Annotated in this window: 52 protein-coding genes (2 of these 52 cut by a window edge); 27 read left to right on the forward strand and 25 right to left on the reverse strand. The window is 39.4% G+C overall.

Annotation, left to right across the window (positions count from 1 at the left end; genetic code table 11):
* The 3 genes from ABD909_RS02140 to ABD909_RS02150 all read right to left on the reverse strand — a co-directional run.
* Positions 1 to 603 carry the start of an ABC-F family ATP-binding cassette domain-containing protein gene (locus tag ABD909_RS02140; RefSeq protein WP_345096575.1) on the reverse strand. Its footprint begins 1,260 nt before the window's first position, so only the first 603 of its 1,863 coding nucleotides appear in the window; its start codon is at positions 601 to 603; the stop codon falls past the left edge of the window.
* Positions 603 to 1,013: a glycine zipper domain-containing protein gene (locus ABD909_RS02145; protein WP_345096316.1), complete on the reverse strand. Its 411-nt coding sequence runs from the start codon at positions 1,011 to 1,013 to the stop codon at positions 603 to 605. Before ABD909_RS02145 ends, ABD909_RS02140 begins: the two co-directional genes overlap by 1 nt.
* A 97-nt stretch (positions 1,014 to 1,110) precedes the next feature.
* Complete coding sequence (locus ABD909_RS02150) at positions 1,111 to 1,746, reverse strand: thiamine diphosphokinase (protein ID WP_345096317.1); 636 nt, start codon at positions 1,744 to 1,746, stop codon at positions 1,111 to 1,113.
* A 166-nt stretch (positions 1,747 to 1,912) separates the two neighbouring features.
* On the opposite strand from ABD909_RS02150, the gene ABD909_RS02155 reads away from it, so the two are divergent.
* Positions 1,913 to 3,451 carry a M48 family metalloprotease gene (locus ABD909_RS02155; protein WP_345096318.1) on the forward strand — a complete coding sequence of 513 codons (1,539 nt, stop codon included), beginning with the start codon at positions 1,913 to 1,915 and terminating at the stop codon, positions 3,449 to 3,451.
* 156 nt (positions 3,452 to 3,607) lie between these two features.
* On the opposite strand, the gene ABD909_RS02160 is transcribed toward ABD909_RS02155, so the two are convergent.
* A complete protein-coding gene (locus ABD909_RS02160; RefSeq protein ID WP_345096319.1) occupies positions 3,608 to 4,519 on the reverse strand; it encodes an RNA polymerase factor sigma-32 in 912 nt (303 codons plus the stop codon).
* Positions 4,520 to 5,088: 569 nt separating this feature from the next.
* Between ABD909_RS02160 and ABD909_RS02165 the strand changes: the two genes are divergently transcribed.
* The 3 genes from ABD909_RS02165 to ABD909_RS02175 all read left to right on the forward strand — a co-directional run bounded on the left by ABD909_RS02165 (position 5,089) and on the right by ABD909_RS02175 (position 7,885).
* Complete coding sequence (locus tag ABD909_RS02165) at positions 5,089 to 6,633, forward strand: hypothetical protein (protein WP_345096320.1); 1,545 nt, start codon at positions 5,089 to 5,091, stop codon at positions 6,631 to 6,633.
* Positions 6,634 to 6,654: 21 nt separating this feature from the next.
* Entirely contained in the window at positions 6,655 to 6,996 is a 342-nt protein-coding gene (fdxA, locus tag ABD909_RS02170; RefSeq protein ID WP_345096321.1) for a ferredoxin FdxA, read from the forward strand.
* A 304-nt stretch (positions 6,997 to 7,300) separates the two neighbouring features.
* Complete coding sequence (locus ABD909_RS02175) at positions 7,301 to 7,885, forward strand: CarD family transcriptional regulator (protein ID WP_345096322.1); 585 nt, start codon at positions 7,301 to 7,303, stop codon at positions 7,883 to 7,885.
* A gap of 497 nt (positions 7,886 to 8,382) precedes the next feature.
* Here the strand turns inward: ABD909_RS02175 and rpmF are convergent, their stop codons facing one another.
* A complete protein-coding gene (rpmF, locus tag ABD909_RS02180; protein ID WP_345096323.1) occupies positions 8,383 to 8,562 on the reverse strand; it encodes a 50S ribosomal protein L32 in 180 nt (59 codons plus the stop codon).
* A 391-nt stretch (positions 8,563 to 8,953) separates the two neighbouring features.
* Between rpmF and ABD909_RS02185 the strand changes: the two genes are divergently transcribed.
* Complete coding sequence (locus ABD909_RS02185) at positions 8,954 to 9,856, forward strand: polyprenyl synthetase family protein (RefSeq protein WP_345096324.1); 903 nt, start codon at positions 8,954 to 8,956, stop codon at positions 9,854 to 9,856.
* 692 nt (positions 9,857 to 10,548) lie between these two features.
* Here ABD909_RS02185 and ABD909_RS02190 read toward each other — a convergent pair.
* Both ABD909_RS02190 and ispG read right to left on the reverse strand, forming a co-directional pair.
* Positions 10,549 to 10,938: a VOC family protein gene (locus tag ABD909_RS02190; RefSeq protein ID WP_345096325.1), complete on the reverse strand. Its 390-nt coding sequence runs from the start codon at positions 10,936 to 10,938 to the stop codon at positions 10,549 to 10,551.
* A 245-nt stretch (positions 10,939 to 11,183) separates the two neighbouring features.
* A complete protein-coding gene (ispG, locus tag ABD909_RS02195) occupies positions 11,184 to 12,425 on the reverse strand; it encodes a flavodoxin-dependent (E)-4-hydroxy-3-methylbut-2-enyl-diphosphate synthase (protein ID WP_345096326.1) in 1,242 nt (413 codons plus the stop codon).
* Positions 12,426 to 12,941: 516 nt separating this feature from the next.
* On the opposite strand from ispG, the gene ABD909_RS02200 reads away from it, so the two are divergent.
* Positions 12,942 to 13,226 (forward strand): hypothetical protein, encoded by a 285-nt coding sequence (locus tag ABD909_RS02200; protein WP_345096327.1) that lies wholly within the window; start codon positions 12,942 to 12,944, stop codon positions 13,224 to 13,226.
* 357 nt (positions 13,227 to 13,583) lie between these two features.
* Here the strand turns inward: ABD909_RS02200 and ABD909_RS02205 are convergent, their stop codons facing one another.
* The 8 genes from ABD909_RS02205 to ABD909_RS02240 form a co-directional block, all read right to left on the reverse strand.
* Positions 13,584 to 14,591 (reverse strand): HlyD family secretion protein, encoded by a 1,008-nt coding sequence (locus ABD909_RS02205; RefSeq protein ID WP_345096328.1) that lies wholly within the window; start codon positions 14,589 to 14,591, stop codon positions 13,584 to 13,586.
* Positions 14,588 to 16,249: an MFS transporter gene (locus ABD909_RS02210; RefSeq protein WP_345096329.1), complete on the reverse strand. Its 1,662-nt coding sequence runs from the start codon at positions 16,247 to 16,249 to the stop codon at positions 14,588 to 14,590. Before ABD909_RS02210 ends, ABD909_RS02205 begins: the two co-directional genes overlap by 4 nt.
* A 24-nt stretch (positions 16,250 to 16,273) precedes the next feature.
* Positions 16,274 to 16,690, reverse strand: a complete 417-nt coding sequence (atpC, locus tag ABD909_RS02215; protein WP_345096330.1) for an ATP synthase F1 subunit epsilon — start codon at positions 16,688 to 16,690, stop codon at positions 16,274 to 16,276.
* Positions 16,691 to 16,765: 75 nt separating this feature from the next.
* Positions 16,766 to 18,376 (reverse strand): F0F1 ATP synthase subunit beta, encoded by a 1,611-nt coding sequence (gene atpD, locus ABD909_RS02220; RefSeq protein ID WP_345096331.1) that lies wholly within the window; start codon positions 18,374 to 18,376, stop codon positions 16,766 to 16,768.
* Positions 18,377 to 18,395: 19 nt separating this feature from the next.
* The gene (locus ABD909_RS02225) at positions 18,396 to 19,307 is read right to left on the reverse strand and encodes a F0F1 ATP synthase subunit gamma (RefSeq protein ID WP_345096332.1); all 912 of its coding nucleotides are present in this window, start codon (positions 19,305 to 19,307) and stop codon (positions 18,396 to 18,398) included.
* Between the two features lie 20 nt (positions 19,308 to 19,327).
* On the reverse strand, positions 19,328 to 20,863 hold the full coding sequence (atpA, locus tag ABD909_RS02230; RefSeq protein WP_345096333.1) for a F0F1 ATP synthase subunit alpha: 1,536 nt from the start codon (positions 20,861 to 20,863) through the stop codon (positions 19,328 to 19,330).
* Positions 20,863 to 21,447, reverse strand: a complete 585-nt coding sequence (gene atpH, locus ABD909_RS02235) for an ATP synthase F1 subunit delta (protein ID WP_345096334.1) — start codon at positions 21,445 to 21,447, stop codon at positions 20,863 to 20,865. The genes atpA and atpH overlap by 1 nt, the downstream gene beginning before the upstream one ends.
* A gap of 547 nt (positions 21,448 to 21,994) precedes the next feature.
* Positions 21,995 to 24,217: a primosomal protein N' gene (locus tag ABD909_RS02240; RefSeq protein ID WP_345096335.1), complete on the reverse strand. Its 2,223-nt coding sequence runs from the start codon at positions 24,215 to 24,217 to the stop codon at positions 21,995 to 21,997.
* Positions 24,218 to 24,886: 669 nt separating this feature from the next.
* On the opposite strand from ABD909_RS02240, the gene fsa reads away from it, so the two are divergent.
* Entirely contained in the window at positions 24,887 to 25,540 is a 654-nt protein-coding gene (gene fsa / locus ABD909_RS02245; protein ID WP_345096336.1) for a fructose-6-phosphate aldolase, read from the forward strand.
* On the opposite strand, the gene ABD909_RS02250 is transcribed toward fsa, so the two are convergent.
* Both ABD909_RS02250 and leuS read right to left on the reverse strand, forming a co-directional pair.
* Entirely contained in the window at positions 25,537 to 26,127 is a 591-nt protein-coding gene (locus ABD909_RS02250; RefSeq protein WP_345096337.1) for a hypothetical protein, read from the reverse strand. The two genes, fsa and ABD909_RS02250, sit on opposite strands and share 4 nt — an antisense overlap.
* Positions 26,114 to 28,756 (reverse strand): leucine--tRNA ligase, encoded by a 2,643-nt coding sequence (gene leuS, locus ABD909_RS02255; RefSeq protein WP_345096338.1) that lies wholly within the window; start codon positions 28,754 to 28,756, stop codon positions 26,114 to 26,116. The genes ABD909_RS02250 and leuS overlap by 14 nt, the downstream gene beginning before the upstream one ends.
* A 154-nt stretch (positions 28,757 to 28,910) precedes the next feature.
* Here leuS and ABD909_RS02260 point away from each other — a divergent pair, with 154 nt between their 5' ends.
* From ABD909_RS02260 to ABD909_RS02280, 5 genes are all read left to right on the forward strand, one after another.
* The gene (locus ABD909_RS02260) at positions 28,911 to 29,600 is read left to right on the forward strand and encodes a YggS family pyridoxal phosphate-dependent enzyme (RefSeq protein WP_345096339.1); all 690 of its coding nucleotides are present in this window, start codon (positions 28,911 to 28,913) and stop codon (positions 29,598 to 29,600) included.
* Between the two features lie 593 nt (positions 29,601 to 30,193).
* Positions 30,194 to 32,152 carry an acetate--CoA ligase gene (acs, locus tag ABD909_RS02265; RefSeq protein WP_345096340.1) on the forward strand — a complete coding sequence of 653 codons (1,959 nt, stop codon included), beginning with the start codon at positions 30,194 to 30,196 and terminating at the stop codon, positions 32,150 to 32,152.
* A 617-nt stretch (positions 32,153 to 32,769) separates the two neighbouring features.
* On the forward strand, positions 32,770 to 33,429 hold the full coding sequence (gene ftsE / locus ABD909_RS02270; RefSeq protein ID WP_345096341.1) for a cell division ATP-binding protein FtsE: 660 nt from the start codon (positions 32,770 to 32,772) through the stop codon (positions 33,427 to 33,429).
* The gene (locus ABD909_RS02275) at positions 33,422 to 34,375 is read left to right on the forward strand and encodes a cell division protein FtsX (protein ID WP_345096342.1); all 954 of its coding nucleotides are present in this window, start codon (positions 33,422 to 33,424) and stop codon (positions 34,373 to 34,375) included. The genes ftsE and ABD909_RS02275 overlap by 8 nt, the downstream gene beginning before the upstream one ends.
* Positions 34,376 to 34,412: 37 nt before the next feature.
* A complete protein-coding gene (locus ABD909_RS02280; protein WP_425547929.1) occupies positions 34,413 to 35,048 on the forward strand; it encodes a YdcF family protein in 636 nt (211 codons plus the stop codon).
* 261 nt (positions 35,049 to 35,309) lie between these two features.
* On the opposite strand, the gene ABD909_RS02285 is transcribed toward ABD909_RS02280, so the two are convergent.
* The 7 genes from ABD909_RS02285 to ABD909_RS02315 all read right to left on the reverse strand — a co-directional run bounded on the left by ABD909_RS02285 (position 35,310) and on the right by ABD909_RS02315 (position 44,702).
* Positions 35,310 to 37,295, reverse strand: coding sequence for a MacB family efflux pump subunit (locus ABD909_RS02285; RefSeq protein WP_345096345.1), 1,986 nt, complete (start codon positions 37,293 to 37,295; stop codon positions 35,310 to 35,312).
* A gap of 3 nt (positions 37,296 to 37,298) precedes the next feature.
* Positions 37,299 to 38,522, reverse strand: a complete 1,224-nt coding sequence (locus ABD909_RS02290) for an efflux RND transporter periplasmic adaptor subunit (protein ID WP_345096346.1) — start codon at positions 38,520 to 38,522, stop codon at positions 37,299 to 37,301.
* Complete coding sequence (locus ABD909_RS02295; protein ID WP_345096347.1) at positions 38,519 to 40,015, reverse strand: efflux transporter outer membrane subunit; 1,497 nt, start codon at positions 40,013 to 40,015, stop codon at positions 38,519 to 38,521. Before ABD909_RS02295 ends, ABD909_RS02290 begins: the two co-directional genes overlap by 4 nt.
* Before the next feature lie 61 nt (positions 40,016 to 40,076).
* Positions 40,077 to 40,892, reverse strand: a complete 816-nt coding sequence (locus ABD909_RS02300) for an exodeoxyribonuclease III (protein ID WP_345096576.1) — start codon at positions 40,890 to 40,892, stop codon at positions 40,077 to 40,079.
* Between the two features lie 29 nt (positions 40,893 to 40,921).
* The gene (locus ABD909_RS02305; protein WP_345096348.1) at positions 40,922 to 41,560 is read right to left on the reverse strand and encodes an outer-membrane lipoprotein carrier protein LolA; all 639 of its coding nucleotides are present in this window, start codon (positions 41,558 to 41,560) and stop codon (positions 40,922 to 40,924) included.
* Positions 41,561 to 41,784: 224 nt separating this feature from the next.
* Positions 41,785 to 41,940, reverse strand: coding sequence for a DNA translocase FtsK (locus ABD909_RS02310; RefSeq protein WP_345096349.1), 156 nt, complete (start codon positions 41,938 to 41,940; stop codon positions 41,785 to 41,787).
* A gap of 308 nt (positions 41,941 to 42,248) precedes the next feature.
* On the reverse strand, positions 42,249 to 44,702 hold the full coding sequence (locus tag ABD909_RS02315) for an FtsK/SpoIIIE family DNA translocase (RefSeq protein ID WP_345096350.1): 2,454 nt from the start codon (positions 44,700 to 44,702) through the stop codon (positions 42,249 to 42,251).
* A gap of 484 nt (positions 44,703 to 45,186) precedes the next feature.
* Here ABD909_RS02315 and ABD909_RS02320 point away from each other — a divergent pair, with 484 nt between their 5' ends.
* On the forward strand, positions 45,187 to 46,467 hold the full coding sequence (locus ABD909_RS02320; protein ID WP_345096351.1) for a ubiquinone biosynthesis hydroxylase: 1,281 nt from the start codon (positions 45,187 to 45,189) through the stop codon (positions 46,465 to 46,467).
* An 845-nt stretch (positions 46,468 to 47,312) separates the two neighbouring features.
* Here ABD909_RS02320 and ABD909_RS02325 read toward each other — a convergent pair.
* Entirely contained in the window at positions 47,313 to 47,600 is a 288-nt protein-coding gene (locus tag ABD909_RS02325; RefSeq protein ID WP_345096352.1) for an H-NS histone family protein, read from the reverse strand.
* A gap of 751 nt (positions 47,601 to 48,351) precedes the next feature.
* Here ABD909_RS02325 and ABD909_RS02330 point away from each other — a divergent pair.
* From ABD909_RS02330 to ABD909_RS02395, 14 genes are all read left to right on the forward strand, one after another.
* Positions 48,352 to 48,972: a lysozyme family protein gene (locus tag ABD909_RS02330; protein ID WP_345096353.1), complete on the forward strand. Its 621-nt coding sequence runs from the start codon at positions 48,352 to 48,354 to the stop codon at positions 48,970 to 48,972.
* A gap of 127 nt (positions 48,973 to 49,099) precedes the next feature.
* Positions 49,100 to 49,399: a KorA family transcriptional regulator gene (gene korA, locus ABD909_RS02335; RefSeq protein ID WP_345096354.1), complete on the forward strand. Its 300-nt coding sequence runs from the start codon at positions 49,100 to 49,102 to the stop codon at positions 49,397 to 49,399.
* Positions 49,362 to 49,679 (forward strand): VirB2 family type IV secretion system major pilin TrwL, encoded by a 318-nt coding sequence (trwL, locus tag ABD909_RS02340; protein ID WP_345096355.1) that lies wholly within the window; start codon positions 49,362 to 49,364, stop codon positions 49,677 to 49,679. The genes korA and trwL (ABD909_RS02340) overlap by 38 nt, the downstream gene beginning before the upstream one ends.
* 129 nt (positions 49,680 to 49,808) lie before the next feature.
* Positions 49,809 to 50,123, forward strand: coding sequence for a VirB2 family type IV secretion system major pilin TrwL (gene trwL / locus ABD909_RS02345; protein WP_345096356.1), 315 nt, complete (start codon positions 49,809 to 49,811; stop codon positions 50,121 to 50,123).
* A 95-nt stretch (positions 50,124 to 50,218) separates the two neighbouring features.
* Positions 50,219 to 50,533, forward strand: a complete 315-nt coding sequence (trwL, locus tag ABD909_RS02350) for a VirB2 family type IV secretion system major pilin TrwL (RefSeq protein WP_345096357.1) — start codon at positions 50,219 to 50,221, stop codon at positions 50,531 to 50,533.
* 118 nt (positions 50,534 to 50,651) lie between these two features.
* Complete coding sequence (gene trwL, locus ABD909_RS02355; protein WP_345096358.1) at positions 50,652 to 50,957, forward strand: VirB2 family type IV secretion system major pilin TrwL; 306 nt, start codon at positions 50,652 to 50,654, stop codon at positions 50,955 to 50,957.
* Positions 50,958 to 51,068: 111 nt separating this feature from the next.
* Entirely contained in the window at positions 51,069 to 51,383 is a 315-nt protein-coding gene (trwL, locus tag ABD909_RS02360; RefSeq protein WP_345096359.1) for a VirB2 family type IV secretion system major pilin TrwL, read from the forward strand.
* 116 nt (positions 51,384 to 51,499) lie between these two features.
* Positions 51,500 to 51,802: a VirB2 family type IV secretion system major pilin TrwL gene (gene trwL, locus ABD909_RS02365; RefSeq protein ID WP_345096361.1), complete on the forward strand. Its 303-nt coding sequence runs from the start codon at positions 51,500 to 51,502 to the stop codon at positions 51,800 to 51,802.
* Positions 51,803 to 51,956: 154 nt separating this feature from the next.
* Positions 51,957 to 52,268 (forward strand): conjugal transfer protein, encoded by a 312-nt coding sequence (locus tag ABD909_RS02370; protein ID WP_345096363.1) that lies wholly within the window; start codon positions 51,957 to 51,959, stop codon positions 52,266 to 52,268.
* 12 nt (positions 52,269 to 52,280) lie between these two features.
* Positions 52,281 to 52,589 (forward strand): VirB3 family type IV secretion system protein, encoded by a 309-nt coding sequence (locus tag ABD909_RS02375; RefSeq protein WP_345096364.1) that lies wholly within the window; start codon positions 52,281 to 52,283, stop codon positions 52,587 to 52,589.
* A gap of 2 nt (positions 52,590 to 52,591) precedes the next feature.
* Positions 52,592 to 55,063, forward strand: coding sequence for a VirB4 family type IV secretion/conjugal transfer ATPase TrwK (gene trwK, locus ABD909_RS02380; RefSeq protein WP_345096365.1), 2,472 nt, complete (start codon positions 52,592 to 52,594; stop codon positions 55,061 to 55,063).
* The gene (locus ABD909_RS02385) at positions 55,060 to 55,830 is read left to right on the forward strand and encodes a TrbJ/VirB5 family protein (RefSeq protein WP_345096366.1); all 771 of its coding nucleotides are present in this window, start codon (positions 55,060 to 55,062) and stop codon (positions 55,828 to 55,830) included. The genes trwK and ABD909_RS02385 overlap by 4 nt, the downstream gene beginning before the upstream one ends.
* A 287-nt stretch (positions 55,831 to 56,117) precedes the next feature.
* Entirely contained in the window at positions 56,118 to 56,894 is a 777-nt protein-coding gene (locus ABD909_RS02390) for a TrbJ/VirB5 family protein (protein ID WP_345096367.1), read from the forward strand.
* A gap of 224 nt (positions 56,895 to 57,118) precedes the next feature.
* A protein-coding gene (locus ABD909_RS02395; protein WP_345096368.1) for a TrbL/VirB6 family protein crosses the window boundary here: on the forward strand, positions 57,119 to 57,671 show its 5' portion. Its footprint extends 287 nt past the window's final position; only the first 553 of its 840 coding nucleotides appear in the window; it begins with the start codon at positions 57,119 to 57,121; the stop codon falls past the right edge of the window.

Below are 57,671 nucleotides of genomic sequence, written 5' to 3' on the forward strand. Positions count from 1 at the left end.
AAAACGCTTCTCCAGTCTTTTGGTGGTACCCCGATCAAGCCACAGCGTTGAATGGATAACATTTTCCAAAAATCGCCGATCATGCGAAATCACCACAATCGCTGAACGTAACGAGCATAACACCCCCTCCAGCCATTCAATGGTTGGTAAATCAAGATGGTTTGTTGGTTCATCTAACAGAAGAATATCGGGTTTTGCAGCAATAGCGCGCAACAGAGAAAGGCGGCGCTTTTCTCCCCCAGAAAGGGTGGCTAATTTTTCAGTTCCCACAAAGCCCAAGTGGGTACGAAGTGTATTTATCCACGCGACATTAGGGATATTATCGAGTTCTGCTTCTATATAAGTGTTAATATCTTCAAAACCTACACAATCAGGATTTTGTGCGACATAACGCAATGTGGTATGAGGGTGGCGAAAAATTTCGCCGCTAGCAGGTTCTATGATTCCTGCAGCAATTTTTAACAGCGTTGATTTTCCACAACCATTACGCCCTACCAAAGCAATACGCGCTCCTTGCTCAACCGATAAGCAAGCTTGATTGAGCAAAGGCGTTATTCCAAAGGTTAGGAAAATGCGGTCAAGCCGCAAAAGCGGCACCGCCATTAACGGGCGCGACGTGGACAAGGTGCCTTATACATTACACCTGTTCCATCACGGTAAGTACATAATTTTGGTGTGTGAACTTTTTGTGCACAAGGCGCTTTGTAATAATGACCTCTCCGTCCACGATAAGTACACATTTCTGTTGACTGATGAATAACAATCTGCCCTTCCTGTCTTTGCTCTCTTTGCTGATTTACAGCAGCTCCTGTTACTGTTCCAGCCAAAGCACCAAATGCTGCTCCAGTCAATGCTGCTCCAGGAGTACTTCCTCCAATTGCTGTTCCAGCCAAAGCACCTATTGCTGCTCCTCCCACGCCATAACGCGCAACGCGCTGATCATTTGTAGTACAAGCTACGCTACTTAAACCAATAGCTGAAACAACAGCCACTTTTAAAAATGATTTTAACATATTAAACTCTCTCCTTAATCAATACATAAATATATCATTCATGCCAGCACTTCATCACTTTGCCCCCCCTACCTTATTCAAACATACCGGAAGAGCTTTATGGAATAGGTACAGACGCCAATAATATAGCTTTTCCAGAACCTAAATAGCAAGAAAAGGTTCCACAAATATGGTTAGAAAGTGTTAAAGAAGAGCCAAAAGACACATTTTTATCACAAAGAGGCCATTTGACCCCTGAAAGCGTTAACCCTTGTAAATCAGAAAAACCGATAATACTAAACAAACACCCATCAGGTAAATCATATGACACAATTTCTGGTAAAACCGGCCACCCTTCCTCAAAACCACTTGTCAACAACACTGTAATACCTTTCTCAGCCATGGCCAATGCCATTGTCATATGAGAAAGACTATGATCACTCCGCTCTCCTCCAAAAGCACCACACAAAATAAGTTTTTTGGCGCCCTTTTGCAGAGCTCTCTCACATGCCAAAGCACTATCGGTCATATCTTTATCAGAAGGAAAAACCTCCCGCGCAACATGACGATATTGGCTTATTAATATCTGATCAGAGGAATCAAAATCTCCCAACCACAATTCTGGCATCACATGGAGTGCTGCTGCATGACGCATCCCACCATCAGCAGCAATCACGCGACTGTTGTGAATTTGCGCGAGCAAACGATCTGTAATACAAACATCTCCATTTAACAATATTGTAAATGTTGTCATGCTATACTTTGCCTTCCGTAATGTTTCCCAAGCCTCTTTTTATAAACAAGTATCTTTTTCTAAAAAAAGAGGCATTTCTTGTGAACAATAACCGTGTTATAGCCAACAGAATCGTTTACCAAAGAAAGTTTCTTCTTACCTGTAAAAAACACGTACAAAGATACAAATGAAATTTGCCAAAATACAGCCCAAAAACAAAGTGTACAAGAGCCAACGACTCTCAATTTTTCAACGAAACTTTTGTTTTTGCACCGGGATTTATAAAGCATCTCTCATCATAAGCTTCACTTTTCTCCTTTCTGCTTGCCATCCGCATCTTCTCCAAAATGCTATACTTTTTTCCGATTCTTCTGGAACAATCAGACGTGCCAGCAAAGACAATATCTATGTCACATTAAGTGCTCTACAACACCCACATATTTTGCAAAAATATGGAGGTGCCTATCATGATGCAAAACTTGAACGACTCTTGGCACAAATCGTGCAAAAGCTAGCTGCCGTTTCACAAAAAAAATCTCGACAACGCTACTTTGTCACCATCTTAAACTCAGAAAGTGTCAATGCATTTGCCCTTCCCAATGGTTCTATTTATATCACCCGTGGCATGCTTGCATTGACTAATGATTGTTCAGAAGTTGCCGCAATTTTGGCCCATGAAATAGCCCATATTACTGCCAATCACGGCATTTTGCGTCTGCAAAAGCAAGCGGAATTAAAAAGTGCAAAGCACATACCATCACACCTTCTTACCCATGAGACAAACAATCTTTACAATCCCATAAAAGAGCAGAAACAATTGGCGCAATTTTCACGCAATCAGGAACTTCAAGCCGATTCCATTGCCCTAGAGATGCTCAAACAAGCCGGATATGATCCATTTGCCTTCCCGCGTTTTCTCCAATCAATGGAAGCCTATAGCCTTTTTCGCCATCTATCAGGCGCGACAAGTAGCTCTTTAGACTTTCTCGCAAATCATCCAACCACTCCACAACGGATTCGCCTAGCAAGAAAAAAAGCAGAGAAAATCAGTATAGGATACAAAGGAAACACGGATCGTGATTCTTTTCTCAAAACCATTGATGGCATGATCTTTGGTGGAAGCTCTCAAACAGGTTTTGTGCGAGAAAACCACTTTATTCAGCCAAAATTGCGTATCACTTTTTCCGTACCCCACAATTTCACAATAGAAAATTCAGTGCACACCGTTTGGGCCAGCGGGCCAGAAAAAATTGCCATACGTTTTGATACCCTACCACGACCTTTTGAAATGACTGCCAGCAATTATTTAAAAAGTGGTTGGATTGCAGGATTAGACGAATCATCTATCCAACCGGTCATCCTTCAAGGACTGTCTGGGGCGCATGGACGAGCAACCAATGAGCAATGGCAATTTGATGTAACTGTCATTATGCTCAACAACCATATTTTGCGTTTTTTAACTGGAGCACCGCATGATTCGCGAAATTTTGCAGCGATTACCGCACAAACGTTACAAGGCTTTCAACTCCTTTCATCCTCACAGTTAAAAAAGCTGAAACCCTTGAAAATCCGTGTTGTGCAGGTTAAGCAGGGAGAAAGCGTTGCAAACCTTGCCAATCAAATGCAAAACACCCCACATAAAGAAAAACTCTTTCGCATTCTCAATGCCCTCTCTCCCACGCAAACTCTACGCGAAGGAATAAGTGTCAAAATCATTAGAGAATAAACAACATGAAGGATAAGTTCTTTCATCATTTTTTGCCTCTTTGATTCTTTTCTATCCTCTGCTCTTTGAAACATTTTCTGCACTCATCTCAATAAACTTTGCGCCATAACAAAACCCCACACGCTTCATATCCACTGCCAATCCCCTCATTAACGCTTATATCTCATAAGCATCTTCCGAATGAACGGTAAGCAGAGCAGAACGGAGTTTTTGCAAAGCGCGTGCTTCAATTTGGCGCACACGTTCTTTCGATATTCCCAACTTTTCGCCCAAAACTTCGAGAGTTGCTCCTTCTTCATTCAAGCGACGAAAACGAATAATTTCAAGCTCTCGTTCATTGAGAATTTGCAGAGCATCATAAAGCCATTGTGTACGCCGTTGCCCGTCAATTGTTTGCTCAATTAAAGCATCAGGCAGGGGATTTTCATCCACTAGAACATCCATTTTAGCAACGGGATTATCACTGTTTTCAGAAATAGACACACTTAAAGAATTATCAGAACTGGAAAAACGAAAATCCATTGTTTCCACATCACGCACAGAAACACCAAGTTTTTCAGCGATTGTGCGAAAGATATCTTGTTTTGAAAGAGCACTATCATCCTGCACCAATTTTGCGCGCAAACGACGAAGATTAAAGAAAAGAGCTTTTTGCGAAGAACTTGTTCCTCCTCGAACAATAGACCAATTTCGTAAAATATAATCTTGAATAGAAGCGCGTATCCACCATGTTGCATAGGTTGAAAAACGCACCTCACGATCAGGCTCAAAACGTGCAGCAGCTTCCAATAACCCTACATACCCTTCTTGTACCAAATCCCCCAACGGCATTTTGAAACGTTTAAAACGGTTAGCAATGGCAATCACCAAACGCATATGAGCTGCTGCAATTTGATGCATAGCATCATCATCACGTTTATCTTTCCACCGCAGAGCCAAATCATGCTCTTTTTGTCGTTCAAGATAAGGTGCTTGCATAGCAGAACGCATCATATCACGTCCCAAGCTTTTATCTGCGTCGCCATAATTTTTGCTGGCTTTGTAAACAGCATTTGAAAGATTACCCATAATAACCCCTTGTGATTAAAATTATCAAAACTGATTTGCTAACGACACCACTGTTCTTTATGAAAAAAGAACGTTAAAGTTGTTTGTTTGTACAACGCTACTTTAGCGTGTATTTTTATAATCGCAATTGTTTTTTTATGATCATGGCAAAACTTATTGTCATAAGAGATCATTTTACTTACAAAACAGCAGATAATACGCCTGTTATCGGCAAAAGATGCACGAGAAAACTTCCTCCTGATATTTTTGTGACAAACCCAAAAAAGGAAAAAGATCAGAGAAAACAAATGCTGTTTTTTAAACTATCGACTTACTTATCCTTTAAATAAATATCTTATTATATGCTTTTATCTTTACATTGCAACTAATACGTGTAATTACCCTCTATCAAACATTGCAAGATGAATGAAAAAAAGAAAATATTTAAAGTGAAGGAAGCAAAAAGAAGCGTCAAAAAGCGACAAGAATGATTGAAGCAAAGGCAACAAACGTGTTAAAGGGAACAGCATAATGATGGAATTATCAAGAATAAGCTTTTTACCAGTCTAGCACTGAGAAAGAAAATACCCATGGATAGCAAGATTGTTCAACAGAATAATATTTTTCAGGATGATATTCTTATTGAAAAACATGGCAATGGCAAATTTGAAGGTTTTCGTTTTTATGCCAATAAGACCAAGAGTGATCAAGCAACAGAAGCCCAAAATTCAATAGAGAATGAAAATTTGATTCTTGCTTTTTCCAAACGAGCGATGCGTTTTTCTGCTTGTGCCAATAAAGATTTTACTCTTGGTTCTGATGGGATTGTGCGCTGGATTGGTCAACCGGTAGGTCAACTTGTTGTTGGGGAAGATTTTTTAAAACCCAAGTTGATTGTTTTAGCAGATGCACAATTAACTGGAGAAGCGCGTGATAGCGTGGTAAAACGCCTAGAACGTTTTGTGACTTTTCATTTTGAAACGACTTTACAACCACTCTTTGATTTACGCAATGCTGATAGTTTGACAGATTCAACGCGCACTCTTGCCTTAAAACTGGTTCATTCTTTAGGAATTTTACCGCGTCGAAAAGTCGCTGAGGTGGTTAAAAATCTTGACCAAGAATCACGTTCTGTGCTGCGAAGGCTAGGTGTACGTTTTGGGGCTTTTCATATTTATCTTGCAGGAATGCTAAAACCAGCTCCGGTTCAAGCTATTACACTGCTGTGGAATCTTCAAAATGAGGGTCATGACCAAACTGGTTTAGGAGAAATTTTTGCAGCATTATCTGCTGGACGAACCTCGTTGGCTGTTGATCCTAGTTATAATCAGCAGTTTTATCAGTTAGCAGGGTACCGAATTTTAGGACAGCGCGCTGTACGCATTGATATTTTGGAACGTCTTGCAAATCTCATCCGCCTTACACTTCACTGGAAACAAGGCAGCGAACCAAAACCTGAAGGTGCCTATGATGGAAAAAGTTTTTTTGTCACACCAACCATGATGTCGATTCTTGGAGCCAACGGAACGGATATGGAAGAAATTCTCAAAGGACTTGGCTATAAATCGCATACCATAAGCAGTGCCGCTCTTGAAAAACATCTCTTGGCACACACTGCAGCCCATAGCTGTATAGCACAAGATATTCCTGCAGCAGAATGCGTTGGTGATCAATGGCGAACTATATCTAGCACACAAGAAGAAACAAGCGTTTTTTCTCCTTATCTTTCCAAACAATCCCATACCATAGCTGCTTTACCAGCAGCAGAACCTGTTGGTGATTTTGCAAAACAAAAACATATTGCAGCAGAAGAAAAAGTTGTTTTATTATGGCGCTATAATCACCAATTTTTCCACGATACACAAAAAAGGCGTGAAAAATCTGGATATAAGTGGCAAAATAAACCGAAAAAAGCTTTCAAAAAGGGGGAACGTGCCAATGAAAAGAGCTCGTTAGAGACTACATCACAGAGGAAAGATTCTTATAAGCCTCACAAACATCACACGAAACGTGTGAACAATAAATCATTTCAAAGAGAAAAACTCCCTAATCCCGATTCACCTTTTGCAAAATTAGCGGCACTTCGTGATCAACTTACCAATAACAAAGACACAGTTTCCTCCAAAGATCACTAAAACAAAAAATGGAGTTCGATCTTGGCCCACGTAGTAACCGACAACTGCATCCGCTGCAAATATACGGATTGCGTTGAAGTTTGTCCTGTTGATTGTTTTTATGAAGGTGAAAACATGCTCGTCATTCACCCTGATGAATGCATCGATTGTGGTGTTTGTGTGCCAGAATGCCCAGCAGAAGCCATTATACCTGATACAGAACCAGGGCTAGAAAAGTGGTTAGAACTTAATCTTCGTTATGCCAACAAATGGCCTAATTTAACCACACGAAAAGATCCCCTGCCTCAAGCAAAAGAAATGGATGGCGTTCCCAATAAATTAGAACAGTATTTTTCAGAAAAGCCAGGAAGTGGTGATGAATAACGATACAACACGCATCACACACTTGCAAAAATTGAGAGCCTCTTCTTGTAAGAATAAAAATTCTTAAGCGAAATGATTGATTTTTTTGAATTTTGATGGTAATGTTATTTTCAATAAAATCCTCTTTCTAAGTATTGTTCTTTGCTTTTTTATAAAGCAATGTATTTTTTGTTGGATTTAAAAGTACTCAACTTTTATGCTCATTCAATTAGTAAAATATACTTGGTTAAAGAACTATTCAACCCTCAGGTTTATAGCCTGTTTTCCGATGCATTTGTTGGTCATAAAGGGAGTAAACTAAGATATGGCATCCCAACACGGAACATCCTCCAAGGCTAAAGGTTTTACAACTTCTGAATATATCGTCTATCCAACCCATGGTGTGGGGCAAATCATAGCAATTGAAGATCAGGAAGTTGCAGGACATAAATTAAAACTTTTTGTTATCCATTTTGCGAAAGATAAAATGGATGTTAAGGTCCCCATTGCAAAAGCTATTTCCGTTGGAATGCGCAAATTGTCTGCTGTTGATTCTGTTGAACGTGCATTAAAAATCCTACATGGAAAAGCTCGTATTAAACGCACCATGTGGTCGCGTCGCGCCCAAGAATATGATGCTAAAATCAATTCTGGAGACCTTATTTCTATTGCTGAAGTGGTGCGTGATCTTTTTCGCTCTAATCTACAGCCTGAACAATCTTACTCTGAACGTCAACTTTATACTGCTGCACTTGAAAGAATGGCGCGTGAGATCGCTGTTATCAATAGTCTTTCTGAAACAGAAGCCATCAATCTCATAGAAATGCATCTCTCAAACAAACCAAAGCGTGAGTTTAAAACGAAAAGAGATGAAGCAGCGACAAGTGATGAAGCTGTTTATGCTGCGTAACAAATAACTTTTCTATAAAATAAAACCGGCAACATGCCGGTTTTTTTATATCATAAAGCTTTTTGTGAAGAAACAATTCGACAAAAAATCCACCGAATATTCCCATCTTAATACTCTATTGCTGAAATAAGCAGGTATCTAAGTGTTATTAGACTTTCAAACGGTCAAGAAAAATTAAGATCTTAATTTTTCTTGCATCTTTTCGCATTACACCTTCAACTTATTTTTTAGAAAGAGGTCTTCTACAAAGCGCGACTATTCAGTACAAAAGAAGATTTAACGCTTTCCTCGCAAATACGGCTCACTACAGAAAAAGCACAGAGAAATAAACAACTTATCTCTCAAGATAGCAAGAAAAGCTCACTTTAACCGCACAAAAAAAACTTTGTATTTGAAGTTTCCCATAAAGAAAAACAAGCAAAAATTATATACGACTCACACACACACTGACCATGCGTATAAGATGGATTTTATCGCTTCATAAAAAGATAAAATGCTCAATCTTTAGGAGTCAAAACGACACGACCGCGATACATCCCTGTTTTTAAATCAATATGATGAGGGCGACGCAATTCACCAGAAATTTTATCCTCGATATAAGTTGGCACCTTAAGGGCATCAGCCGACCGGCGCATACCCCGCTTCGATGGAGAGGTTTTTCGTTTAGGTACAGCCATAAAGAGATACTCCAAATCCATTAAAACAGAAAAAGCAATGCCAAAAATGACAATGCTTTTATCAAAAACACTATGAAATTTGAGAATCTTATACACTGATTAAATAAAAGAGGCAATGTCAAAATGACAATACGATAACCACAATGACCAAAATTTATGTGAGAAGCTACACGAGCATGATCCAGACTTGAAAATTTTATCAACTGATTAAAAGTCTCTCATGCAATTTTTGTTTGGCTTTCACACAGACTCTCGCATAAAGTGGAAATAAGAAGCAAAAGGGCAATTGATTTTTTCATAAATGTTGAAGCAAATTGATCAAAAAAAGAAAAAGCAATGGCCATTTTTGTTAGTTCCAAGATTTTATCTTGCCAAACCAAAGGAAGCAAGAATGCACGAATTTACCATCCTTCTTGCAAAACACGGCCAAATCGTTGAAAGTCGGCTTAACACACTGCTCAGTGATCAACGGCAAAATGGTGAAATTTCCCGACCTGAGAAGTTGATGAAAGCCATGCGTTATGGTGTATTGAATGGTGGAAAACGTCTACGCCCTTTTCTTGTGCTTCAAAGCAGTGCCCTTTTTGATATTCCTACTGAACATGCTCTTGATGTTGCCTGTACCTTAGAGTGTATTCACTGTTATTCGCTTATTCATGATGATCTTCCCGCCATGGATAACGATATACTTCGCCGTGGACAACCCACCGTCCATAAAGCGTTTGATGAAGCAACAGCGATTCTGGCAGGCAATGCCCTTTTGACATTTGCCTTTGAAATCATTGCCCATAAAGCCCCCGCACTTTCTTCTGACAGTAGAATAAAGCTGATCACAGCACTTGCACAAGCATCAGGACTTGGTGGAATGATAGGCGGTCAAATGCTTGACATTGAAGCAGAAAAAAAACCGCAAGCAAGCAATGATATTATCACACTACAACGCATGAAAACTGCTGCTCTTATAAGCTTTGCTTGCCAAGCAGGAGCACTCATCGCCAATGCCTCGCCAGAATTGACAGAAAAACTAGCTGCTTTTGGAACCTATCTTGGTTTAGCCTTTCAATTAACGGATGATTTTCTTGATGTGACAGCTAACAGTGAAGTTCTTGGTAAAACTGCGGGCAAAGATGAATCTGCGCAAAAAGCCACTTTTGTTCGTCTTTATGGCATTAAAGAAACACAAAAAAAGCGCGATGAACTTATTGCGAAAGCAGAAACACTTCTTCTTCCTTTTGGCGCCAAAGCAAAACCACTCCTAGATGCTGCTCACTTTACTGCAACACGTAAAAATTAATGCCTCCATGCTCCCCACATCAAAACAAAGCATGAGAATAAAAACAAACAACCGTTTTTTGTTTGCTTTTAGAGATCACAATATCCCCTCCAACAAACCACCCACTTTAGTGTAACAGGCAAAAACTCAAAATTCACCAACACCATAATAAAAAACACATATGATTTATGGTTTTAGGAGCAAATTGAACTTGGAATAAATTCTGCTAACGCAGGTGATGTTATAATCTTCTGAGGAAATTGAAGCAGAAGCAGACGAATGGCGCTTAGAAATACAAAGTAAACGGGATAGATTAAATTTATGAAGCAAGTTTATACACGAATAACACGCATTGACCGCAAAAAGATAGGTGAATATAGAGCACAAGATAATTTTTCTGCCGCTTTAAAATTTGACAAATTTTTGTCTGAAAAAGAAGGGAAACTTGTTAAATTTTTCAATTCTTGATCATTTGGGACATCTTAAAAAGACATCTCGGCTTATTGTGTATTCAAATTATATCATGATGTATGATCTTTCAAATAACGCTGTGCGTATTTTGCATGTGCCTTATACAAAGCAAAAATTTCCATAGCCAACTGTTTGCACACTCTTTTATTTTTGCTCTTTCTTGTATGAAAAGATACTCCTTTAAAGCATAAAATTCTTATACTAATAAACAATGATATAATTCATGCGATAAAAGATCAGGCCTAAGGATTTTTAATCCAGTGGACAAACACGAATAATATGGCCGTCAGGATCTTTAATGAGGAAGGTACGTCCAAATAGGGTTCCTTCAAGACATTTATCTCAACGGTGGTTTGCTCTTGCAATTCCGCATAGAGTTTATCTACGTCTTCTCTAGTAGGCAACATAAAACCGATTTCTGAAAAACGCGGCACATTTTCCTCAGGCACATCGCCCCCAGACCAGAGAGCAAAGAGTGCATCACCCAAAGAAGCAAATGCAACATAGCGTGGCGAGATGGAGACAGGCTCTTTTTTGAAGATGAATTTGTAAAAAGCGGTAGAATGCTCTATATTTGATACGTATACCAACTGTAGGTTTTGGGGAACAGAATAAGTAGGAATATGACTCACGAATTCCTCCTATTTTAGTCGTTATCTTCTAACACTCTATAAAGAATATTCCAGCCAGAATTTGTGATGCTTTCGTTTGCGGTGTACTTTATTTATTTATATGTTTTTACTTGTTTATTGCTTGTTATGAACAGCTCTTAATAAAGGGCATCGGATGCTCACAAACATGGTGATAAGTTCGCTGCTAACACGTCTTCCCTAAGGATATTGTATGGTATAAGCGCACCCGATAAATGATGATTTTTTCAAGCTTGCCCAAAGCGCGTATGAATATAATCACTCAACAGTGCTTCAAATTCTTCCGCAATGTGATCACCGCGCAAAGTTTTTACCTTTTTCCCTTCGATAAAAACAGGAGCTGCTGGACTTTCACCCACTCCAGGCAATGAAATACCAATATCAGCATGTTTCGATTCTCCCGGTCCATTGACGATACATCCCATCACGGCAACTTTTAAACTTTCAACACCAGGGTATTTTTCACGCCAAACAGGCATATTTTTGTGTAAATCCGCTTCAATTTTTTGAGCCAATTGCTGAAACACCGTTGAGGTTGTACGACCACATCCAGGACAAGCAGCAACCACAGGCAAAAATTGCTGAAACCCCATAACTTGCAAAAGTTCTTGCCCCACCCTCACTTCTCGTGTCCGATCTCCACCAGGTTCAGGAGTTAAAGAAATACGGATCGTGTCACCAATTCCTTGCTGTAACAAAATTCCCAAAGCCACAGAAGAAGCAACAACACCCTTTGTTCCCATTCCTGCTTCGGTCAATCCCAAATGGAGCGCATAATCACAACGCCTTGCTAAACTGCTATAGACAGCAATAAGATCTTGCACATCACTCACCTTAGCAGAAAGAATAATTTTATCACGCCCAAGCCCAAGCTCTTCCGCGAAAGCCGCCGAAAGTAAAGCCGACTGAACAACCGTTTCCCGCATCACCTCAGCAACAGAGATGGGGTTTTCCTGTCTTGCATTTTCATCCATAAGCTGTGTCAACAAGGCATTATCAAGAGACCCCCAATTCACCCCAATACGAATAGCTTTACCATAGCGGCAAGCAATCTCGATAATTTCTGCAAACTGGCGATCCTTCTTTGCACCAAATCCGACATTTCCAGGATTAATCCGATATTTTGCCAGCGCCTCGCCACACGCAGGATGTTCTAATAAAAGCTTATGCCCAATATAATGAAAATCCCCCACCAATGGTACAAAAAAGCCCAATCGCTCCAATCGCTCGCGTATTTTAGGCACAGCAGCAGCAGCTTCATCACGATCAACGGTGATACGCACCAATCGGGAACCAGCTTGCCAAAGAGCAGCAACTTGTGCCACGGTTGCATCAACATCGGCAGTATCAGTATTGGTCATTGACTGAACAACGATCGGATGATAACCACCAACCATCACATCGCCAACGGCAACAGCAACAGACCGGCGACGCTCAAGAGGTTTAGATAAAAAATACGCAGTGCTCATCAAATTCTCAAATTTTCAAAATCTAGCGCTTATTGACCATTATTTTGTTGACTCGTTTCCACTCCTATAAGGACGAGAATCTCTTCAAATTACCAACCTTATCGCAAATACGGCTCTTTCAAGGAGCTCTCACCTCATCATCACTTCTGTAATTTATTTGATAACTGTCATTTACTTCATGCAATCATTGGATAAAGCTTATCCTAAATATCCCATTCAATTTTATACTTGGTTCATTCAAAAAAAACTGAAATCAAACAAAGACACAGCCATATGCTTAATGCTTATCCATCTCATCTTCCCCTTAAAAGACAATCTTTTACAGCACAACAAATAATGCTTACCGCAATATAATGTAAAAAGACACCGTCTCATTATAACAAAAGCACTTGCCTTCTTGCATAAACGACAAAGAACACTTTCAATGCAACTTTTCAATTTTCAAGCCGTTATAGCAAAGCCTCAAACATAATTCCAATATTTATAAAACAATATAATATATGAAGGAGTCAAAAAATGTGCCTATTTTCAACCCACGCTAAAAATGCCAAAATTAAAAAACGCATTGCACAATTTAAAAGCGAACTTACCCCGATCAGCCAATGGGGTTCTCATAATAACCGCTTTGAAAATATCTCTGATATACTTGAAACATGGAAACAAAAAGGCCGTCACGCGCTTGACCATCTCAATGAGCACGCTACAGAATTGAAGAAAAAAGTAACAGAACACCCTAAAACAACCCTCGCCTTAGCTGCAGGATTAGCTTTAGCTAGCTTTTTGCTGATACGCAAAAACTAAAAACACAACCAGCCTTTTTAATATATCCCACCCTTTTTAATGCCTGCTTTATATCGGGCATTTTCTCTATTTTAAAAACCATAACCCTAAAAAACGTGATACAACACCATAACCACCTCGATCAATTGCAGGCGCGCCTCCTAATGGATGAGAGATCTCACACACTACCTGATAACAAATTGTTTTCTCGAACAGATGAAGAAGCTTATATCAACATGCTGAAGTATAATATTTTATACCAGCGAAGATATAAAATTAGCGAGATGCATCATAACAAACCAAAAAAAATCCTCCAAAGTGAATGTCCACTTGCTATAAGAAAAAGGTATAAAAATCAAACTCAAAAGACCCAAAGTCCTACCCTCCAGAATTGGCACGCTGTAAAGTATCTACATATGTAACAACAGACATACCAGGAATGAGCTTTTCAACTCCCTCCTGTCCAGGATCTATTGCAATACGCACGGAAATACGTTGAGCAATTTTAATAAAATTGCCAATAGTCGTATCCGTTTTCAACAAAGAAAATTCTGAACCTGTCGCAGGTGCAAAACGAACTACACGCCCTTTTAATTTCTTATTATTCAATGCGTCAACAGAAAAAATAACCGGTTGTCCGACCCGCATCTGAGAAAGTTGTGTTTCCTTATAATTGGCAATAATCCAAATATTATCAGAAATAACCGAAACCAATTGTGCTCCCGGCAAAACATATTGTCCTACCCTAGCGCCAACCAAGCCAACATAGCCTGTTTTAGGTGATAAAATTTTGGTATGATCGAGATTGATTTTAGCCAATTCAACACCCACCTTTGCGCTTGTCACTTCTGACTGTAAACTTTGCCGTTCAAGATCCAACTGTTTTTGCAATTGGCGTTTTGTTTCAAGTGCCGCCAACAATTGCGAAAGAGGACGAGAAACCGTATTGGCAGCTTCACCAAAGCCCAGCTTTTTGTTTCCAGGCAGAACATTGGAAAATGCTTTTGAGCGCGCTAATTCTGCCTCTGCAGCATTCACTTCTCCCTGTAAAATCTGAGCCTGCAACAAAACACTTGCAAGTTTTGCATTTTTTGAATCAAGAACAGCCTGTGCTCGTGCCAACTGTTGGCGAAACAGAGCATCATCGAGTTCAAAGAGCAGCATTCCTTTTTCAACGCGTTGATAATCTTGCACATAAATCCGTGAAACCACGCCTGAAATTCGCGAACTGACCAGAGTTACATTGCCCTTAACGGAAGCATTATCGGTTATTTGAATGGTACTAACAAAAGGAGGTAATCTCCACGCCCATAAAATCAGCAAAATACCAGTAATACCTGCAAGGAATGCAATAAGCGTTGCTTTTGATCGTAATGCTTTTATCAATTTTTGCACCTCTTTTCACGAACATGAGATTGCTTTTTGAATGTATGAGAAGAACATAACTTTATAAATATTTTGACAAGAAAAATGGCAAAAACAACCGTAGAAATATAAAAATACAGCCGAAAGACGTCACCATAAGCAAAAATATTTGCCGTTAATTTAAATTTTTTAATCAAGCCAGATGTACCTTGCTCATCCGCCAAAAATTGAGAAATAGAAACACCATAGTGAGAAGAAAATAAGGTATTGACCTCCCCTGAAATAAGCGGATCGATCACAACAATATTTTGTGTTAAAGACTCAAAGTTTTTATGAGCGAAAAAAAACTGCAAGCTACCAAAACAAGCTGCCCCCATTAATCCACCTGTCACTTGCGTCAACAAAAAGACAGCAATAAAACTTAAGACATAACGTGGTCCTCTCTCACCGGATATAACAAATCCTCTACAAAGAGCAGGCGGTAAAAAAAGTGCATAACTAAAACTCACCAAACCTTGACTAAACATCATATCTTGAGGCTGCGTTAAATGGTTCACATGACTGCCTAAATACGCCCCAAGCGCCAAACAACCTAGCGAGACAAGATAAAAATAATCCTCACGCCCCACACGTAAAAAAAACACACAAACTGCTCCGCCTAAAAGAGTCCCCACTATAATGGCAAAATACATAGGTGCCATTTCACGATTTAATAAACCAAAAAGATTAAAAAAACCTACTGCTAAAGTTGACCGTTCTAATAAAAAAACATGAAAGATCAATAAAATGAGAACAGATTGCACCATTTCTTTACTAAAAAGCCAACGTAAATCAATCAACGGCTTTTCTCTATTAAGTTCAATAATAATGGCGATAGTCAAAGAAGCAACAGCAAGGGCCAATCCCCAACCAATCCATGGCGCTTCATACCACCAATATAATATACCAACAGACATAATCACTGCATTAAGTCCAAGGCCCAGTGCAATCAAACCATAGCTTAGCCAATCCAATTTCTGAATGGCCTTATTGCGTACCACAGGAGTGAGCGGAAGAGCATAGATACATCCCAAACTGATAAGAACCAACCCCATTTCCAATGCTGAAAGACTTGAAAATCCTCCACTTTCCAATAAACCTGGCGAGATCAAGCGTGATAAAGGTGCTGCTAGGGCTGCATTCATATAATTTAAACTCAGAGCAACAGTAAACTTTTTTGCTGGAGCAAAAGCCTCCATCATATAAAGCAGTGCGAGCGAAGCCATGGGTGCTGCAGCAATCCCAGCAAAGAAGCGAATGATCAAAGCAGAACGCAAATCCGTGACAAAGAGCTGCAAAACACAAACCAAAACGAAGCCTAAGATTGATAATTCAGCAAAAGCACGAAGCCCAAACTGGTAGCGGATTTTGATCAACATAATGGCAACACTCACATTAGGTGCCATATAGGCAGCAACTAACCATGTTGTTTCGGTTAAAGTTGCGTGAAAACCACCCGTGAGATGAACAATGTTAGACTGAACAACATTTGCCCCTAAGCCATAAGCCCACTGCAAAATAAAAGAGGCAAAAATATAGACAAAACATTTTGGCAAAGGTCCTGCAAAAATACGCCCAGGATGGGGAAAAGGTTTTCCTCCTCTTTTAGCAGACATAACCGTACTCTTTTTTCCGCCCATGTCGCTTTATTCCTGCATAACCCTTTACGCCTCGCTTACCCCAAGACCAGCAGTTGTTAATTGATGAAAAAACATCTCGACCTTATGATTTTCCTCATCACTTGTCCCTTCTGCAAAACTTGCTCGCATTTGCAAAATTTTCTGCTCCAACGCCTCAAAAGAAAGCTGTTCCACAGCCACAACATGTTCGACCAAAAGAGAGCATTTTAAAGCAGTAATATTCGCAACACCACCACAAACAGCAAAAAGCTTTTCCCCTGAAGAAGTATGAATACGAACACTGCCTAATACAATACTTGCCACCAGCGGTGCATGATGTGCCATCACTGTCACAGCACCCGACGCTGAAGGAAGAACAACGGAGGCCACCTGCTCTGAAAAGACAATTTTTTCAGGTGACACCAGTTCAAATAAAAAATGCTCTTCTCTATTGTGTTCCACAAAAATCTCCACGAGGCTGTATAAGACTTCTTGCTGTGTTTACTTAACAACAAGCACTCATTGACGGATATCTTCTTATGAAGAAGCCTCTGCAATGAGACGCTTTCCTTTTTCAATGGCTTCATCAATCGAACCAACCATATAAAAAGCAGCTTCTGGCAAATCATCATAATCACCAGCACAAAGCCCTTTAAAGCCCTTAATTGTTTCTTCTAAAGGGACAAGTTTACCTGGTGAGCCAGTAAAAGCTTCAGCCACATGGAAAGGTTGCGAGAGGAAACGTTCAATTTTACGCGCTCGTCCCACCAACAACTTATCATCTTCAGAAAGTTCATCCATTCCAAGAATAGCAATAATATCTTGCAGTGCTCTATAGCGTTGCAAAATGGTTTGCACTTGACAAGCCACATTATAATGCTCCTCACCCACAACCAATGGATCGAGCATACGTGAGAAAGAATCAAGCGGATCAACCGCCGGATAAATTCCTTTTTCTGCAATCGAGCGCGAGAGAACGGTCGTTGCATCCAAATGGGCAAAAGATGTTGCAGGAGCGGGATCGGTCAAGTCGTCGGCTGGAACATAAATTGCCTGAACGGAGGTAATAGAGCCAGTTTTCGTACTAGTAATACGCTCTTGCAAAGCCCCCATATCGGTTGCCAAAGTTGGCTGATACCCCACAGCAGAAGGTATACGCCCCAAAAGAGCAGACACTTCAGCCCCAGCTTGGGTAAAACGGAAAATATTATCCACGAAAAAGAGAACATCTTGCCCCTCATCGCGGAAACTTTCTGCAATGGTCAATCCTGAAAGCGCCACGCGGGCACGGGCTCCTGGTGGTTCATTCATTTGCCCATAAACGAGTGCACATTTTGAACCTTCTGTTGAACCATTATTTTCTTTTGGATTCACATTCACACGGCTTTCGATCATTTCATAGTAGAGATCATTTCCTTCACGTGTGCGTTCCCCAACACCAGCAAACACGGAATAACCCCCATGTGCTTTTGCAATGTTGTTGATAAGCTCCATAATAAGCACGGTTTTACCAACACCAGCACCACCAAACAAACCAATTTTACCGCCTTTAGAATAAGGTGCTAACAAATCAACAACTTTAATACCAGTGACAAGAATTTCTGACACGGTTGATTGTTCGACATATTCAGGAGCATCTTGGTGAATAGAACGCATTTTGGTTGTTGCAATCGGTCCCACATTATCAACAGGTTCCCCAATCACATTCATAATACGTCCAAGTGTTGCTTCGCCCACGGGCACACGAATCTGTGTTCCTGTATCAAACACCTTTTGACCACGCACAAGCCCATCGGTTGTGTCCATAGCAATGGTACGCACAGTATTTTCACCCAAATGCTGAGCAACTTCTAAAACCAATCGATTGCCTAAATTGTCGGTTTCCAATGCATTCAGAATATTTGGCAAAGCACCTTCAAATTGCACATCAACAACAGCACCAATAACCTGTTTGATCTCACCCACAGCACCTTTTGCATAGCCATTTTCTTTTGCAGGGGTAATTTCAGAAGAACTTCGCACAGATTTAGAGGAATCCTTTGTGCTCACTTGAGATTTCGAGGCGGCTTTTTTCACGCCTGAACGAGCAACTGGTTTCTTTTTTTCAACTTTTGCTGCTTCCTTACTTGACGTCACTGCTTTTACCATCAATCTTTACCTTTTCAATTTACAGCGCTTCAGCGCCCGCAATAATTTCGATCAATTCTGTCGTGATCTGCGCCTGACGCTGACGATTATAAGCCACCGTCAATTTATTAATCATTTCACCTGCATTGCGCGACGCATTGTCCATAGCCGTCATCTTTGCGCCCATTTCACCAGCGACATTTTCCAGCAAAGCGCGAAAGATTTGCACCGAAAGATTGCGCGGCACAAGCTCATCCAAAAGAGAAACCGCATCGGGTTCATACTCATAAACAATTGATTGTGAAGCTTCGTTTTTATTTGTTTTTCCCACCACATCACTTTGCTCCACCACCTCCTTTGGAGAAAGCGTTGGAATTAAACAAAAAGCTACTGGACGCTGATTAATCACTGAAACAAATTCAGAATAAAATAGTGTACAGACATCAAATATCCCCTCATTAAACAAATCAATGATTCGCTGACTAATCATTGCTGCCTCAGAAAAACCGATACGCTTTACAGCATGCAAATCAATGTGATCAATCATGAATTCTTTGTAATCACGCGATAAAATATCAGCGCCTTTTTTACCCACGGTCAAAATTTTAACGATTTTACCAACGGCAAGCAGTGCCTTAATCTGTTCACGGGCACGGCGTGCAATCTGCACATTAAAAGCGCCACAAAGCCCGCGCTCAGCAGTACAAACCACCAAAAGATGAATATCATCGCGCCCTGTTCCTCGCATAAGAGGCGGAGCATCAATACCATCAACATCCCCAGCAACACTTTTTAAAATATCAGCCATGCCCTGTGCATAGGGACGTGCAGAGCGAGCAGCCTCTTGTGCACGGTGCAACCTTGCCGCTGCAACCATTTGCATGGCTTTGGTAATCTTTTGTGTTGCCTTAACCGAGGCGATACGGTCTCTAAGATCCTTCAACGAAGCCATTTAAGCATTCCATCACTTCATCACGAGAAATTTTTCGCATAAGATTTAAGAACAGTAAACAACTTATCCTTCAACTCATCGGTTAGCTGTTTTTGCTCAGCAATTGCCTTTAAGAGATCTTGGTAATCACTGCGTAAAAGTGTTAACAATCCCTGTTCAAAGCGCGCGACATCAGCAACAGCCAAAGAATCAAGATAACCATTGACCCCAGCAAAAATGACAACAATCTGCTCTTCTGTTTTCAGAGGAGAAAATTGTGGTTGCTTTAAAAGCTCAGTCAAACGTGCACCACGATTTAAAAGACGCTGTGTTGAAGCATCCAAATCGGAACCAAACTGTGCAAAAGCAGCCATTTCGCGATATTGTGCCAATTCCCCTTTGATCGAACCAGCAACTTGCTTCATCGCTTTAATTTGTGCAGCAGAACCAACACGCGATACGGAAAGACCAACATTTACAGCAGGACGAATACCTTGATAGAACAAATTAGTTTCCAAGAAAATCTGTCCATCAGTAATGGAAATCACATTTGTCGGAATATAAGCAGAAACATCATTTGCTTGTGTTTCAATGACAGGCAAAGCTGTCAAAGACCCAGAACCATTTTCTGCATTAAGCTTCGCAGCTCTCTCTAAGAGACGCGAATGAAGATAAAAGACATCACCAGGATAAGCTTCACGCCCGGGGGGACGACGAAGCAAAAGAGACATTTGACGATAAGCCACCGCCTGTTTTGAGAGATCATCATAACCGATCAAAGCATGCTGCCCATTGTCACGGAAATATTCTCCCATAGCACATCCAGCAAGAGGTGCAATAAATTGTAAGGGAGCAGGATCAGAAGCGGTCGCCGCAACAATAATGGAATATTCAAGAGCTCCGCGTTCTTCTAGAACTTTTACGAATTGTGCCACTGTTGAACGTTTTTGACCGATAGCCACATAAATACAATAGACTTTGTCCTGTTCGCTCCCAGATTTTTTTTCATGGAAAGGCTTTTGGTTTAAAAAGGTATCGAGCAAAATTGCTGTTTTTCCTGTCTGGCGATCACCGATCACCAACTCACGCTGTCCCCGTCCAATGGGAATGAGAGCATCAATAGCTTTCAATCCAGTTGACATTGGTTCATGCACGGATTGACGTGGAATAATTCCCGGAGCCTTAACATCAACACGACGGCGCTCTGTTGCCTTAAGAGGCCCCTTACCATCTATAGGATTTCCCAGTGCATCGACAACACGCCCAAGCAAAGCTGGTCCCACAGGAACATCGACGATAGCGCCTAACCGTTTAACGGTATCACCTTCGCGAATATCCCGATCAGAGCCAAAGATCACCACGCCGACATTATCGACTTCCAAATTGAGAGCCATACCGTGCACGCCATTTGAAAAGGCAACCATTTCACCAGCTTGGACATGATCCAAACCATAAACACGGGCAATACCGTCTCCCACAGAGAGGACCCAACCAATTTCTGAAACTTCAGCCTTTTGGTCAAAGTCTCTGATTTGTTCTTTTAAAATTTTTGAAATTTCAGATGGTCTAATATCCATCAGCTGACCTCTTTTTTCAATGCAAGCTTAAGTGAAGATAATTTTGTTAAAAGAGACGTATCAATCTGAGACGCTCCCATACGAACGATTAATCCACCAAGAAGTGTTGGATCAACAAGGATATGTAGCAAAATTTTTCCCTCAACAACACCTTCCAAAGCCACGCGCAACTTTTGTTCCTGTTGAGGGCTTAAGGGACGCGCAGCAACAATCTGCGCTGAAATTTCTCTACGAGAGAGAGCGACACGCCGCTGGAAAGCATGTAAAATACCAGACAAAGCACAAAGCCGACGGTTAAGTGCAATAACGCACAAAAAATTACCAACAATTTGGCCAGCATTCTTATCAGCAAATTTTATGGTCTCGCAAACAGAACGCATCACTTTGACCTGTTCTTTTACTGAAAAAAATGGGCTATGGACAAAACGTTTTAGATCTTCATTTTTATCCAAGACAAACAAAAACAATGCCACTGCTTTTTCAACCTTTTCAACGTTGCCTGCCTCTTTAACGAAGTCAAAAAGTGCTTGTGCATAACGTTGATCTACCAATGGCAGCGGTATAAGAGAAAATGAATCCGACACGAAATACCGCCTCTTTCCCTTGAGCGACTCTCTGATAATTACCAGATGAAATAAAACAGACATTCCAAATTTTAAGAATCTCTCTCTTAAAACCCAGAACGAAAAACTTTTGGGGTTCTAGCATAGACATCACCGACTCGCAACACCACAAACCTACGCTTTCTGAAAATTTTAACGAAAATACTCAAAATATTTTTAAACAAAGATTTTTCAAAGAACCATCCGTTTTTCTATGTTTCCTTTTGACATTGTCTGATAGATTTTTCAAGTTTTTTCTTTTCTTCATGAAACTGATGTGTAAGCAAACTGAAAAAACTCATTGTCTGTTTATGAAGCTGCTCTTTTGCGCGGTTTTTCTATTACCGCTACAGAAAAAATATGTTATTTCAAACTGATACGCAAACAATAAAAATGACATTCACCTTAAAAGAAGAAAGTGGCTTTCCCTCTTTTAGAGAACATCTCACCAAATATATTTCCTTAATTAAAATACATTTTTAAAGCAAATTCCCCCATTCTAAACCGCTCTCCATTTTTTACAGCGTTTTTAAAGAAAACTTTGCGGATCAATATCGATTTGAACGCGAACAAAACTAGGCATTTTAGGGGCATTGGCAAGCATCGCACGAATAAAGCCTTGTATATCAAAAGAACGTTGCCCCTGTAATAAAAGCCGAAAACGATAACGCCCCCGAATAAGAGCCAATGGTGCCTCTGCTGGCCCCATAACCGAGACATTTTTCACTCTTGGTGCAATTTGGCGTAATGCTCGTGCATAATGTTCTGCTGCCTGGCGTTTTTCTGAAGACACAATCAAAGAGGCAAGCCGCCCATAGGGAGGCAAATGATACTGTTGACGCATCGCAATCTCATGCGCATAAAAATCTTTCCCTTTTTGTGAAAGGAGGGCTTTGATTACGGGATGATCGGGTTGATAGGTCTGCAAAAGTCCTAAACTTTCTATTCCCATTCGCCCTGCCCTACCAGTTACCTGTGAGAGAAGCTGGAAGGTACGTTCACTCGCACGTAAATCGGCATTGGCAAGACCAAGATCAGCATCAATGACCCCCACCAGAGATAACCCAGGGAAATGATGTCCTTTAGCGACCAATTGTGTCCCAATAATAATGTCAACATCACCATTGGCGATTGCTTGCAATTCACTACGCAACTGACCAATCCCGCCTTTCAGATCCGTTGAAAGAATCAATGACCGTGCCTGTGGAAAAAGCATGCCTATTTCTTCGGCAATTCTTTCCACACCAGGTCCACAAGCGACAAGATGATCTAATGTGCCACATTCAGGGCAGGCTTCTGGAAGCGGTTGATGATACCCGCAATGATGGCATTTAAGCTGTCCTTGTGCACGATGCTCCACCAACCAACTCGAACAATCGCCACAATGAAAGCGATGTCCGCAAACGCGGCACAAAGTTAAAGGTGCATAACCGCGACGATTAAGAAAAAGCAGTGCCTGTTCACCTTTCTCAAGCGTTTGTTCTAAAGCTCTCTCAAGAACAGAGGAAATAAAACGCCCCTTTTCTACACCGCCTTTACGCATATCAACCACGCGTAACTGTGGAAGTGCAGCCGCTTGAAAGCGCGATGGCAAATGCACTTTTTGATAACGTCCCCATAAAACATTTGCCTGACTTTCAATCGAAGGTGTTGCTGAGGATAAAATAACAGGAAAATTCTCAAAAGAGCCCCGTGCCACCGCCATATCACGCGCATGATAAAAAACCCGTTCTTCTTGTTTATAAGCAGCGTCATGTTCTTCATCAACCACAATCAACCCAAGCGCATGAAAGGGTAGAAAAAGTGCCGAACGTGCTCCAGCAACAACGCGCACACGCCCCTCTGCCACCTGCCGCCATACGCGTTCCCGACGACGCGGTGCCAAATCAGAATGCCATTCCGCCGCGGCTGTTCCAAAGCGTGCATGAAAGCGATCTAAGAATTGTTGTGTTAAAGCAATTTCAGGCAATAAAATCAAAACTTGACGACCATCTGTCAATGCTTGGGCAACCGCTTCAAAATAAACTTCTGTTTTTCCTGACCCCGTCACACCATCCAGCAAAAAAACCTGAAACTGAGAAGACAAAACCCCCTCCCGCAACAAACGCGCTGCTTCACTTTGTGCTCCCTCCAATTGAGGAGGACAAAAATCAGGATTGGGCTGCCCCACAAGCGCTGGTGGTGGTACCATAACCTCTTCAAAAATCCCAAGTGCTTTTAAGCCTTCAACAACAGAAACAGAAGTTCCTGCCGCATGTGCCAGCCCAGAGCGTGTCCAAACCTCCCCACCACGTATCAACTCTAAAACCCGTGATCGTGCTGGTGTTAAACGCTCCACCTCTCCCCCACAATAGCGCAAGCCCTGGAGTTGTGCTTCTGGTTCTAAAGCTGCCGGCACCCCTAAAACCAATCGTGCAACAAGACCAACAGGGGTTATCGTATACCGGCTGACAAACCGCAAGAATGTGATCATCTCTGCTTTTAACGGTGGACAATCAAAAACATGAAGCAGAGAACGTAATTTTTTACCCACCTCAGATTTTAGTTTTTGCCCATCTTTTGTGGTCTCCTCCCCCACATCAACGACAAGACCACAAACTTGGCGCCCCATCACTGGAACACGGACAAAAGATCCAACCTCACACGCCATAGAAGAGGGAACTTCATAACTATAAGCATGTGCAATAGGGAGAGGCACCCATACTGCAACAATTTTTTTCTCCCTTACATCCTCTGTTACATTTGGCTTCATCTTTTGTCTCAAATTTGATATGAACCTTTTATACCACCAACATCTTTACCGCAGATCTTTTTATCAAGAATCTTTTTTGGGTCTTACTATTCCAGCTCTACCAATCACCCCTTACATCCATTATCAAATCATAAAAAGAATCCAAACTTCTACAAAGAATTATGCCTCCTCCATAGCAGAGAAAAAACCAAGAACAATAAGCACATTCACACCCTCCCGCAAAAACACCCCCCAGCAAACTTTTATAAATCCAGTTTTCTCAATTTTCATATTTTCGCAACCAGTCTTTTGATAAGGATAAAGAAAATGCTTGATCCAACTTCTTTCACTTTTAAGTCTCTTTTCTAAACTTTTTTACACATTCCCATTATTGACAAACACATCAAAGAACCAACTTCACACTCTATAAAATGGAGCTCTATAATGATAGAGTATTCCATATGAAGATACTGGGCGCTAGCAGCCATTCCCCGCATTTATTCCCTCTTTTTTATTGTTCTCTTCACTTGTTTTCCCCCTTTACTTGCTTTTCTTTGCCCCCTTGCCAATTTATCTCATTCTGTAAGATTGCCATGCACCCTCTTGCTTTTGCCACAAACAATAGCGCATAACAAAAATAGCTTACAACATGAGAGGCTTACAATAAAAGCACAACCAGGGAGATGGGATATGAAATTTTTTGTGGATAGCGCCAATATTGAAGAAATCCAAGAATTACAAAACTTAAATCTCGTTGATGGTGTAACCACCAATCCCTCACTCATCTTAAAATCAGGACGCAATATTCTTGAAGTGACAAAAGAAATTTGTGGCCTTGTCAATGGACCTGTTTCTGCTGAAGTTGCAGCAACAAACTTTGAAGATATGATGAAAGAAGCGGCTGTTCTAGCAAAAATTGCTGACAATATTTGCATCAAACTTCCCTTAACATTTGATGGATTGAAAGCCTGTAGCGCTCTGACAGCACAAGGATTAAAGACCAATCTCACCCTCTGCTTTTCTGCCAATCAAGCCTTACTTGCTGCCAAAGCAGGTGCAACATTTGTTTCACCATTTGTTGGCAGAATCGACGATTGCGGAAGTGACGGCATTGCATTGCTGCATGAAATTCGCACAATTTATGATAACTACAGCTTTACAACGCAAATTTTGGCAGCTTCCATCCGCACCGTTAATCATGTCAAAGAAGCAGCATTAAGTGGTGCAGATATTGCAACCATTCCACCAGCCATCTTAAAAACGCTGGTGGGACACCCGCTAACCGATAAAGGGTTACGAATCTTCCTTGAGGATTGGAAAAAAACCGGACAACATATCGCTTAATGTTTTGCCAAATCTCTTGAAAGCAACATGAGAATCTGTTCCGCTAATTCCTCAGCCACACGCTTTCTCGCATTTTCTTCGGCTTGCATTGTTGCATATTCTTGGCGCAGCCGTTCAAAAGATGCACTTATAGTTCCCATACCCTCGGCAATAGGCATATTTTTCATATCCTGCAAGATATAAGAAGCTTTCCCCACAACAGTTCCAACAGAAGGCCGCCCCTCCTTTTTTCTATCGCGATCAACCTCTATCTGTACAGATTTCCTTGTAAACAGAGATGTTTGCAATATTAATTGATAAGCTGGAGCAGAAGGTTTACTGCCATTTTCATAAAGAAGAAACAACAGATGATTACGCACCATTTGCCCAAAACGATCTGAAGATTCTGCAATGACAATGCTTGCCAGCTTTTCGGAAAGCCCTAACGATTCTTGTTCTGCAAAGCGATGAGAAGAAACAGAACCCACAGAACCTATTTTTGTCGAAATTTGCGAGACGTCACGATAAAGTGGTTCAATCTTGCACCCACACAGGAAGGTTAACAAACCCGCAAACCCTACAAGCAGAAAATTTTTAAAGCACGACATTCACAATCCTCTGTGGAACAATAATCATTTTTTTCACCGATTTTTCGCCCAAATGCGCTTTGACAAAGTCAAGCGCCAAAACCGCTTCTTCAATCATCGCTACAGTCGCTGTTGCTGCCACAGAGACCTCACCGCGTTTTTTACCATTAATCTGTACCGGCAAACTATAGCATTGTGCAACGGTTAATGCGGGATCATAAATGGGCCAAGCCAATTCAGACATTAAAGTTTTCTCCCCTAAAGCAGCATGGCATTCTTCGGCTAAATGCGGCATAATAGGTGCAATCATAACAAGGAAAAAATCCACTGCTTGACGCAAAGCCGCCTTCATCTCATCCTCCACATCTGCCACCTTATTTAACAAAGGTGCCATAATATTCAAGAATTCATAAAGACGTGCGATTGCACGATTAAAAGCAAATTTTTCCAAATCATCTTCCACGGCACAGAGTGTGCGATGCGCAGCCTTTGACAGTTCTAAAGCTTCCCCTTGGTGCCCAGCACGCGGTGTCACTTCTCGTAAGAACGGAGCACTCAAAGCCACATGGCGCCAAACGCGTTGCACAAACCGATGCGCTCCTTCAACACCTGCTTCTGTCCAGATGACATCCCGCTCAGGAGGAGAATCGGACAACACAAACCAGCGCACAGTATCAGCGCCATAGGATGCAATAATATCATCAGGATCAACGACATTTTTTTTTGATTTGGACATTTTTTCAATCAAACCAATCGTCACTTCGCTTTGATCGGTTAATTTATAAGCTTGCCGTTTTCCATCCTTTTCAACAATAGTAATTTCTGCTGGAGAGACCCACCCCTTATCATCCCGATAAGTTTCATGCACCACCATACCTTGGGTAAATAGTCCCTTAAAAGGCTCATCAACCTTCACATAACCCAACAATTTCATGGCACGCATAAAAAAACGCGCATAGAGAAGATGAAGAATGGCATGCTCAATTCCACCAATATATTGTTGCACAGGCAACCATCGTGTTGTCGCTTGGCTATCGACGGGTTCCGCTGCAAAAGGAGCCGCAAAACGTGCATAATACCAAGAAGAGTCCACAAAGGTATCCATGGTATCGGTTTCGCGCTTGGCAGACTTTCCACAAACAGGACAAGCAACAACTTGCCACTTTTCATGGCGCACAAGAGGGTTTCCCGGCTGATCAAAAGTGACATCATCAGGCAACACAACGGGTAAATCCCCCCGCGGAACAGGCACCACGCCACAAGATGTACAATGGATCATAGGGATCGGACACCCCCAATAGCGTTGACGTGAAATCCCCCAATCACGCAAACGAAATTGCACTGTTTTTTTCCCCTGTGGCTGCCCATGAAGCATTTGCGTCTCAAGCCGTTTGGCTGCTTCTTCAAAAGCTTGTTGAGGTGTCAAACCATCCAAAAAGCTGGAATTGATCATCATCCCATCACCAACATAAGCCGTTTTAGCAATGATAAAATCGTCTTTCTCAACCGTGCAAGGCAAAACCACAGGACGCACAGGAAGTTCATATTTACGCGCAAAATCCAAATCTCTTTGATCATGGGCAGGACAACCAAAAACAGCCCCCGTTCCATAATCCATCAACACAAAATTAGCGATATAAACGGGAATATGCACCGTTTCATCAAAGGGATGAAGTGCCACAAGCGATGTACAAAATCCTTGCTTTTCGGCAGTTTCAAGCGCCGCAGTTGTTGTTCCACCACTCCGACAACTTTCAACAAAAGTCTCCAACGCCTTATCTTTTTTTGCGAGAGATTGTGCAATAGGATGATCCACAGACAGTGCCAAAAAAGAAGCACCAAACAGCGTATCGGGCCTTGTTGAATAACAAACAACCTCATCAAAGGACTTATAAAGCTCATCGGCTCCCTCTTTTGGCTTCAAAGCCCAACGAATTAAGAGCCCCTGTGATTTACCAATCCAATTTTTTTGCATAATGCGGACTTTTTCGGGCCATTGTTCAAGCTCTTCAAGCCCTGCCAGTAAATCTTCACTAAAATCGCTAATTTTGAAAAACCACTGAGTCAATTCCCGCTGTTCAACCAACGCGCCAGAACGCCAACCCCGACCATCAACAACCTGCTCATTTGCCAAAACCGTATGATCAACGGGGTCCCAATTGACCTTAGCCACTTTGCGTGCCACCAATCCCTTTTGATAAAAATCAAGGAACAGCATTTGCTGGCGATGATAATAATTCACATCACAAGTAGCAAATTCCCGTGTCCAATCGAATGAGAGCCCTAATTGCTTTAATTGCCCACGCATCACAGCAATATTTTGATAAGTCCAAGTTTTGGGATGCACCTTATTTTGCATAGCAGCATTTTCAGCTGGCATACCAAAAGCATCCCACCCCATAGGATGAAGCACATTAAAGCCCTTTGCGCGTTTATAGCGCGCAACAACATCTCCCATGGCATAATTGCGCACATGCCCCATGTGAATCCGCCCAGAAGGATAAGGAAACATTTCCAAAACATAATATTTTTCACGACAATCTTCTTCCACAGTCTGAAAAATTTTCTTTTGATCCCAAATCGCTTGCCATTTTTGTTCACAGGCACGTGGATTATAGCGTTCACCTAACTTAGAATGTCCAATCGTCATTTCTATGATACTCTTTACAAAATCGAACTAAAAAACTGTTTTATTATGCTTGACCATGGATTAACCTCATCGTCAATATTTTCCATGAATATTTCACGAAGTATTTTACAAAGAATAACACAATCACTGAATAAAAATGGCAAAGTACAAAAAAATGAACACACACATCCCCCCACTTGAATCTTCCATTGCAGCATGGCAAAATCTACAAAAAGATATCACAGAAACGTGTAAAGACTATAATCGCCGCCCAGAAGAGGTGCAACTGATTGCTGTTTCAAAAACTGTTTCTGCAGAAGATATATGCCCTCTTTTACAAGCAGGTCAAACTGTCTTTGCAGAAAACCGCGTGCAAGAAGCAGCTGAAAAATGGCCCATCTTGCGTCAACAATTTGAAAATATTGAACTTCACCTCATTGGTCCCTTACAATCGAATAAAACAGCACAAGCAGTTAAAATTTTTGATGTCATTCAAACGGTTGATCGCGAAAAAATAGCCAAAAGTTTGAGCACAGAAATGCAAAAGCAACAAAAACATCTCCCCTGCTATGTTCAGGTTAATATTGGCTTAGAACCGCAAAAAACTGGCATTTCACCGCAAGAAGTGGTCCCTTTTGTTGCCCAATGTAAAAATCACTATGAGCTTGATATCATTGGCCTCATGGCCATCCCCCCCGTTGAGGAAAACCCCGGACCTTATTTCGCCCTATTAGCCAAACTAGCAAAACAAGCCGGTCTACCAAGGCTTTCCATGGGCATGTCCAATGATTTTAAAACAGCTCTACAATTTGGCTCGAATGTCCTTCGCATTGGCGCTGCTTTATTTGGAAACCGCCCTCTTTGATCACTTCACCACCCAAAGTACCCCAAAAAAGAAACCTTTATATATAAATAGGTGCGTTGCACATGAGTTAAAAAACTGTCGCGAATTTTCTCAACTTCTCCAACAATTATAAACCATTCGCCCACTTTCCAATGGCATAAAGCGGGTAAGAAAAGATTTTCTATACACTAAAAAGGATAAAATGCAGGCAACAATTGCCTAAAAAAAGCACTAACCTCAATACATGCATACAAACAATAACAACACAATGGAGTTCAACTATAGAGATATTTTTTGTTATTCTTGTAAATCACAAGAGAATACAAAACAAAAAACATTCGCGATAAAGCTCCTTCATCTTCGTTTTTTAGGTTATTTTAAATAATTCTCATTTTTTTATGTGCTTATAAAAAGTTCTAAATATAATACACTCTGGCGCATTAAGCCCCGCAAGAAGCATAAAATATTCTCTTCAATATGATCATATCAGATTTTAAAATTGACTATTCCAATCTTTGTCATTTAATCTACCCTCAAAATGAAAAGCTTACGGGGAAGTTTTGCCTAAAGGTACCATGGCTATTTTTCCTAAAATAAATGAAAAGAGGGAACTTATGTCTGAAAAAATCTATCCAATACCAGATGATATAAAAAAAAATGCTCTCATCAACGAGGAAACCTACCAACAATGGTATCAGGAAAGCATCAATGATCCAGAAAGTTTCTGGGCAAAACATGGTCAATGCATTGAATGGTTTAAACCTTTTACAAAAGTAAAAAATACTTCCTTTCATGATGATATATCGATTCAATGGTACGAAGATGGCATAACAAATGTTGCCTATAATTGCATTGATCGCCACCTGAAAATCCATGGAGACAAAATTGCCTTGATTTGGGAAGGAGATAATCCTTATCATAATAAAAAAATCACCTATAACGAACTTCATAAACATGTTTGCCGTTTTGCCCATATCTTAAAAAATCACGGCGTCAAAAAAGGTGACAAAGTCACCATTTATTTAACCATGATTCCCGAAGCAGCCTATGCCATGCTTGCTTGCGCCCGCATTGGTGCCATTCATTCAGTAATTTTTGCGGGCTTTTCGCCTGAAGCAATAGCAGGACGCCTTGTTGACTGTGAATCGACCTTTATCATTACCGCTGATTATGGTTTGCGTGGTGGCAAACGAATTCACTTAAAAGATAATGTTGACCATGCCATTGAGATTGCAGCCCGCCAGAATGTGCATGTGGACCAAGTCATGGTCATACGGCGCACCTGTGGGCCAATCAATTGGGTAGAAGGACGGGACTTTTGGTATCATGAAGAAATCGCTTATGCAAAAACAGATTGCCCAGTAGAACCGATGAATGCTGAAGATCCGCTTTTTATTCTTTACACTTCAGGCTCCACAGGCAAACCCAAAGGAATTTTACATACAACAGCAGGCTATCTTGTTTATAGCGCACTGACTCATCAATATGTTTTTGATTATCATCCTGGTGAAGTTTACTGGTGCACTGCTGACATTGGCTGGATTACCGGGCATTCTTATTTGGTTTATGGGCCTTTATGCAACGGCGCCACCACTTTAATGTTTGAAGGCACCCCAACCTTCCCTGACAAAGGCAGATTTTGGGAAATTGTTGATAAACATCAAGTCAATATATTCTATACCGCCCCAACCGCTATTCGCGCCTTAATGGGGGCAGGCAATTCATTTGTTGAACGCTCAAAAAGAACATCTCTACGCCTGTTAGGCACCGTAGGCGAGCCCATTAATCCAGAAGCATGGGAATGGTTTTATCATACGATTGGCAACAATCACTGCCCCATTCTCGATACATGGTGGCAAACCGAAACAGGAGGGCATATGATCACCCCCCTCCCCGGAGCCACTCCCTTGAAAGCAGGCTCCGCCACACGTCCTTTTTTTGGAGTACAGCTGCAAATCATAGACGAGCAAGGAAATATTCTGGAAGGAGAAGCGGAAGGCAATCTTTGTATTATTGACTCATGGCCCGGACAAATGCGCACGCTCTATAATGATCACGAGCTTTTTATTCAAACCTATTTTTCCACCTTTAAAGGGAAATATTTTACAGGCGATGGCTGTAGACGCGATAGGGATGGCTATTATTGGATTACGGGACGGGTGGATGACATTCTCAATGTTTCTGGACACAGATTAGGAACAGCGGAAATTGAATCAGCGCTTGTTTCACATCCTGCCGTTTCAGAAGCAGCAATTGTTGGTTACCCTCACCCCATTAAAGGGCAAGGGATCTATAGTTTTGTTACCTTAATGGAAGGCACTCTGCCAAGTGAAGAATTGCACAAAAAGCTGATTAAACATGTCAGAAAGGAAATAGGCTCCATTGCCATATTGGATAAAATTCAATTTGCCCCACAACTTCCCAAAACACGATCAGGAAAAATTATGAGACGCATTTTACGCAAAATTGCTGAAAATAATTTTGATAATTTAGGAGATATTTCAACTCTTGCTGAACCACAAGTGGTTGATGATCTTATTGCCAACCACCAAAATAAAGAAACCATGATTTAGGGTACAATATCACCGGTGTGCTGAGGCCAATACCCCTATCCTGTTTACCAACTGAAAATATTACGGCCACTCTTGTATTGAAAGAGTTCATGAAAAGTATATCTACATTTCTCCTAAACTGTTTTTATCTACACACACATTTTCCATAAAGGGCAAACGAATGGTTTATATGCATCATAAAAAGGCTTATCCTGAATAAATTTTACTATCTGCAAAACCTCCTTATCAAATTGTAAAATGATAAAATATTTTTATAAATCAATCTCTTTTGGCAAAAGAAAAAACAACAATAAAAAATGAGCAAAAACTAAAATTATAAAAGGTGAATTTTAGCGCATATTGAAGCGATAAAAAGCACAAACTTTATCAACCGTAAAATGAACAAGATCAAGGTTAAGCCGAAAAAACAGGTTTAGCAATTCTCATGTTTCTACTAGAAACACCTTGGAGTTCTTGCTAAAATCATAAATAAAGAACTATAACAAATATTTTACAAACAATATTTCTCAAGCACAAATGAGAAACATTATAAAATGTGAAGTATGAATAAGATTAAAAACAATAGAAGCAAAAGTTCTGAGAGTAATATACGATAAAAGCAGAAGTGGGAACGAAAAGTGATTCATTTTGAAAACGTCGGACTACGCTATGGGATGGGCCCTGAAGTTCTTCGTGATATTAGTTTTCATATTCCTGCTGGCTCATTTCAATTTCTCACGGGAGCCTCGGGGGCGGGTAAAACATCGTTGATGCGTCTTATGTTTTTAGCACTCAAACCAACGCGTGGCCACATTGATTTATTTGGGATGGATACGGCATTACTCAAACGGCAAGAACTTCCAGCATTACGAAGACGTATCGGTGTGGTTTTTCAAGATTTTCGCCTCCTTGATCACATGACTACTTATGAAAATGTTTCTTTACCCTTACGCATTAAAGGGCAAGAAGAAGCAACCTATCGCAGTGAAGTAGAAGATCTTCTTTGTTGGGTAGGATTGGGAGATCATATTCATGTTTTACCACCGGTTCTCTCTGGTGGAGAAAAGCAAAGGGTAGCCATTGCCCGCGCACTCATTGATCAACCTGAAATTTTGCTTGCTGATGAACCAACAGGAAATGTAGATCCACCTTTAGCAAAACGCTTGCTCCGTTTGTTTATTGAATTAAACCGTTTTGGAACAGCTGTTGTCATTGCCACTCATGATATTGGCCTGATGGAACAAGTCGCAGCACGGCGTATGCTTCTCCATAATGGACGGATGACAATTCATGAATAAATCTTTCCCTATTTTTACCAGCAATCAAAAAAACACCACAGCGATTATTCCCAGTAGCAATATTTCTGGGCAAGCACTGGTTACCGTTATTGCTATTATGACATTTCTTTCAAGCCTCACATTGATCGGTGTTGATTTAGTCCAACGTGCAGCCTATAGCTGGAGTCATCAAATTAGCTATGAAGCGACCATTCAAATACGCCCCATGGAAAATGTTGATATCGAAAAATCTCTTCATGATGCAGTTACATTGGTTAAAACATTTGATGGTATAGAAGATGCAACAATTGTTGATCAAACAGCCACGGAAAAACTGCTCGAGCCATGGCTTGGAACAGATTTTAATTTGAATGAATTGCCCCTTCCCCGCCTTATCATCGTCACTCTAAAAGACAAAGAGGAAATTGATCTTCATGCTATCAGTAAGGCAATCAAAACACAAATTCCAGGAGGTCAGTTTGATGATCACCGTGTGTGGGTCAAGCGTTTTACAATCATGGCCCACACCACTGTTTTGATTGGTTTTGCAATTTTAACACTGGTTCTAGGCTCATTGATACTCACCGTTATCTTTGCCACACGCAATGCACTAGCACAAAATGCACATATCATCAATGTGTTATACTTTCTTGGCACAGAAACCCTTTTCATTGCACGACAATTTGACTGGCATTTTTTTAAAACTGCGCTGCGTGGTGCATTATACGGTGGTTTTATAAGCGCAGTTCTCTTTCTTATCTTTGTCTTTTGGACAAACTATAATTTAGGGGGAGTAGAAGCGAGTCAAATAACTGCCTTGTTTGGACATCTTTCCGCAAACTCTCTCCCTTATGGAAAAATCATTGGTCTTATAATTTTTGTTTCTTTTCTTACCATGTTTACAAACCGCATGACCATTTTTACCCAACTTAAAAAAATGGATCAATGCGAAAACGGTCTTTTTTAATTTTATGATTCACAACATCTATAATTCTCACCCACAGATGCAAAACACCTCTGAACCTTTTGCGAAAAAGCATAGCATACGCCACCCATGGCAGCGCGTATTTCGCTATTTTCCTCCAACAGCACTTGCTCTTTTGTTAATTGTTCTGCTTTTCTGTATCGGTTTTGTTATTTTTTCTGAAAAAACCGAGCGACTTCAACCTCCAAATCCTTTGCCGAAAGCTGATGCCATCATTGTTCTTACCGGAGGAGAAAATCGCATAGAAACAGGGCTTAATCTCTTACAAAAGAAACTTGGTTCGCGACTTTTGATCAGTGGCGTCAATACAACCACAAATTTGAAAAGTTTTATGCACAGCCCTCATATTACCCCTCAACTCTTCACCTGTTGCGTTGATCTCGGACACAAAGCCACGAATACCAAAGAGAACGCTGAAGAAAGTGCATCTTGGATTAAAAAGCACCATTATAAAACAGTTTATATCGTCACCCATGATTATCATATGTGGCGCTCAATGCGTGAACTCAAATACTTAATGCCTAACATTCATTTTATTGCTTATCCTGTTAAAAAAAGCAGTAATGAAAGCATGATACAACAGATCAACCAAATACGCATTCTTGCATTCCAATATATCAAAACACTCCAAGTCTACATAAGAACTGCATTTTGATCTTACCCCTCCTGATTTTCTAAAATTTCCCCCCCTTCTTTTCAAGACAATTCTCTGGAAATTCTTTGATTCCCACGCAATATGATTCTTAGCAATTTCCGCAATATTGCTTGCCCAATCTTCCCAATAATTCCGCGTACCACATTTTTTGACGATCTTTGCTATAATCGCACGCGAAAGCTCATCTACAGAGAAAGAAAACTCCCCTTGTCTCTCATCTGTAAAAGAACAAGACAACAACACTCCCATAATTGTCGCAACTTAATCACGCGAGAGAGCAACAACTGGATCAAGCCGTGAAGCTTGCCGAGCAGGTGAAAAGCCAAAACATATCCCAATGAGTATTGAAAAAGTAAGAGATATGATGATTGAATCCATCGTATAAACGAGGTGGATAGGCGCCTTAAAGAGCAAAAACAAACCACCGATAGAAAGTCCAAAGAGAATTCCCAACCCCCCGCCAACGACACAAACCAAAATTGCCTCAATGAGAAATTGCTGCAAAATATCACTTTGGCGCGCGCCCACTGCCATACGAACACCAATTTCATTTATCCGCTCCGAAACAGTAACTAGCATAATATTCATCACCCCAATACCACCCACAATCAGTGAAATAGCAGCAATAGAAGACACCAAAAGCGTTAAAATCTGTGTACTTTCTGTGATACGATCACGAAAGAGCTGAGAATTTCTAATGAAAAAATCTTCCCCACCATGACGCATAATAAGGAAACGTTTCACCATATTCTCAGCTAAATTTGAATCAACATGATCGGCGATCTTCACGGTAATAGCCCGAACTTGTGTTGTACCAAGAAAACGCGTTTGTAAGGCTGTATAAGGCAAATAAACCTGCAACGTATTTGAAGTCCCTCCTCTCATATGTTGCGGATCTACCACACCAATAATGCGTGCAGGAACATCGCCCAAATGCACAATTTTCCCTATGGGACTCCCATGATTATGAGGGAAAAGCACCGCAAGTGCTTCTTTTTCAATAACGAGATCAACCGCTCGCTCATGCACACTTTTCTGATCAAACAGCTGCCCTTGCACAGCTTTAAGTCCTTGTGTTTGAAAATATTGTTCTCCCACCCCAGAAATGACTGCATTGGCTTCAACCGCACCAAAACGAACAGTAGAGCTTGCTGAAATCTGAGGAGTTACACCAGCAACATAGGGCAATCTTGATAGAGCGTCTGCATCCGCTTCCACCAAACTGGTTATTTTCTCTGCTTGTGGATCAGAGAGGCTTTTTCCAGGAAAAATGGTTAATGTATTGGAGCCCAAACTTTTAAAGTTTTCCATAATTTTTTCCCGCGTACCATTTCCCAAAGCAACCATAGCAATAATCGCCCCAATACCGATAATTACCCCAAGCATAGTTAAAAAAGTACGCATTCGGTGAGCATTCATTGCCAACAACGCCATAACAAATGCTTCACGAAACCGTTCAGCAAAAGAACGGAAAAAACTGAGTATTTGTGGATTTTTTAGATTTTCTTGCTCCTGAAGAGGTTGAGTGCTTATTTTTGTTTTTGCACCTTTTGAGAGCTTATCAGTAATAATTTCTCCATCACTGATTTCGATAATACGATCTGCTCTTTTAGCCACCTGCATATCATGCGTAACAATGATAATAGTACGCCCTTCTTGATGGAGCTCATCCAAAATACGCAAGACTTCTTGGCCACTTTGTTTGTCTAATGCACCGGTTGGTTCATCGGCAAGAATAACCTCAGCATTATTCATCAGTGCCCGCGCAATTGACACACGTTGTTGTTGACCTCCTGAAAGCTGATTGGGACGATGATTTATTCGATCTCCCATGCCAAGACGTATTAAAAGGTCCTCTGCACGCTTTTTTCTCACACTTGGTACACATCCTGCATAAATAGCAGGAATTTCCACATTACCAAGCGCTGTTAATTCATTAAGCAAATGGTAGCGCTGGAAAATAAATCCAAAATAATTACGCCGCAAAGCCGACAATTCATCAGCAGAAAGGGCAACTGTTTCTTTCCCTGAAATCAAATAACGACCAGAAGTTGGACGATCAAGACAGCCCAAGATATTCATCAAAGTGGATTTTCCTGAACCGGAAGCACCCACAATTGCCACCATTTCACCACGCTGAATGGTAAGATTGATATTTTTCAAAACAGTGACAAATGTTTCACCGGCAGGAAATGTGCGCACAATATTTTCTAAAACAAGGACAGCATCTGCTTGTTCTGTCTTCATGGCTTAATTCTCACCTTTGCTCTGTTCACTAGGAACATCTGGCATAACTCCATCAGGTGAACCTGTAATAACCACGTCTCCCTCATCAAGCCCTGAAACAACCTCTGCCATCACTTTGTTATTAAGCCCAACGGTTATTTTTTTTGCCACTACTTTATCTTTTCCCACCAAAACAGAAACCCATGCGGTATGCTCTTTTGTTTCATCACGCAAAGCATCACTTGGCACCAACAAAACATTCTGAGCGCGACCTAAGATAATATGAACTTGCGCAGTCATATAAGTCCGTAGAAAATTGTCCGCATTCTCCACATGTATAATGCCATTATAATAAATAGCCGATGATATAAGAGCACTAGAACCTCCTCCCATACCAGGATTAATACTCACATCAGAACGAATTGCTTCAGGAGCTGGCTCTACCCTTTCTAGAACTCCCTCATAACGACGCTGCGCATTCCCCAAAACCGTAAAATAAAGGGGTTGTCCTGCCTGAACTTTAAGAATGTCGGCTTCTGAAATTTGTGCTTTAATTGTCATTTTTGATAAATCACCCAAAATAACAATTGTTGGCGCTGATTGAACCGCGTTAACATTTTGTCCTTCCTCAACAACAGTTGCTAACACCGTCCCCGCTGAAGGAGCGGTCACACGGGTATAGCCTAAATTGACCTCTGCACTCTCCACATCAATTTGTGCCTGTATAATCTGTTGACGCAGTTGCGCAATTTGCGCTTCGCGTATTTTCACTTGTGTTGCAGTCTCATCAAGATTTGCTCGTGAAATCGCCCGTGCTTCGAACATTTTATTCTGACGCTCTAAGTTTTTCTGTGCAAGGGAGAGGTAAGCTTCTTGTTCCACCAAACTTGCATAATAGTGAGATAATGCAGCTTTTTTTCTTTTCAGATCATTTTCTTGATCTGTAGGATCAATTTCTGCCAAGAGATCGCCTTCTTTAACGACACTTCCAGGGACAACACGCATAGACACTACACGCCCTGTTGCACGCGCACCAACAGCCACCAATCGATAAGGACGCACGAGACCAGAAGCTAAAACACTTTCTTCGATATCACCACGTTTTACCACTGCTGTCATATAAGCCGGCGTTGATGTTCCAAAAAAAACAGAACGCAACCATAATAAGATGATAAGGAAGAAAACAGTTAAAAAAAGGGAAAGCTTTTTGCGTTTTTTAATAAATTTTTTTATGGAACTTTTTTTCATTGCTCTACCTTTGTACGCGAATGATGTGCAACATCGACAACTTCTGGACGCGACACATCAACAACACCATCCCAACCACCACCCAATGCCTTCATCAATGCAACATATTGAGTAACCAAAGAAACACGACTATCTTTCAGAGCCATTTGGGCAGAATAATAAGAACGATTAGCATTTAACAATTCGAGGAAGCTGGTATTTCCATTTTCAAAAAGGCGGCGTGAAAGCTGTAAAGAACGCAACGAAGCTTTATCTGCAATGATAAGCTTTTCTAAACGCTGATGTTCTTTGGTTAGTCTGATCAGCGCATTTTCCACATCTTCTAAAGCTGACAACACAGCAGAGCGATAAGCAATAAAAGCCTGATCACGCTGTGCACGCGCCACTTCAACAGAAGCCATAATTTGTCCCCCATTAAATAAAGGAAAACGAATCCCAGGTCCAAAAGACCAGCCAATTGTTGAACTTTTCCACAATTGGTTTATTTTCTCTGTTGCTGTTGAAATACTACCGGTTAAAGTAAGTGATGGGTAGAGATCTGCTTGACGCTGACCAATCCGCGCTGTTGCCTGCGCATATTGGCGTTCAGCCCGTCGCAAATCGGGACGCGTTAACAAAATATCCGCTGGAATTCCTGCTGGTATTGGCCATTTTGGTTGCGGAATTTTCGCGTGTTCTGCATTTTTTTGTAAAAGATCTTGCAACGCTGTAGGCACACGCCCCGTTAAAACGGACAAGCGATGAATACTCATGGCCAAATTAGCTTCCATTTGCGAGATATCTGCCTCTGTATTCGCCACTTGTCCTTGCGCATTTGACACATCAAGCTCTGAAGCATCACCAGCTGTTAATTTGCTCCGTATCAATTCATATGTTTTACGTTGTGAGGAAGCAATTTGCCGCACAATCAACAATTTTTGTTGCCAACCGCGTAACTGAACATAATTTGTTGCCACATCTCCAAGCAGCGTCACCATAATAGCACGCATATCTTCTACAGAAGCTTCAAGACCATAACGTGCAGCTTCAACAGCTCGCTTATGCCCACCAAAAAAGTCAAGCTCCCAGCTAGCATCAAAACCACCATGATATTGCGTGAAAGCCCGTTCTAAAATTCCACTTGGGGAAGCAGAATCACTACGCGTTCCTGAAACTGAATTTACCACATTTGGCAAAAGAGAGCCAACAGTTTGCCCTAAACTGGCACGCGCCTCACGCACCCGTGCTTTGGCAATAGCAATATTATTATTTTCAGCAATAGCATCATTCATTAAGGCATTCAAAATAGGATCATTCAAATGCCGCCACCATCCAGCAATCTTAACTGCACGCCCAGTAGTCTGTGCAGATTGCTGTCCCCACTGTGCTGGAACACGAAAAGATGTTTTCTGGTAATTAGGCCCAACCATACATCCTGACAATATAAGAAAAAATAACAAAACACTATAAAATAATCTGTTAGAAACAGCCCCTTTGAGATTTCTGATATACATCGACTCTCCCATATTTCTTCAGAATCAATAACGAATATTAATATTTTATTTACTTGTTATTTCAAAATTGACGTGAAAAATCAAATACAGTTTGTACCGGAACATGATCTGAAGGTTGCTTCCATCCCCGTGCAGCACCCAAAATTGCAAGATCAGTCATAAAAGGTGCTAAATCTGGAGAAGACCAAATATGGTCCAGCCGCCGTCCACGATCAGCAAACACCCAATCACGTGCACGATAACTCCACCATGTATAAAGTTTAACGGGAACAGGAAACTGCATACGCATCAAATCAACCCAGCCCCCTTGATTGCATAAAGCCTGCAAACACTCTGTTTCAATAGGTGTATGGCTTACGACCTTCAACAATTTTTGATGAGACCAAACATCCTCTGGCAAAGGAGCAATATTCAAATCGCCCAGCAAAAGAGAAGAAAAACCATTTCCTTGATGTGCACGGATAGCAAACATTTCTTCTAGAAAATCAAGTTTATGACGAAATTTTTCATTGATATCAGCATCAGGCACATCCCCTCCAGCGGGAACGTAAAAATTATGAATCTGTATTTTTCTGCCGTAAACCTCAACAATGACTGAAAGATAACGACAATCTTGTTTTTGACAAAAGAAACGGTTTTCCACAGTTTTAAAAGGCAAACGTGAAACAATTGCCACACCATTGTAAGATTTTTGCCCACTGAGTGCAATATACTTATATCCGACAGCTCTAAAAGCCTCCACTGGAAATAAAGCATCTGGACATTTTGTCTCCTGTAGACACAAAATATCGGCATCAAAGAGTTCCAAATACTGAAAAACCTGCGCAAGACGCAAACGAATAGAATTAATATTCCAAGTTGCAATACGAAAGATCATCTCTTTCAATCCTAATGAAAAACAGCGCACTATTTCTTCCCGGGCAGTGTAAACATTCCTTCAACAAATCTAACACCTGTTCGTACATTCATAATTTGAACAGTGGTTTCTAAATTCTGTTGATCAACAATTGTCCATTGCCGTAAAGCAACATTTTTAGAATCAAAAACCATCCTAATTTGCCCTGCTCCCATGCTTTTATCCCGCAAAACAATTGTCACCGCTCCTGGATCCTCACGAAATGCAAATAAACGTCCAGATGATACATTAATTTTATCATCTAAGAGAAATTTCATTGGTGTTTGAGAAAGCTGTGAAAAATTCCAAGTATTCAACGCACGATTGTTAATTCCCACGAATTGACCATCTGCAATGATCTGTAAAGGTATTTTTTTGTACATAAAACGAATTTTCCCTGGACGTTCTAAATAAAACGTACCCTGAGACATTTTTCCCTGTGGACTAAATTGAATAAAGTCACCTGTCATTGTTTTCATTGCCGCAAACTGATTAACAATATTCTGCGCCCTTACCACTTTATTAGATGCTACCTTATTGGATGCCAGTTTATCAAATGATTGAGAAAAAACAGGAAAAGTTAAACACAAAAAGATAATAATTCCAAAAAAACCAAAGATTCTCCTTTGTGGTAAAAATGACGTTTCCATAGAAAATGCTCCCAAGCAATATACATTTAGTTTCTAATTTAAGTAAAATAATGAATAAATACCCTTCTCCAAAAGAAAAAGATATTCTTTTAGAAGACTATCAAAAATTTTATTTCAAAAAGGCTCTTTTGCGGCAGACATAAAACCTTCATTTTCTCGGCATGATTTGCTCAACTCAATAACGCTCTCTGCTTTCATCCGCTAAAACAATGAAGACGAACAATTTAGCCTATACCTAAACAGCGCTGAACATAAGAAGTTGAAGCTTTACGATCATGAAAAACGAGTACAACGGCTTGATTATAGAGATTATCTAATGAAACAGAAATCAAAGAAACATCCACCTCTTCTTTGCGATCTCTTACAAACGCTTGCCACATAATCAATCTGCCCTTGAAGCTTTAAAGTCATTAAATTTCCCCCTTTTGCCGCATAATTAGCAGAACTTATGATATCTTTTTCCCCACTACGTTCGATAAGAAAAGTAACACAAATGATAATGAATCCTCAACGAGAAATAAAATACCCAACAGCCATTCTCGCTCACTGAAATATTCTTTTCAGTAATAAAAAACGTTTTTATAATATACACGAAAGCAAGAGTTCTTGACTGTATAATGAAACGGCAACTTATGAATAAACACCCTTTAAAAAATCTTATTTGGAGAAACACTCACAAGTTTTCATTTTAAAAGCGTTCTTCTTCGGCAGGCACCAAAATTTCTCGTTTTCCCGCATGATTTGCTGCACTAATAATACCTTCCTCTTCCATCCGCTCAATCAATGAAGCTGCACGATTATAACCAATACCTAAACGGCGCTGAACATAAGAAGTTGAAGCTTTACGATCACGAAGAACAATTGCTACAGCTTGGCTATAAGGATCATCTGCCGCAGGAGAAGCCAACGATGCCTCCGCATCATTTTCTGTCACTTCCTGCGTAATAGTCTCCAAATAATCAGGAAGTGCTTGCGCTTTAAGGTGCATGACAACCTGCTCCACTTCATCATCCGCCACAAAAGGTCCATGAACACGCTGAACACGCCCTCCTCCCATCATAAACAGCATATCTCCCTGTCCTAACAATTGTTCAGCGCCCTGTTCACCAAGAATTGTCCGGCTATCAATTTTTGAACTGACCGAAAAAGAAATGCGTGTAGGAAAATTGGCTTTAATGGTCCCAGTAATCACATCCACCGAAGGACGCTGTGTTGCCATAATCACATGAATCCCCGCAGCACGCGCCATTTGTGCTAAGCGTTGCACTGCCCCCTCAATATCTTTACCGGCTACCATCATCAAATCGGCCATTTCATCAATAATAACAACGATATAGGGCATAGGACTAAAATCAAGTTTTTCCGTTTCATAAAGAGGCTCACCCGTCTCATGGTCGAAACCAACCTGAATGGTACGCACCATTGTCTCTCCTTGTCTTTCTGCGTCTTTGAGACGTGCATTAAACCCATCAATATTGCGTACATTCAGTTTTGACATTTTACTGTAGCGCTCTTCCATTTCACGAACAGCCCATTTAAGCGCAATCACTGCCTTTTTAGGATCTGTCACCACTGGTGTTAACAAATGGGGAATACCATCATAAACTGAAAGTTCAAGCATTTTCGGATCCACCATGATGAGGCGGCATTGTGCAGGTGTCATACGATAAAGAAGCGATAAAATCATGGTATTAATGGCAACAGATTTTCCCGAGCCTGTTGTACCTGCCACCAAAAGATGAGGCATTTTTGCTAAATCGGCAATAACCGTTTCACCCCCGATTGTTTTACCCAAAGCAAGTCCTAACTTTGCTTTACTCTCAACAAATTCTTGTGCTTGTAACATTTCTCGTAAATAAACCATCTCACGCTTTGCATTGGGCAATTCTATTCCAATGACATTGCGTCCTGGCACCACAGCAACACGTGCTGAAATTGCACGCATTGAACGTGCAATATCATCTGCCAAACCAATGATACGGGAAGATTTAATACCAGCTGCTGGTTCAAATTCATACAAAGTGACTACCGGACCAGGACGTGCATCAATAATTTTTCCCTTCACACCAAAATCTAACAAGACCCTCTCAAGTTCTTGAGAATTAGCTCTCAAAGCAGCAGGAGAAAGTTTTGCATTCCGAATAGAGGGGGGAGGAACCGAAAGATAATCTAAATGTGGAAGAAGAAAACCACCATTTAAAGAAGTTGGTACAGATTTTAAAGCACGCTTTTTAACAGGAGAAACGCGCGTTTTATCTTGATTTTCCTGACATGATGTTTTTTCATTTCCAAAAATGGGTTCAATCCTCTCCAGTGATTTTCCCAATGAGTTTGACTTCTCTTGCCTCTGAGAGCGATTTTTGAAGGAAAAAAAACGAAAAAAACGTGCTTGTAAAAAATAGAAAAGATGGAGAATAGCGCCACACGTTGTTACAAAAAAACCATGCTGCACTTCGTCTTCGGCATCCTCTGTGTCTTCTAACGCATCAAAGTGTGGCTCAATACTTTCATTTTTTTGGATATTTTTTGCTTTTCTTTTCTTTGTCCGGCGCCGCCATACCACATTACCTGCAAAAGCAGCTATAAAAAAACCTAATACGATAACCACAAGACTTAAAAGCACTTTCTGAAACGGAGAAAGAACAACAGGAAAAATGGAATAAAGGGCACTTAAAGTCTTATCCCCTAAAACCCCGCCCAAGCCCATTGGCAAAGGCCAATATGTAAAAGAAGCAACAGGTGTCATAAGAGCAAAAGAAATTAAAAAACAAATCGCTGATACCACCCACAAAAAAAGGCGAAAAAACAAATTGTAGATATTTTTTTGTGCCAACAAAAGAAATGACCAAAACAATGGTGGCAACAACACACCAAGACCAGCCAAACCGAAAAACTGCATAACAAAATCTGCAAAAATTGCTCCTGGCCATCCCATAAAATTTGTAATTTTATTTGTACTTGCGTGCGTTAATGAAGGATCTGCAACATTCCAAGTTGCCAAAGCAAAAGCGCAAAAAATAAGAAAACCCAAAAGCCCAAGTCCAATGAAAACACCAATTTGGCGCAAAAACATTTCAAGTAGCCTTGAACTGTAAGATTTTTGCACTTCTAATGAATCATAAGGAGAAGAACTCTGATGCATCTATCAATTCCAAATACAAAACCTTTACATTAAAGAGTTGTACATTATGACCACAAAATATTAACACAGTTTTAACCATCACAATTATAACCATTTTAAACCTTTGAGAACCGCAAAACATTTTCTTTAAAAAAGATAATATAGAGCACATTCATGCAACTTAAAAAAATACCATATTACCTTTATCCGATTTAAGTTTTCTTTTGCATACAATGAAATATAATAATGATAAAATACTTCGGATCTCTACCCCATCAAATGATAAGATGAAATTTAGAATGAACGCCACAAATGATCAACAAGAGGAAAAAACCATAAAAAAACAGCCTTTTTATCCACCAGCAAGCGCAAGAAGATAAACACATCTGTTCAAAGTAAGAAAGAAATGAAAATAAAACGCGAAATATTGTATATTATATAAAAGGGAATGTAAAAATTATCCTATTGAAGACCGAACAAATAACCAACAATGGAATGAAGTGTTGTGTATTCTAACCCCGATAAAAATGTAAAACTCAATAAAAAAACAAAATCCAATAAAACGATAAAACAATGCGATCTTCTCATTGCTGGGGGAGCGGTTGTCGGATTAACGCTGGCGGTAGCGCTCAAACAAGTCGCCCCTGAACTGAAAATCAATATCGTTGATGCTGCTCCTCAAAAAGATTTCCCCATTTCCAATATACGAACCATCGCCCTTGCTGCTGCTTCTATTCGTATGTTAAAACAATTACAATGTTGGAAACATATAAAATCCTATACCCAACCCATTCACTCAATGATCATCACTGATGCATGCACAAATGATCCCGTTAAACCAACTCTTTTAACCTTTGAAGGAGATATTACTCCCGATGAGCCTTTCGCGACCATGGTGGAGCATAGAGAACTCATCAAAGCCTTAAAAAAACGTGTAAAAGATCTCGCTATCCCTATCATTGCAAATGTGCGTGTTGTTGATTTTCACCAAGAAGAGCAACATACAACTGTTACTTTAAGCAATGCACAAATTTGGCAAACCAAATTGCTTATTGCAGCTGATGGAGCCCATTCGAAATTACGCGAAAAAGCAAATCTTAAAAATTTCTCTCACCCCTATAAACAAACAGCCATCATCTGCACCATCGAACATGAAAAACCTCATAACGGACAAGCAATTCAACATTTCTTCCCCGCAGGTCCTTTCGCACTTCTCCCCTTAAAAGGCAACCGATCTGCCATTGTATGGAATGAATTCCATAAAACCGCGCAATATTATCTCAAAGCTGATGCCCTTATTTTTGAAACAGAACTGGAAAAACGCATTGGTCATAGGCTTGGAAAACTCTCCTGGAATGGCGAACGTCAAGCTTTTCCTTTGCAGCTCTCTTTAACACGCCAATGCATTAAACCTCGTTTTGCTCTCATTGGTGATGCTGCTCACACAATTCATCCCCTTGCAGGACAAGGACTCAATTTAGGATTACGTGATAGCGCCGCACTCGCTGAAGTGATTATTGAAACAGCACGATTGGGGCTTGATATTGGCTCTCTTACTGCTTTAGAGCGCTATCAAAGTTGGAGACGTTTTGAAACCACACGTATGGCTTTAAGCAACGACTGGCTTAACAAACTTTTTTCTAACGATAATCTTTTCTTACGAATGCTGCGCGATACTGGTCTTGGAATTGTCAATAAAACACCAAAAATAAAGCAATATCTTATTCAAGAAGCTTCCGGTCTGTCCCCTCATGCCCCACGTCTACTACAAGGCCTCCCTCTTTAAGAAAAATGAAAAAAACGTACCATTCACTCTTTGCAATCTATCAATAAAACTTCTTCTGGTCTTAAAGTTTAAACCCTTTGTTCATTAGTCCATACAAAAATCTTAGAAGTACTATGAAAGAAAAATTTACAACACTTTGATTTATAATAATTATTGTTTTATCTATGAGAAGTAAAAAAACAAATATCGTAAGCTTCTCTCATTTCAAATCTATTTTATATTAGATCAATCAAAACTGTTCCTGTACACATACAAACAGCACAAACATGTGTATAAAATACTTAAAGACAAGGAATCAAAACTCCTCTTATGAACGCGCTCTCCAATACAAGAGCTATTACAACATTGGCAGCAAAGAGTATGATAGATACTGCCAACTTATATCTTCATAAGTGTAAAGGTAAAGATAGTGGTGCACAATGGATTTCACCTCATACCGTATACCGTAAAGGGATTTACAAGATACCACAAAGCCTACTATCACCATTTGATAAATTATGCTTACCTCTCTCTACTGTAAAAAACAAACAGAAGCTCAAAAATTATCCTATCTTATTATCTTCAAGACACTCTTTCAGTGATGCATAGGATAAATTTTAATAATAAATACCTTGAACAGGCATCACAAAATCCTATCAAAATATCAAAATCAACATTTATTATGGAAATTTCATCCCCCAAAACATTTTTTCATCTTTATCATACAAATGATAAAAAATGAAGCAAAGATCTAATATCTACAACCACACCAAAAAAAGACTCAAAAACATAAAAACATCAGAGCATGGCATATAACAATATAGCTTTTGTGCTTAAATGAATCAGTTGTAAAGATTGCATATGCATTATGTTACTTCTAGTTCTTCAAGTGCATAACCACTCTCCAACCATTCTTTAATCCATTTAGGCCTACGTCCACGCCCATTCCATAACTCCCATTGATTGTTGGGATTTCTATAATGACGTTCTTTACTGACAAGATCAGCAATATCAATTCCATGTGCACTAGCAATTTCAAGAATTTTTCGCCGTGCATTCTGTTTTTCTTTTGCTTGCCGCCTTTTCAATTCCACATCAATTCGAGCACGCATTTCTTGTAGCTCATCAAAATTCATATTTTTGAGATCATTCACCTTAATTACTCCCCTGGCAAAAAATAATTGCATTTTGCCATATTTTTAACACAATTATAGACAATTTTTGTCTATTTATTATCGAAATTAAAATTACGATGGATATATCACTTTAACGGAGATGTGCTTTGAGCCACGAAGAATTATTTATTGGTGTTTCAATTGTCACAACTGCATTCCTTTTCAGCGCAACAGCTAGAATTGGTAAGAGGAATGTACAAATACCACCGTATCTCCCTGATCTTTACAAAGCAGCAGTTAAAAGTGAATATAAATCACCATTTTATAAACTATGGCAATATGCAACAAAGAACAAGTCCTCTTTGTATAATGATAATATGATTCATTCTAGCGATAAAAAACGTTCTCGGATACGATGGTTTTTTAGTGCATATCAATATTATTCAGAAAAATTTCGACAGATAGAAAATTGTAGCAAACAATCAATCTTAGAAACTTTTCAAAAGTGGTTTTCATGTGGAAATGTCTCCTTTTTTTACAAATATAACAATGGTAACATCAGCTGGTATAATGTATTCTGTGTTATTCCGTGTATTTACCTAGTTTACCAAAGACTAGCATACGTCAAAAATGTTATTAAAAAAGATCGCATCTATAATTGCAAAAGCTATTCTCAACGAAACAAATTAGTTCTACAAATTTATAAAAATGTCAGAGGATTGTCTGGCAAAGAATCACGTAAAATTAATGTTTGCATCAACAAAATTTTTTATCATAAGGTCTGCTTCTTATGATTATTCCTCATTTCATAATGTTTTCTGTTACATACGCATCAATTCAACAGCCTACAGTACTCCCTTCTGTTGTTGTGCAAGAATCTTTGGGAAAGATCTGTGCAATAATAAATAATAATCAATTGCTACATCCGTCTTCCCTATTTGGAAAAGCAATTGCAAAAACTGAACAGCATATACAGAATAAACATAATTTTGACATATATTGGAGGCAGATTGATGATGGAAATCTCAAATGGTTTCTTCCTTTCTTTTCTGTTGTAATGCCTCCTTATAAAAGTTTTGAGGTTGTGCCAACTGCTTTAAAGCATTGTCGTAAACAAGTTGTTTTACGCTATAGTGTTAAACGGGATGTGCTCAGTCTTTACAATACAGAGAATTCCAAAAATAATTTTGCCAATGTTGAAGTGCAGAAAATTGCTTCACGTATCAAAGTAGAAACTCCTGTCGAAGAATCACAAGAGCCAGTGAAACTTAAGAGAGAAAATCCAGAACAGATAATTGATTTGGAATCTTTGCCTATCTTCTTGGAAGAAGATGCATTTACGCACAAAGCAAGTAGTGTTCATGATGCTTTTAAGATTGAGGATTCTTCGTTGGAAAAACAACAGGAGTAATGATCATTATATTTAAAAATTAGAATGACAATTTTGATAGGAAGCTGTGATGAAAGGTAGATAAAAAAATGTTAAAGCTCTAATTAGTAAGATTGGATAAAATCTTTTCTAATTGAGGGCATAAATAATGAAAATGATAGAGCAAAACAGCATTGATAGAGCATTTAATCAGAAAGCAGCGCGTGAAATTACCATTGTAATGCGCTCAGAGAGAGAATGGTATTTTACATTTGTTGCAGATGACCCAGTAACCGGTAAAGCAAATAAATATACACTTCTTACGCAAAGAGGAAAACTAAGAACTTGGGCTGATCCAAAATATCTTTTTAAGTTTCTTCACGAAAGAGGAGTTATCTGTGGCAATTTTAAGCTTAATGAGGACGAAAAAAATGAAACAAGTAAATATTTTTCAAACAACGGTTCGTAATAAAATCATCACAACGACTGCGGCTGTAACTGTATTTTTTATGACACATCCTATATATGCTCAAGCGCAAGTTTTGGGCAAGGCAAAAACAGCTTTAGAAACACTTCGAGACCAATTGAAAATAATTGTTCCTATTGCCGCTACCATAATACTTTTATGCTTAGCAATCGGCTATGCAGGACGCTACATTGAAAAAGACACTTTTGTGCGATGGGCAGTTGGTGTCGTCATCGCTGGTTCAGCAGTTGAACTTGTCACAATGTTATTTCAAAATGCATAGTGAAAAATTATCAAAGAGAATTATCGCATAAAAATTTTATTCTTCAGTTGTAGATAAATGGGTAATAATATCATTTGGTATTAAAAAATAAAAATAGTGCTTATAAGGCAGCATTAATAAGAGCAAAAAATGAAACAATTTAATCATTTCCAAACAAAAAATAATAATCGGATTGTTGTAGTTTTTGCAGTTATAACTGCATTTTTTATAACTCATCCTGCGTATGCTAAACTAGATAAGGCTGCAAACGCATTAGGTAATCTTAAAACAGATCTTATTAATAACATTATTCCTGTTGCCGCTGCCGTTATACTTTTGTGTTTAGCAATTGGTTATGCAGGACGCTACATCGGCAAAGATACTTTTGTGCGATGGGCGGTTGGTGTCGTCATCGCTGGTTCAGCAACTGAACTGGCCTCTTTATTTTTTACCGGAAAAGTATAAGCCCCCATTGAAATATGAAATGTTTCTTTCTTTGCAAGAAAGAAATTTGGTAGCAGTTGTTCTACATCAATTACAATCTAATTAGGCTAAATAACATGAAACAATTAACTATTTTTCAGTTACAAAAAAATAATAGAATTAACGCGATTTTTGCAACTATAACTCTATTATTTATGAATAATCCCGCGTATGCTCAAAAAACTTTAGGCAATGCAAAAAAAGCTTTAGAAGGCTTGCAAAAAGATCTTATTGATCACATCATCCCTCTTTCTGCTGCCGTTATCCTTTTGTGTTTAGCAATTGGTTATGCAGGACGTTATATTGAAAAAGATACCTTTGTACGGTGGTCAATTGGTGTTGTCATCGCCGGATCAGCAACTCAACTTGTCGGGATGCTATTTAAGCCATAATGAAATTAAACATACTTAACATTTTAACAAAACAGATTTTATTTATGGGTTATAGATAAATTGGTAATGATATCCCTTAATATTAAAAATAGAAATAGCATTCATAAGAGAGCAGAAAATGAAACAATTCAATAATCTCCAATCAAAAAATGATAGGAAAATCTTTGCAATTTCTACAGCTTTAATTACGTTTTTTATAGCACATCCTGCATATGCAGAATTAAAGCATGCGAAAGATGCCTTAACAGCTCTGAAAACGGATCTTATTAGCAACATTATACCTGTTGCTGCTGCTGTTATACTTTTATGTTTAGCAATTGGTTATGCAGGACGTTACATCGGAAAAGATACATTTGTACGCTGGTCAGTTGGCGTTGTTATCGCCGGTTCAGCAACTGAACTTGTTAAAATGTTATTCGGCTAAGTTATAGAGTCTCTAACATGAAATGCTTCTCTTCAGGAAAGGCTGTCTTCACTAATAGTCTTTATTTATGCAGAGAGATAAATATTATTAAAACTTTAATGAGAATAAAATATGAAACAATTCAATAATCTCCAATCAAAAGATGATAGGAAAATCTTTGCAATTTTTGTAGCTATAACGGCGTTTTTTATGACTCATCCTGCATATGCCCAAAATACTTTGAACAAAGCTAAAACTGCTTTAGAGGCTTTGCAAAATGATCTTATTAACAATATTATTCCTATAGCTGCTGCCGTCATACTTTTATGTTTAGCAATCGGTTATGCAGGACGTTACATCGGGAAAGATACATTTGTACGCTGGGCAGTTGGTGTTATTATCGCTGGCTCAGCAACTCAACTTGTTGCGATGCTGTTTAAGCCATAATGGGGTTATTTATAAATACCATTTTCACAAAGTAGATTTTACTTATGGAGTATAGATAAATTAGTAGTTATATCACTTAGTATTAACAATAAAAATAGCATTCATGAGCATAGAAAATGAAACAATTCAATAATCTCCAATCAAAAAATGATAGGAAAATCTTTGCAATTTCTGTAGCTATAACGGCATTTTTTATAGCGCATCCTGCTTATGCACAACTAGGTAAAGCTAAAACTGCTTTAGAGGCTTTGCGAGACGATCTTATTGGTAACATTATTCCTGTTGCTGCTGCCGTTATACTTTTATGTTTAGCAATCGGTTATGCAGGACGTTACATCGGGAAAGATACATTTGTACGCTGGGCAGTTGGCGTTGTCATCGCCGGTTCATCAGCTGAACTTGTTAAAATGTTGTTTTAAACCAATTAGAAGTATATAATAAATCAACACAGCACAAAATGTTTTTAAGAAACTTTATTGATGGTTCATAGGTGTACTTATAATAATGTCGTTTATGTTGCAAAAAAGGAAGTATTCTTGAGAGTAAATTCAATTATGATGGGGACAAAGAGATATGAAACAATCAAATATTCTTCAAGCAAAAACTGGCAACAAGATTAGTGCTATTTTTATAACTCTAATTATATTTTTAGTGACTCAATCTGTATGGGCCCAAACGAAAACAAAGAGTATAGATGTATTAATAGGTATGCAATATGGGCTCAGTATGGTAATCCCTATTGTTTGTGCTGTTCTTCTTTTATTTCTCTTAATTATTTATGTATTTCGTATCATAGCAAAAGCTACCTTTATACGATGGGCGTTCAGCGTCATTATCGCTGGAGCAGCATTTTATATTAGCCACATATTATTTTACATCCAATAATGAGAGCCAAACATGAAACCACAACAACATGAAGCATTTCCCTTATTTAAAGGAGCAACTCGCGTTCCAACCATTTGGGGTGTACCAATGATGCCACTCATTGTTATGGTTGTAAGTGTAGCTGTTGTTGCCATGACGATAAATATCTTTTTGTGGATAATTGCACCGCCATTATGGTTCGTTATGGTACAAATTACTAAAAATGATGATAAAGCATTCCGTATTTGGTGGTTATGGATTGATACAAAACTTCGTAACCGCAACAAAAGTTTTTGGGGAGCTTCAAGTTATAGTCCCTCTGATTATCGTAAAAGGAGATAAACATGATGGCTGTTGAAAACAGCAAACGTCTCGCCTCCGAGACGCCTGTAAGTCTATTCATACCCTATTCACATCATATTACAGATACAATTATCTCTACAAAAAACGCGGAATATCTTTCGGTTTGGAAAATTGATGGACGTTCGCATCAAAGTGCTTCAGAGGAAGATATTTTTCAGTGGACCAAAGAGCTAAATAATACTCTGCGTGGTATTGCATCAGCTAATTTGTCCTTTTGGACACATATTGTGCGCCGCCGTGTGTATGAGTATCCTGATTCAGCGTTTGAGCAAATGTTTTGCTATCAGCTTGATGAAAAATATCGCCAAAGTTTTGCTGGCTATAATCTTATGGTGAATGACTTGTATTTAACTATCGTTTTCCAACCGATAGCGGATAAAGTTATGTCGTTCTTTTCTCAACACGAACGTGAAACACTCGATCAAAAAAAGATGCGGCAGGAATCATGTATCAAAGCCCTCAATGATATAAACAACACCTTAGGTCAATCGTTAAAGCGTTACGGTGCGGAACTACTTGGTACTTATGAAAAAAATGGCCATGCTTATTCTTCTACGCTTGAATTCCTTGGAATGCTTATTAACGGTGAATATAGACCTATGCCAATCTGTTATGAGCGTTTTGCAGACTATATGTCTATTAATCGACCATTTTTCTCAAAATGGGGTGCTCTTGGAGAATTGCGAACAATCAGTGGAATGCGTCGATTTGGAATGCTGGAAATTAAGGAATACGACACAACAACCAAACCAGGTCAACTGAATGTTTTGTTAGAAAGTGATTTCGAATTTGTGTTGACACAGAGTTTTTCAGTACTCTCACGACATGCTGCTAAGGATTATTTGCAACGCCATCAGCGTAATCTTATCGATGCTCGCGATGTAGCAACAAGCCAAATTGAGCAAATTGATGAAGCATTAAATCAGCTTGTCAGTGGACACTTTGTTATGGGTGAGCATCATTGTACATTGACTATTTATGGCAATACAGCTCAACAAGTCCGTGACTATATGGCAAAGGCAAGTGCAGCACTGTTGGACGCAGCAGTGTTACCAAAACCTGTAGACTTAGCGATAGAAGCTGGTTATTGGGCGCAACTGCCTGCGAATTGGAAATGGCGGCCACGCCCAGCACCGATTACATCGCTAAACTTTTTATCATTTTCATCCTTTCATAACTTTATGTCAGGCAAGCCAACTGGAAATCCATGGGGACCAGCAGTTACAATTCTGAAAACAACCAGTAAAACACCACTCTATTTTAACTTTCATGCTTCTAAAATTGAAGAAGATTCAACAGATAAGCGCTTACTTGGTAATACCGCTCTCATCGGGCAATCTGGTTCTGGTAAAACAGTTTTACTTGGTTTCTTGTTAGCACAAGCACAAAAGTTTAAACCAACAACCGTTGTTTTTGATAAAGATCGTGGCATGGAAATTGTTATCCGGGCTATGGGTGGTCGATATCTAACATTCAAGCCTGGTAGACAAAGTGGTTTCAATCCTTTCCAACTTCCTCCCACACAAGATAATCTGATCTTTTTAAAGCAGTTTGTTAAAAAATTAGCAGAAGCTGGTGGTGAAGTCACGCATCACGATGAAGAGGAAATTAATCAAGCTGTTATGTCTGTTATGAGTAATAATATTGACAGATCGTTGCGTCGCTTGTCTTTTCTTGTACAATTCTTACCAAATCCACATTCAAATGATTATAATGCACACCCATCTGTTCATACTCGCTTGATAAAATGGTGCGAAGGTGGTGATTATGGATGGTTATTTGATAATCCTACGGATGCATTAGATCTTTCAACACACCAGATTTACGGTTTTGATATTACTGAATTCTTAGATAATCTAGAAACTCGTACACCAGTCATGATGTATCTGCTTTACCGCACAGAAGGAATGATTAGCGGACAGCGATTTATGTATATTTTTGACGAATTTTGGAAACCTTTGCAAGATCCATATTTTGAAGATCTGGCAAAGAACAAACAAAAAACTATCCGTAAACAAAATGGTATTTTTGTTTATGCCACACAAGAACCTAGTGATGCTTTGGAAAGCAATATAGCTAAAACGCTTATTCAACAATGTGCAACCTATATTTTCTTGGCCAATCCCAAAGCAAGTTATGAAGATTATACACAAGGTTTTAAACTAACAGATACTGAATTTGAACTGGTTAAAGGACTTGGTGAATTTAGTCGCCAGTTTCTTATCAAGCAAGGCGACCAATCTGCACTCGCAGAATTAAATCTTGGCAAATTTTGTATGACAATTGATGGGAAAACTACAGAGTGTGATTTTAGTGAGGAGCTTTTGGTGTTATCTGGTACACCTGATAATGCAGAGTTAGCTGAAAGTATTATCACTGAAGTCGGTGATGATCCAACGATATGGTTGCCGATTTTTTTACAACATGTAAAAACTGACAGGAGGGAAACATGAAAAAACAAATCATCTTAATAGCAATAGCAGTAACTTTAGGTATGTCACATTCAGCAATGGCTTGGTCTTGGGGAGCAGGAGCCGCAGATTTAGGAGCATCAGTTTCAACTTCTTTGACGGATTGGATATTGGGACCAGTTTCAAAAACACCAGAGCCTCCACAAAAAATACCAGCTCCAGCTCCTCCAAAACAAAAGAAAGTGCAACCTGCTACACCAATTCTAGAAACATTAAAAAAACAACTTGAGGAAGCAAAAAAGATACGTAATGCTATCAATGGAGATGCCAAATCTAATACTACTCAAGCAGATTATAGCAGTTTTTTTCTCAAAAATCCTGAATTGATTTATTATAAAAATAGTAATTCAACTCTATCCAAATCATTACCAAATATTTTGCAAGAAGAAGAAATTCCTATCTCTATTCGCAAATCTCGTGATTTTATTGGTAGGCGTATCCAATATGCAACCGCCATTGATAAAGCTGTAAGTTTACAAACTTTTCAAGAAAACGAAAATCGTTTTAAGCAAATATCAGAACTTGTGGAAAAAATAAATACAACAACTGATTTAAAAAGTATTGCCGAATTACAAGCGCGCATAAAAGGTCTTCTAGCTATGATCCAAAACGAAGCAACAAAATTGCAAATGGTTGCATATTCACGTAACGCAGAACAAGCTCTTATCAATCAACAAAAACAAACACGCAATATGAAAATTCTTAATAGTGAAAATAAAGAAATGCCGATAATACGATCTATACGATGAAAACTTTATAATAATTTTCTTATATTATCAGCTTTCTCTGTTTCTATTTGATTGTAATTTTTTAGTAATCATGCTCAGCCTTAATAAAATTAAGTGTAATAGAAGACACCCTCTGTCTATATAGCGAAATAATCAAAATTTAACAGCGTAAGAGATAATTTCACACTATCAATAAATGCTCTAACGACAAAATAATTCAAAAAATACAAATTAAAAATTATATAATTTTTAATCAAAATTGAAATTATAATAGAAATATGCGAAAATATATAAAAAGTGAAAATAATATGAAAAAAATTATTATTTCAGTAGTAATAGCAATAGTTTTTGGGATGCAGAGCACAACTTTGAAGGCTCAGGAAAATTCTATTTCAAAGAATTCTTCCCCTACTTCTATAAAAAGCATAGAGGAAAAAAAAAGACAAAGAATGAAAAGACAGGCCGAAAAAAGAGAGCTTGTTTATTTAGCAAGAGAACAGCTTGAAATACTAAAGAAGCAACTCGATTATAATATAGCTACACACGGATCTCTAGTAGGCTCCCGTCACTCTGATGTCAAGCCAAGAGTAAATATATCTACTCCTTATTTTCATTCCCCACACCTCATCTACAATAAAAATAAAACAAGCTTTTCGACAAATGCAATTTCAAGTGTTCCTACAGCGGGAGACATTATAGTAGAGCAAAATCTTAGCTTTTTTCCAATCACTCAAGCACGTACATTTATAGAAAAACGCAAGCAATATGCAGCGATTGTAGATAAAGCCATAAGTTTGCAAGTTTTTGAGGAAACAAAAAATCGCTTTAAAATGATTGAAAAGGCTTTAGCTGAGATGAAATATATGACTGATTTAAAATGGGTTGCCGAATTACAAGCGTACACTGAAGGTACAATAGCTGTATTCCAAAATGAAGCTACAAAATTACAAATGGTTGCGCATTTACGCAATGCAGAGCAAGAACTAATACGACAACAAAAATATAAGCGGAATATACGAATTTTAAATCATCAAAACAGCCAAATGCCCGCTGTGCAGTTACAGTATGCGAGAGCTTTACAATAAAGCTTTTATAACAACACTGCTTATAGCATAAGCTTTCTCTTATTATAAAAAAGTTCATGCATTATGCTTAGAGCAATCTAAAAAATTGAATGAGTATGTAAGAAATTTAACAACCTAAATATCCCAAAAATGTTTTTGGCAAATCACATAAATGTAAAAAACTGCAACATATATCAGCATTCCACAGACAATGGAAAAGTGAAATTTCGTGAAAGAGAAATACCATGAGCTTCCAAATGTTCTCACAACTGTTCAAGGAAATTGATCAAGCAACAAATACATATGTCACGGATATTTCATCAAAAGCGATTGTTACAATCACACCTTTCGTATCAGTTGGTCTTACCATTGCTTTTATCGTGTATGGACTACTCATCATGCGCGGTGCAATAGATATGCCAGTTTCTGGGTTCTTAAGCCGTTGCCTTCGAATAAGTATTATTACTTCTATCGCCCTAACTGCAGGGCTCTATCAACCAGAAATTACAAATTTGTTAACAAAATTGCCTCATGACTTGTCTGCCGCACTCATAAATAATCCACTACAGGATAAGCAATTAACCCATTTGATTGATACAGTCGCTGAAAAAGGATTCAAATGTGCAAGTACAGCTTTCGAGGAAGCTGCTTTCTTAGATGCTGATGGGCTCCTTTATGGTCTCTTTGGCATTCTTATTCTACTTGCAACAAGCTTCTTAACGGCAATCGGCGGTGCATTCATACTGCTAGCAAAAATTATACTCGTGCTTCTCGTAGGACTCGGGCCTCTCTTCATCA

It is taken from the genome of Bartonella acomydis, assembly GCF_039543025.1.
GTDB lineage: Bacteria > Pseudomonadota > Alphaproteobacteria > Rhizobiales > Rhizobiaceae > Bartonella > Bartonella acomydis.

Coding starts and splice junctions, on each gene's coding strand:
- ABD909_RS02145 (WP_345096316.1), bottom strand. CDS start 1,013: ATGTTAAAATCATTTTTAAAAGTGGCTGTTGTTTCAGCTATTGGTTTA.
- ABD909_RS02150 (WP_345096317.1), bottom strand. CDS start 1,746: ATGACAACATTTACAATATTGTTAAATGGAGATGTTTGTATTACAGAT.
- ABD909_RS02155 (WP_345096318.1), top strand. CDS start 1,913: ATGAAATTTGCCAAAATACAGCCCAAAAACAAAGTGTACAAGAGCCAA.
- ABD909_RS02160 (WP_345096319.1), bottom strand. CDS start 4,519: ATGGGTAATCTTTCAAATGCTGTTTACAAAGCCAGCAAAAATTATGGC.
- ABD909_RS02165 (WP_345096320.1), top strand. CDS start 5,089: ATGGATAGCAAGATTGTTCAACAGAATAATATTTTTCAGGATGATATT.
- ABD909_RS02175 (WP_345096322.1), top strand. CDS start 7,301: ATGGCATCCCAACACGGAACATCCTCCAAGGCTAAAGGTTTTACAACT.
- rpmF (WP_345096323.1), bottom strand. CDS start 8,562: ATGGCTGTACCTAAACGAAAAACCTCTCCATCGAAGCGGGGTATGCGC.
- ABD909_RS02185 (WP_345096324.1), top strand. CDS start 8,954: ATGCACGAATTTACCATCCTTCTTGCAAAACACGGCCAAATCGTTGAA.
- ispG (WP_345096326.1), bottom strand. CDS start 12,425: ATGAGCACTGCGTATTTTTTATCTAAACCTCTTGAGCGTCGCCGGTCT.
- ABD909_RS02200 (WP_345096327.1), top strand. CDS start 12,942: ATGTGCCTATTTTCAACCCACGCTAAAAATGCCAAAATTAAAAAACGC.
- ABD909_RS02210 (WP_345096329.1), bottom strand. CDS start 16,249: ATGGGCGGAAAAAAGAGTACGGTTATGTCTGCTAAAAGAGGAGGAAAA.
- atpD (WP_345096331.1), bottom strand. CDS start 18,376: ATGGTAAAAGCAGTGACGTCAAGTAAGGAAGCAGCAAAAGTTGAAAAA.
- ABD909_RS02225 (WP_345096332.1), bottom strand. CDS start 19,307: ATGGCTTCGTTGAAGGATCTTAGAGACCGTATCGCCTCGGTTAAGGCA.
- atpA (WP_345096333.1), bottom strand. CDS start 20,863: ATGGATATTAGACCATCTGAAATTTCAAAAATTTTAAAAGAACAAATC.
- ABD909_RS02240 (WP_345096335.1), bottom strand. CDS start 24,217: ATGAAGCCAAATGTAACAGAGGATGTAAGGGAGAAAAAAATTGTTGCA.
- fsa (WP_345096336.1), top strand. CDS start 24,887: ATGAAATTTTTTGTGGATAGCGCCAATATTGAAGAAATCCAAGAATTA.
- ABD909_RS02250 (WP_345096337.1), bottom strand. CDS start 26,127: ATGTCGTGCTTTAAAAATTTTCTGCTTGTAGGGTTTGCGGGTTTGTTA.
- leuS (WP_345096338.1), bottom strand. CDS start 28,756: ATGACGATTGGACATTCTAAGTTAGGTGAACGCTATAATCCACGTGCC.
- ABD909_RS02260 (WP_345096339.1), top strand. CDS start 28,911: ATGAACACACACATCCCCCCACTTGAATCTTCCATTGCAGCATGGCAA.
- acs (WP_345096340.1), top strand. CDS start 30,194: ATGTCTGAAAAAATCTATCCAATACCAGATGATATAAAAAAAAATGCT.
- ABD909_RS02275 (WP_345096342.1), top strand. CDS start 33,422: ATGAATAAATCTTTCCCTATTTTTACCAGCAATCAAAAAAACACCACA.
- ABD909_RS02280 (WP_425547929.1), top strand. CDS start 34,413: ATGCAAAACACCTCTGAACCTTTTGCGAAAAAGCATAGCATACGCCAC.
- ABD909_RS02285 (WP_345096345.1), bottom strand. CDS start 37,295: ATGAAGACAGAACAAGCAGATGCTGTCCTTGTTTTAGAAAATATTGTG.
- ABD909_RS02290 (WP_345096346.1), bottom strand. CDS start 38,522: ATGAAAAAAAGTTCCATAAAAAAATTTATTAAAAAACGCAAAAAGCTT.
- ABD909_RS02295 (WP_345096347.1), bottom strand. CDS start 40,015: ATGTATATCAGAAATCTCAAAGGGGCTGTTTCTAACAGATTATTTTAT.
- ABD909_RS02300 (WP_345096576.1), bottom strand. CDS start 40,892: ATGATCTTTCGTATTGCAACTTGGAATATTAATTCTATTCGTTTGCGT.
- ABD909_RS02305 (WP_345096348.1), bottom strand. CDS start 41,560: ATGGAAACGTCATTTTTACCACAAAGGAGAATCTTTGGTTTTTTTGGA.
- ABD909_RS02310 (WP_345096349.1), bottom strand. CDS start 41,940: ATGTGGCAAGCGTTTGTAAGAGATCGCAAAGAAGAGGTGGATGTTTCT.
- ABD909_RS02315 (WP_345096350.1), bottom strand. CDS start 44,702: ATGCATCAGAGTTCTTCTCCTTATGATTCATTAGAAGTGCAAAAATCT.
- ABD909_RS02330 (WP_345096353.1), top strand. CDS start 48,352: ATGATTATTCCTCATTTCATAATGTTTTCTGTTACATACGCATCAATT.
- korA (WP_345096354.1), top strand. CDS start 49,100: ATGAAAATGATAGAGCAAAACAGCATTGATAGAGCATTTAATCAGAAA.
- trwL (WP_345096355.1), top strand. CDS start 49,362: ATGAAACAAGTAAATATTTTTCAAACAACGGTTCGTAATAAAATCATC.
- trwL (WP_345096356.1), top strand. CDS start 49,809: ATGAAACAATTTAATCATTTCCAAACAAAAAATAATAATCGGATTGTT.
- trwL (WP_345096357.1), top strand. CDS start 50,219: ATGAAACAATTAACTATTTTTCAGTTACAAAAAAATAATAGAATTAAC.
- trwL (WP_345096358.1), top strand. CDS start 50,652: ATGAAACAATTCAATAATCTCCAATCAAAAAATGATAGGAAAATCTTT.
- trwL (WP_345096359.1), top strand. CDS start 51,069: ATGAAACAATTCAATAATCTCCAATCAAAAGATGATAGGAAAATCTTT.
- trwL (WP_345096361.1), top strand. CDS start 51,500: ATGAAACAATTCAATAATCTCCAATCAAAAAATGATAGGAAAATCTTT.
- ABD909_RS02370 (WP_345096363.1), top strand. CDS start 51,957: ATGAAACAATCAAATATTCTTCAAGCAAAAACTGGCAACAAGATTAGT.
- ABD909_RS02375 (WP_345096364.1), top strand. CDS start 52,281: ATGAAACCACAACAACATGAAGCATTTCCCTTATTTAAAGGAGCAACT.
- trwK (WP_345096365.1), top strand. CDS start 52,592: ATGATGGCTGTTGAAAACAGCAAACGTCTCGCCTCCGAGACGCCTGTA.
- ABD909_RS02385 (WP_345096366.1), top strand. CDS start 55,060: ATGAAAAAACAAATCATCTTAATAGCAATAGCAGTAACTTTAGGTATG.
- ABD909_RS02390 (WP_345096367.1), top strand. CDS start 56,118: ATGAAAAAAATTATTATTTCAGTAGTAATAGCAATAGTTTTTGGGATG.